At 47.7% G+C, this 56,077-nt stretch carries 60 protein-coding genes, 1 tRNA gene, 1 other RNA gene and 1 pseudogene (1 of these 63 cut by a window edge); 17 read left to right on the forward strand and 46 right to left on the reverse strand.

The window, feature by feature from the left end; translation table 11 throughout:
- Window positions 1-482, forward strand: a pseudogene (locus tag AC9UEP_RS01385) (hypothetical protein); the annotation flags it as partial.
- Between the two features lie 37 nt (window positions 483-519).
- Here the strand turns inward: AC9UEP_RS01385 and rdgB are convergent.
- Genes rdgB through trhO form a run of 12 tightly spaced genes read right to left on the reverse strand, consistent with a single transcriptional unit; the run spans window position 520 to window position 8,962 of the window.
- A complete protein-coding gene (gene rdgB / locus AC9UEP_RS01390) occupies window positions 520-1,137 on the reverse strand; it encodes an RdgB/HAM1 family non-canonical purine NTP pyrophosphatase (protein ID WP_509543339.1) in 618 nt (205 codons plus the stop codon).
- Complete coding sequence (gene rph, locus AC9UEP_RS01395) at window positions 1,138-1,863, reverse strand: ribonuclease PH (protein ID WP_509543340.1); 726 nt, start codon at window positions 1,861-1,863, stop codon at window positions 1,138-1,140. It lies immediately after the preceding gene.
- A 56-nt stretch (window positions 1,864-1,919) separates the two neighbouring features.
- Window positions 1,920-2,717 carry a glutamate racemase gene (gene murI, locus AC9UEP_RS01400; RefSeq protein WP_509543342.1) on the reverse strand — a complete coding sequence of 266 codons (798 nt, stop codon included), beginning with the start codon at window positions 2,715-2,717 and terminating at the stop codon, window positions 1,920-1,922.
- 26 nt (window positions 2,718-2,743) lie between these two features.
- Window positions 2,744-3,694 (reverse strand): PLP-dependent cysteine synthase family protein, encoded by a 951-nt coding sequence (locus AC9UEP_RS01405; RefSeq protein ID WP_509543344.1) that lies wholly within the window; start codon window positions 3,692-3,694, stop codon window positions 2,744-2,746.
- Between the two features lie 2 nt (window positions 3,695-3,696).
- The gene (locus tag AC9UEP_RS01410; protein WP_509543346.1) at window positions 3,697-3,969 is read right to left on the reverse strand and encodes a MoaD/ThiS family protein; all 273 of its coding nucleotides are present in this window, start codon (window positions 3,967-3,969) and stop codon (window positions 3,697-3,699) included.
- 46 nt (window positions 3,970-4,015) lie between these two features.
- Window positions 4,016-4,432 carry a M67 family metallopeptidase gene (locus AC9UEP_RS01415; protein WP_509543348.1) on the reverse strand — a complete coding sequence of 139 codons (417 nt, stop codon included), beginning with the start codon at window positions 4,430-4,432 and terminating at the stop codon, window positions 4,016-4,018.
- A 24-nt stretch (window positions 4,433-4,456) separates the two neighbouring features.
- A complete protein-coding gene (locus tag AC9UEP_RS01420; RefSeq protein WP_509543350.1) occupies window positions 4,457-5,041 on the reverse strand; it encodes a DUF2017 domain-containing protein in 585 nt (194 codons plus the stop codon).
- Window positions 5,038-5,331, reverse strand: a complete 294-nt coding sequence (gene clpS / locus AC9UEP_RS01425; protein WP_509543451.1) for an ATP-dependent Clp protease adapter ClpS — start codon at window positions 5,329-5,331, stop codon at window positions 5,038-5,040. Before clpS ends, AC9UEP_RS01420 begins: the two co-directional genes overlap by 4 nt.
- Window positions 5,331-7,064: a glycosyl hydrolase family 18 protein gene (locus AC9UEP_RS01430; RefSeq protein ID WP_509543351.1), complete on the reverse strand. Its 1,734-nt coding sequence runs from the start codon at window positions 7,062-7,064 to the stop codon at window positions 5,331-5,333. Before AC9UEP_RS01430 ends, clpS begins: the two co-directional genes overlap by 1 nt.
- A gap of 35 nt (window positions 7,065-7,099) precedes the next feature.
- Entirely contained in the window at window positions 7,100-7,417 is a 318-nt protein-coding gene (locus AC9UEP_RS01435) for a hypothetical protein (RefSeq protein ID WP_509543352.1), read from the reverse strand.
- Window positions 7,418-7,419: 2 nt separating this feature from the next.
- Window positions 7,420-7,986: a GNAT family N-acetyltransferase gene (locus AC9UEP_RS01440; protein ID WP_509543354.1), complete on the reverse strand. Its 567-nt coding sequence runs from the start codon at window positions 7,984-7,986 to the stop codon at window positions 7,420-7,422.
- Window positions 7,987-8,038: 52 nt separating this feature from the next.
- A complete protein-coding gene (gene trhO / locus AC9UEP_RS01445) occupies window positions 8,039-8,962 on the reverse strand; it encodes an oxygen-dependent tRNA uridine(34) hydroxylase TrhO (RefSeq protein WP_509543356.1) in 924 nt (307 codons plus the stop codon).
- A gap of 130 nt (window positions 8,963-9,092) precedes the next feature.
- Here trhO and AC9UEP_RS01450 point away from each other — a divergent pair, with 130 nt between their 5' ends.
- The gene (locus tag AC9UEP_RS01450; protein WP_509543358.1) at window positions 9,093-10,121 is read left to right on the forward strand and encodes a pirin family protein; all 1,029 of its coding nucleotides are present in this window, start codon (window positions 9,093-9,095) and stop codon (window positions 10,119-10,121) included.
- A gap of 3 nt (window positions 10,122-10,124) precedes the next feature.
- Here the strand turns inward: AC9UEP_RS01450 and AC9UEP_RS01455 are convergent, their stop codons facing one another.
- From AC9UEP_RS01455 to argF, 4 genes are read right to left on the reverse strand one after another with little or no spacing between them, the layout of a single operon-like run.
- The gene (locus AC9UEP_RS01455) at window positions 10,125-11,534 is read right to left on the reverse strand and encodes an NAD(P)(+) transhydrogenase (Re/Si-specific) subunit beta (RefSeq protein ID WP_509543360.1); all 1,410 of its coding nucleotides are present in this window, start codon (window positions 11,532-11,534) and stop codon (window positions 10,125-10,127) included.
- A complete protein-coding gene (locus tag AC9UEP_RS01460) occupies window positions 11,531-11,821 on the reverse strand; it encodes an NAD(P) transhydrogenase subunit alpha part 2 (protein ID WP_509543362.1) in 291 nt (96 codons plus the stop codon). Before AC9UEP_RS01460 ends, AC9UEP_RS01455 begins: the two co-directional genes overlap by 4 nt.
- Window positions 11,821-12,966, reverse strand: a complete 1,146-nt coding sequence (locus tag AC9UEP_RS01465; protein WP_509543364.1) for a Re/Si-specific NAD(P)(+) transhydrogenase subunit alpha — start codon at window positions 12,964-12,966, stop codon at window positions 11,821-11,823. Before AC9UEP_RS01465 ends, AC9UEP_RS01460 begins: the two co-directional genes overlap by 1 nt.
- 59 nt (window positions 12,967-13,025) lie before the next feature.
- On the reverse strand, window positions 13,026-13,964 hold the full coding sequence (gene argF / locus AC9UEP_RS01470; RefSeq protein ID WP_509543366.1) for an ornithine carbamoyltransferase: 939 nt from the start codon (window positions 13,962-13,964) through the stop codon (window positions 13,026-13,028).
- Between the two features lie 61 nt (window positions 13,965-14,025).
- Between argF and AC9UEP_RS01475 the strand changes: the two genes are divergently transcribed.
- Window positions 14,026-14,301, forward strand: a complete 276-nt coding sequence (locus AC9UEP_RS01475; RefSeq protein WP_509543367.1) for a DUF3039 domain-containing protein — start codon at window positions 14,026-14,028, stop codon at window positions 14,299-14,301.
- Between the two features lie 174 nt (window positions 14,302-14,475).
- Here the strand turns inward: AC9UEP_RS01475 and AC9UEP_RS01480 are convergent, their stop codons facing one another.
- The 14 genes from AC9UEP_RS01480 to AC9UEP_RS01545 form a co-directional block, all read right to left on the reverse strand.
- Entirely contained in the window at window positions 14,476-15,051 is a 576-nt protein-coding gene (locus AC9UEP_RS01480) for a thioredoxin-like domain-containing protein (RefSeq protein WP_509543369.1), read from the reverse strand.
- Window positions 15,052-15,269: 218 nt separating this feature from the next.
- Window positions 15,270-15,640: a transfer-messenger RNA gene (ssrA, locus tag AC9UEP_RS01485) on the reverse strand.
- A gap of 231 nt (window positions 15,641-15,871) precedes the next feature.
- Window positions 15,872-16,351: an SsrA-binding protein SmpB gene (gene smpB / locus AC9UEP_RS01490; RefSeq protein ID WP_509543371.1), complete on the reverse strand. Its 480-nt coding sequence runs from the start codon at window positions 16,349-16,351 to the stop codon at window positions 15,872-15,874.
- A gap of 4 nt (window positions 16,352-16,355) precedes the next feature.
- Window positions 16,356-17,258, reverse strand: coding sequence for a permease-like cell division protein FtsX (ftsX, locus tag AC9UEP_RS01495; protein WP_509543372.1), 903 nt, complete (start codon window positions 17,256-17,258; stop codon window positions 16,356-16,358).
- Between the two features lie 10 nt (window positions 17,259-17,268).
- Entirely contained in the window at window positions 17,269-17,958 is a 690-nt protein-coding gene (ftsE, locus tag AC9UEP_RS01500) for a cell division ATP-binding protein FtsE (protein WP_509543453.1), read from the reverse strand.
- Window positions 17,959-18,118: 160 nt separating this feature from the next.
- Window positions 18,119-19,222, reverse strand: coding sequence for a peptide chain release factor 2 (gene prfB / locus AC9UEP_RS01505; RefSeq protein WP_509543374.1), 1,104 nt, complete (start codon window positions 19,220-19,222; stop codon window positions 18,119-18,121).
- An 85-nt stretch (window positions 19,223-19,307) separates the two neighbouring features.
- On the reverse strand, window positions 19,308-19,889 hold the full coding sequence (locus AC9UEP_RS01510) for a pilus assembly protein TadG-related protein (protein ID WP_509543376.1): 582 nt from the start codon (window positions 19,887-19,889) through the stop codon (window positions 19,308-19,310).
- Entirely contained in the window at window positions 19,886-20,341 is a 456-nt protein-coding gene (locus AC9UEP_RS01515; protein ID WP_509543378.1) for a TadE family protein, read from the reverse strand. Before AC9UEP_RS01515 ends, AC9UEP_RS01510 begins: the two co-directional genes overlap by 4 nt.
- 5 nt (window positions 20,342-20,346) lie before the next feature.
- Complete coding sequence (locus tag AC9UEP_RS01520) at window positions 20,347-20,712, reverse strand: TadE/TadG family type IV pilus assembly protein (protein ID WP_509543380.1); 366 nt, start codon at window positions 20,710-20,712, stop codon at window positions 20,347-20,349.
- Window positions 20,713-20,961 (reverse strand): hypothetical protein, encoded by a 249-nt coding sequence (locus AC9UEP_RS01525; RefSeq protein ID WP_509543382.1) that lies wholly within the window; start codon window positions 20,959-20,961, stop codon window positions 20,713-20,715.
- A 67-nt stretch (window positions 20,962-21,028) separates the two neighbouring features.
- Window positions 21,029-21,826, reverse strand: coding sequence for a type II secretion system F family protein (locus tag AC9UEP_RS01530; RefSeq protein WP_509543384.1), 798 nt, complete (start codon window positions 21,824-21,826; stop codon window positions 21,029-21,031).
- Complete coding sequence (locus AC9UEP_RS01535; protein WP_509543386.1) at window positions 21,823-22,518, reverse strand: type II secretion system F family protein; 696 nt, start codon at window positions 22,516-22,518, stop codon at window positions 21,823-21,825. The genes AC9UEP_RS01530 and AC9UEP_RS01535 overlap by 4 nt, the downstream gene beginning before the upstream one ends.
- Before the next feature lie 29 nt (window positions 22,519-22,547).
- Complete coding sequence (locus AC9UEP_RS01540) at window positions 22,548-23,543, reverse strand: TadA family conjugal transfer-associated ATPase (RefSeq protein ID WP_509543388.1); 996 nt, start codon at window positions 23,541-23,543, stop codon at window positions 22,548-22,550.
- A 69-nt stretch (window positions 23,544-23,612) separates the two neighbouring features.
- Window positions 23,613-24,086, reverse strand: coding sequence for a diguanylate cyclase domain-containing protein (locus AC9UEP_RS01545; RefSeq protein WP_509543390.1), 474 nt, complete (start codon window positions 24,084-24,086; stop codon window positions 23,613-23,615).
- A gap of 45 nt (window positions 24,087-24,131) precedes the next feature.
- Between AC9UEP_RS01545 and AC9UEP_RS01550 the strand changes: the two genes are divergently transcribed.
- Window positions 24,132-24,554, forward strand: coding sequence for a hypothetical protein (locus AC9UEP_RS01550; protein WP_509543392.1), 423 nt, complete (start codon window positions 24,132-24,134; stop codon window positions 24,552-24,554).
- Window positions 24,555-24,565: 11 nt separating this feature from the next.
- On the opposite strand, the gene AC9UEP_RS01555 is transcribed toward AC9UEP_RS01550, so the two are convergent.
- A complete protein-coding gene (locus AC9UEP_RS01555) occupies window positions 24,566-25,327 on the reverse strand; it encodes an SDR family NAD(P)-dependent oxidoreductase (protein WP_509543394.1) in 762 nt (253 codons plus the stop codon).
- A 199-nt stretch (window positions 25,328-25,526) separates the two neighbouring features.
- On the opposite strand from AC9UEP_RS01555, the gene AC9UEP_RS01560 reads away from it, so the two are divergent.
- Both AC9UEP_RS01560 and AC9UEP_RS01565 read left to right on the forward strand, forming a co-directional pair.
- Entirely contained in the window at window positions 25,527-29,243 is a 3,717-nt protein-coding gene (locus AC9UEP_RS01560; RefSeq protein WP_509543396.1) for a multifunctional oxoglutarate decarboxylase/oxoglutarate dehydrogenase thiamine pyrophosphate-binding subunit/dihydrolipoyllysine-residue succinyltransferase subunit, read from the forward strand.
- Window positions 29,240-29,509 carry a mycoredoxin gene (locus AC9UEP_RS01565; RefSeq protein WP_509543398.1) on the forward strand — a complete coding sequence of 90 codons (270 nt, stop codon included), beginning with the start codon at window positions 29,240-29,242 and terminating at the stop codon, window positions 29,507-29,509. The genes AC9UEP_RS01560 and AC9UEP_RS01565 overlap by 4 nt, the downstream gene beginning before the upstream one ends.
- Here AC9UEP_RS01565 and AC9UEP_RS01570 read toward each other — a convergent pair.
- Window positions 29,481-29,858: a S24/S26 family peptidase gene (locus AC9UEP_RS01570; RefSeq protein WP_509543400.1), complete on the reverse strand. Its 378-nt coding sequence runs from the start codon at window positions 29,856-29,858 to the stop codon at window positions 29,481-29,483. The two genes, AC9UEP_RS01565 and AC9UEP_RS01570, sit on opposite strands and share 29 nt — an antisense overlap.
- Window positions 29,859-29,909: 51 nt before the next feature.
- On the opposite strand from AC9UEP_RS01570, the gene sodN reads away from it, so the two are divergent.
- Window positions 29,910-30,308, forward strand: coding sequence for a superoxide dismutase, Ni (gene sodN, locus AC9UEP_RS01575; RefSeq protein ID WP_509543402.1), 399 nt, complete (start codon window positions 29,910-29,912; stop codon window positions 30,306-30,308).
- On the opposite strand, the gene AC9UEP_RS01580 is transcribed toward sodN, so the two are convergent.
- Genes AC9UEP_RS01580 through AC9UEP_RS01595 form a run of 4 tightly spaced genes read right to left on the reverse strand, consistent with a single transcriptional unit; the run spans window position 30,309 to window position 32,486 of the window.
- Window positions 30,309-30,716 (reverse strand): thioesterase family protein, encoded by a 408-nt coding sequence (locus AC9UEP_RS01580; protein ID WP_509543404.1) that lies wholly within the window; start codon window positions 30,714-30,716, stop codon window positions 30,309-30,311. It lies immediately after the preceding gene.
- A gap of 10 nt (window positions 30,717-30,726) precedes the next feature.
- On the reverse strand, window positions 30,727-31,125 hold the full coding sequence (locus AC9UEP_RS01585; protein ID WP_509543406.1) for a hypothetical protein: 399 nt from the start codon (window positions 31,123-31,125) through the stop codon (window positions 30,727-30,729).
- On the reverse strand, window positions 31,122-31,748 hold the full coding sequence (locus AC9UEP_RS01590; protein WP_509543408.1) for a sigma-70 family RNA polymerase sigma factor: 627 nt from the start codon (window positions 31,746-31,748) through the stop codon (window positions 31,122-31,124). Before AC9UEP_RS01590 ends, AC9UEP_RS01585 begins: the two co-directional genes overlap by 4 nt.
- Window positions 31,749-31,763: 15 nt before the next feature.
- The gene (locus AC9UEP_RS01595) at window positions 31,764-32,486 is read right to left on the reverse strand and encodes an SOS response-associated peptidase (RefSeq protein ID WP_509543409.1); all 723 of its coding nucleotides are present in this window, start codon (window positions 32,484-32,486) and stop codon (window positions 31,764-31,766) included.
- Window positions 32,487-32,557: 71 nt separating this feature from the next.
- Between AC9UEP_RS01595 and aroA the strand changes: the two genes are divergently transcribed.
- Genes aroA through AC9UEP_RS01615 form a run of 4 tightly spaced genes read left to right on the forward strand, consistent with a single transcriptional unit; the run spans window position 32,558 to window position 37,962 of the window.
- Window positions 32,558-33,835: a 3-phosphoshikimate 1-carboxyvinyltransferase gene (gene aroA / locus AC9UEP_RS01600; RefSeq protein ID WP_509543411.1), complete on the forward strand. Its 1,278-nt coding sequence runs from the start codon at window positions 32,558-32,560 to the stop codon at window positions 33,833-33,835.
- Window positions 33,832-34,842, forward strand: coding sequence for a ribosome small subunit-dependent GTPase A (rsgA, locus tag AC9UEP_RS01605; protein ID WP_509543412.1), 1,011 nt, complete (start codon window positions 33,832-33,834; stop codon window positions 34,840-34,842). The genes aroA and rsgA overlap by 4 nt, the downstream gene beginning before the upstream one ends.
- Before the next feature lie 9 nt (window positions 34,843-34,851).
- Complete coding sequence (locus AC9UEP_RS01610) at window positions 34,852-35,658, forward strand: inositol monophosphatase family protein (RefSeq protein ID WP_509543413.1); 807 nt, start codon at window positions 34,852-34,854, stop codon at window positions 35,656-35,658.
- A gap of 12 nt (window positions 35,659-35,670) precedes the next feature.
- Entirely contained in the window at window positions 35,671-37,962 is a 2,292-nt protein-coding gene (locus tag AC9UEP_RS01615) for a heavy metal translocating P-type ATPase (RefSeq protein WP_509543414.1), read from the forward strand.
- A gap of 41 nt (window positions 37,963-38,003) precedes the next feature.
- On the opposite strand, the gene AC9UEP_RS01620 is transcribed toward AC9UEP_RS01615, so the two are convergent.
- The 4 genes from AC9UEP_RS01620 to AC9UEP_RS01635 all read right to left on the reverse strand — a co-directional run bounded on the left by AC9UEP_RS01620 (window position 38,004) and on the right by AC9UEP_RS01635 (window position 42,066).
- Window positions 38,004-38,080: transfer RNA gene (locus AC9UEP_RS01620), tRNA-Met, on the reverse strand.
- Window positions 38,081-38,148: 68 nt separating this feature from the next.
- Window positions 38,149-40,953 (reverse strand): UPF0182 family membrane protein, encoded by a 2,805-nt coding sequence (locus AC9UEP_RS01625; protein WP_509543415.1) that lies wholly within the window; start codon window positions 40,951-40,953, stop codon window positions 38,149-38,151.
- The gene (locus AC9UEP_RS01630) at window positions 40,950-41,654 is read right to left on the reverse strand and encodes a S16 family serine protease (protein WP_509543416.1); all 705 of its coding nucleotides are present in this window, start codon (window positions 41,652-41,654) and stop codon (window positions 40,950-40,952) included. Before AC9UEP_RS01630 ends, AC9UEP_RS01625 begins: the two co-directional genes overlap by 4 nt.
- A gap of 148 nt (window positions 41,655-41,802) precedes the next feature.
- The gene (locus AC9UEP_RS01635; RefSeq protein ID WP_509543417.1) at window positions 41,803-42,066 is read right to left on the reverse strand and encodes a hypothetical protein; all 264 of its coding nucleotides are present in this window, start codon (window positions 42,064-42,066) and stop codon (window positions 41,803-41,805) included.
- A gap of 155 nt (window positions 42,067-42,221) precedes the next feature.
- Here AC9UEP_RS01635 and AC9UEP_RS01640 point away from each other — a divergent pair, with 155 nt between their 5' ends.
- From AC9UEP_RS01640 to AC9UEP_RS01655, 4 genes are all read left to right on the forward strand, one after another.
- Window positions 42,222-43,535: a zinc-dependent metalloprotease gene (locus tag AC9UEP_RS01640; protein ID WP_509543418.1), complete on the forward strand. Its 1,314-nt coding sequence runs from the start codon at window positions 42,222-42,224 to the stop codon at window positions 43,533-43,535.
- A gap of 213 nt (window positions 43,536-43,748) precedes the next feature.
- Window positions 43,749-44,333, forward strand: a complete 585-nt coding sequence (locus tag AC9UEP_RS01645) for a M48 metallopeptidase family protein (protein WP_509543420.1) — start codon at window positions 43,749-43,751, stop codon at window positions 44,331-44,333.
- Between the two features lie 110 nt (window positions 44,334-44,443).
- Window positions 44,444-44,635, forward strand: a complete 192-nt coding sequence (locus AC9UEP_RS01650; RefSeq protein WP_509543424.1) for a DUF5679 domain-containing protein — start codon at window positions 44,444-44,446, stop codon at window positions 44,633-44,635.
- Between the two features lie 162 nt (window positions 44,636-44,797).
- Window positions 44,798-45,919 carry a hypothetical protein gene (locus AC9UEP_RS01655; protein WP_509543426.1) on the forward strand — a complete coding sequence of 374 codons (1,122 nt, stop codon included), beginning with the start codon at window positions 44,798-44,800 and terminating at the stop codon, window positions 45,917-45,919.
- Between the two features lie 19 nt (window positions 45,920-45,938).
- Here the strand turns inward: AC9UEP_RS01655 and AC9UEP_RS01660 are convergent, their stop codons facing one another.
- The 4 genes from AC9UEP_RS01660 to nudC form a co-directional block, all read right to left on the reverse strand.
- On the reverse strand, window positions 45,939-46,310 hold the full coding sequence (locus AC9UEP_RS01660; protein ID WP_509543428.1) for a WhiB family transcriptional regulator: 372 nt from the start codon (window positions 46,308-46,310) through the stop codon (window positions 45,939-45,941).
- Between the two features lie 125 nt (window positions 46,311-46,435).
- Complete coding sequence (locus AC9UEP_RS01665) at window positions 46,436-46,627, reverse strand: hypothetical protein (RefSeq protein ID WP_095674366.1); 192 nt, start codon at window positions 46,625-46,627, stop codon at window positions 46,436-46,438.
- A gap of 66 nt (window positions 46,628-46,693) precedes the next feature.
- Window positions 46,694-48,346, reverse strand: a complete 1,653-nt coding sequence (locus tag AC9UEP_RS01670; protein WP_509543430.1) for an ATP-dependent helicase — start codon at window positions 48,344-48,346, stop codon at window positions 46,694-46,696.
- Complete coding sequence (nudC, locus tag AC9UEP_RS01675; protein WP_509543432.1) at window positions 48,337-49,266, reverse strand: NAD(+) diphosphatase; 930 nt, start codon at window positions 49,264-49,266, stop codon at window positions 48,337-48,339. The genes AC9UEP_RS01670 and nudC overlap by 10 nt, the downstream gene beginning before the upstream one ends.
- A gap of 25 nt (window positions 49,267-49,291) precedes the next feature.
- Between nudC and AC9UEP_RS01680 the strand changes: the two genes are divergently transcribed.
- Entirely contained in the window at window positions 49,292-50,119 is an 828-nt protein-coding gene (locus AC9UEP_RS01680) for an endonuclease/exonuclease/phosphatase family protein (RefSeq protein WP_509543434.1), read from the forward strand.
- A 79-nt stretch (window positions 50,120-50,198) separates the two neighbouring features.
- Entirely contained in the window at window positions 50,199-52,400 is a 2,202-nt protein-coding gene (gene katG, locus AC9UEP_RS01685; RefSeq protein WP_509543436.1) for a catalase/peroxidase HPI, read from the forward strand.
- A 1-nt stretch (window position 52,401) separates the two neighbouring features.
- Here the strand turns inward: katG and AC9UEP_RS01690 are convergent, their stop codons facing one another.
- Both AC9UEP_RS01690 and AC9UEP_RS01695 read right to left on the reverse strand, forming a co-directional pair.
- A complete protein-coding gene (locus AC9UEP_RS01690) occupies window positions 52,402-55,614 on the reverse strand; it encodes an ATP-dependent helicase (RefSeq protein ID WP_509543438.1) in 3,213 nt (1,070 codons plus the stop codon).
- A protein-coding gene (locus tag AC9UEP_RS01695; protein ID WP_509543440.1) for an ATP-dependent helicase crosses the window boundary here: on the reverse strand, window positions 55,611-56,077 show its final stretch. 2,620 nt of this gene lie beyond the right edge of the window; the window shows 467 of its 3,087 coding nt (coding positions 2,621-3,087); its start codon lies beyond the right edge, outside the window — the gene reads right to left on this strand; its stop codon occupies window positions 55,611-55,613. The genes AC9UEP_RS01690 and AC9UEP_RS01695 overlap by 4 nt, the downstream gene beginning before the upstream one ends.

Below are 56,077 nucleotides of genomic sequence, written 5' to 3' on the forward strand. Positions count from 1 at the left end.
TTCCAAGTAGAACTGCAAAGAGGGCCTTTGATGACGACTTGCTGTTCGGACTCGTTGCTGGCTTTGAAGAAGCCACTGGCTTAGCACTTGCTGCGGAAGTGCGTGGCGCAGCAGGTGCTGGGGTAGTTGAAACATTTACACGAGATATGCCAACTGATGGAACTGGCGGGATAACAACCTTTGATGCAACCTTCTTGCGCGCTGCAGAATTCTTTACTGTCTTCTTCGCAGTTGACTTTCTTACTGCTGACTTCTTGGCAACCTTCTTCTTTACAACAGCCTTCTTCACTGCTCTCTTGGGTGCACTCTTCTTCACTGCTCTCTTGGGTGCACTCTTCTTCACTGCTCTCTTGGGTGCACTCTTCTTCACTGCTCTCTTTTTAGCAGGAGACTTTTTAGCTGCACTCTTCTTAGCGGTTGACTTCTTTGGCGCAGCTTTCTTCGCTGCTGACTTCTTCTTTACTGCCACTGTAATCTCCTAGATGGTTGTCGTTCAAAGATGATGGATACAGGCAAAGTTTAACCCAGGCTTTCGAGCAAAGTGATCACATGCGGTGCAATGGCTCGAAGCGATTTTCCCCGATGACTGATTGCATCCTTGATTTCTGCGCTCATTTGCGCACTCGACTGCGCGAAACCAAGGGGTAAAAATATGGGGTCATACCCGAATCCAAATTCACCCACTGGTGCGCGCAAAATTGAGCCATGGAACTGTGCCTCTTCCCAGTGGCTCCTGCCATCAGGCAGATAGAGGGCCGCGACACAGGTGAAATGTGCTCCCCTTTTCTCATCTGGAATATCGCGCAACTGTTGTAGAACTTTTTCAGTATTTGCCGCATCATCGCCATGGGAACCTGCCCATCGCGCAGAATAAATTCCTGGGTCGCCATTTAAGTAATCAACACAGAGTCCACTGTCATCGGCAATTGCCGGCAGCCCCGTTGCCATCGACATTTCTCGCGCCTTCCTAAGCGCATTTTCTTCGAAAGTTGCGCCATCTTCTATGACATCAGCAAGATCTGGAAATTGATAAAGGCCCACGAGATCAATCGCCCCGGGTGCAACAGCTTCAAGAATTCGGCCGAACTCTTCAATCTTTCCTTTGTTGCGAGTGGCAAGTAATAACGTGTGTGACATTTAACGAGCGAGTGCTTGTTTCTGCAAGTTGGTAAGTTCAGCGCATCCAGCGACAGCAAGATTCAGTAGCGAATCAAGAAGTGCACGATCAAATGGTGTCCCCTCTGCAGTTCCTTGGACTTCGATAAATCTTCCATCGCCAGCGCATACAACGTTCATATCTGTCTCTGCCCGCACATCTTCTTCATAACAGATATCAAGCATCGGAACTCCACCAACAATTCCTACGCTGACCGCAGCGACTGATTCTGTAAGTGGTTTCGCACCTGCCTTTATATGACCCTCTTTTTGAGCCCATGCAATTGCATCCGCCAGTGCAACATATGCACCAGTGATTGCAGCTGTGCGAGTTCCGCCATCGGCTTGCAGCACATCGCAATCAATAACTATTGTGTTTTCGCCAAGCTCTTTCATATCAACAATTCCACGTAGTGAACGTCCGACCAGGCGCGAGATCTCTTGGGTGCGACCGCCTAGCTTTCCTTTCACGCTCTCACGATCAGAGCGCGTATGAGTAGCTCGGGGCAACATTGCATACTCGGAAGTAACCCACCCGTTACCTGAATCTTTTAACCAGCGAGGAACACCAGGGGTGAAAGAAGCTACACAGAGCACGCGAGTCTTACCGAATTCAACTAGTACTGAACCTTCGGCGTGATCCAACCAACCACGAGTTATCTTGATATCGCGGAGTTGATCTACTGTGCGTCCATCGTTGCGTGCCATTACATTCCTCGTTCTCTATTAGTTCTGCGGATAAAACTAGAATTAAAGCTCTTCACTCACAAATCTTGGTGCCGCACAGAGCCAACTTCGGGCCCTAGGAAGCGTCGTGCAAGGGATTCAAAGGCTTGAGCGTCTCCGGTCGCCAAGAACTTATGCGTAGATGGGTTCTCAGAACTTCCTCGAAGCAAACTATTTTCAACTAATACTCGATACAGATCCTTCGCTGTCTCTTCAGCACTTGAAACGAGTGAAACATCGTTACCCATTACGTATGAAATAACACCGGTAAGAAGCGGGTAGTGAGTGCAACCTAAGACTAATGTGTCTATGTCAGCATCAATCATTGGCTTGAGATACTCACGAGCAACTTTTGTGATTGCTTCTCCAGAGGTTTCACCACGCTCTACAAACTCCACAAAGAGTGGGCATGCAATTGATTTAATCGTTAATTGCGGAGCAGCAGCAAAGGCATCGAGATATGCCTTTGATTCAATTGTTGCTCGAGTTCCAATAACGCCGACTCGACCTGATCGTGTTGCAGCAACGGCGCGACGAACAGCCGGTTGAATCACTTCAATAACTGGTATCGAATATCGCTCTCTTGCATCGCGCAACATTGCAGCACTTGCCGTGTTACATGCAATAACGAGTGCTTTCACTCCTTGTCTGACGAGAAAATCTAGAGATTCGAGAGCGAAGTCGCGAACTTCTGCAAGTGACCTAGGTCCATAAGGTCCGCGCGCAGTGTCACCGATATATACAGTTGATTCGTTAGGCAATTGATCAAGAATTGCTCTAGCAACCGTTAATCCGCCGACGCCTGAATCGAAGATACCGATTGGCGCAGAACTCATGGGATGAGTCTAACCGCGAGAACGGATTAAGCCCAAAGAGTGCCGTCGAGTCCCTCGGTAGCGGCTTCGACTTGTGAGCCATAAATGCCGGTCGATAAGTATTTCCAGCCAGCATCGCAGACAATAAATGCAATATCAGCATCACGCTTTGCAGCGATTGCTTCTTGACCCATGGCAATGGCTGCATGCAGAATTGCACCCGTTGAAATTCCAGCAAAAATTCCTTCAATTTCTAAGAGTTCGCGAACGCGCCTAACAGAATCCTCGGCACCTACTGAGAAACGTCGAGTAAGAATTGATGCGTCATATAACTCAGGGACAAAGCCTTCGTCGATATTGCGAAGTCCATAGACCACCTCACCATATCGAGGTTCAGCGGCAATGATTTGCACATCAGGGTTCTTCTCACGCAAGTAACGCCCTGCGCCCATAAGTGTTCCTGTCGTGCCAAGGCCGGCAACAAAATGTGTAATTGTTGGTAAATCCTTAAATAGTTCAGGTCCTGTGTTGTTGTAGTGCGCCTCAGTATTTGCAGGGTTGCCATATTGGTAGAGAAAAACGTAATTTGGATTCTTTGAGGCAATTTCTTTTGCAACGCGCACAGCTTCATTGGAACCACCAGCTGCTGGTGAAGAGATAATTTCAGAGCCCCACATCTCAAGTAACTGTCTACGTTCTGGGCTGGTATTCTCTGGCATCACGCAGATTAATTTATATCCACGAACTTTGGCAGCCATTGCAAGCGAGATTCCGGTGTTACCACTTGTGGGTTCAAGAATTGTTGCACCAGGTTTAAGTAGCCCATCACGCTCTGCAGCTTCGATCATTGATATAGCTGTGCGATCTTTAATTGAACCAGTCGGGTTTCGGTCTTCCATCTTCGCCCACAAACGAACATTTGGCGCAGGAGAAAGACGAGGTAAACCGATAAGGGGTGTGTTTCCTACCGATGATTCGAGTGAGTCATATCGTGCCAAATTTAGCCACCAGCGACAGCAGGCAAAATTGTGATGGAGTCTCCATCCTTAACCGGAGCCTCGAGTCCGCCTAAGAAACGTACATCTTCATCATTGACATAAATATTGATGAAGCGACGCAGCGCGCCATTTTCTAGTAGCCGTTCACCCATTCCCGCAAAGTTTGCATCAAGGTCGCTAATAATTAGAGCAAGGGTTGTGCCTTCGGCCACTACGGTTTTTTGATCTTTTGTATAGGGGCGCAAAATAGTTGGAATGCGAACTTCAATAGACATGGGATAATTATGTCGAAAAATCCGTGCTATCTCTAATCGAGAATTCCTACTCGAGAATGGTGACCAGTTCTTCGGTCACTACCCCGTCAATGATGCGATATGAACGGAATTCTGGAGTTGTTGCAATCTCTTTGCGGGTAGAAACCAAGATGTAGTGTGCGCCCGGTTCGCCGGCGTAGGCGATATCCGTTCGAGATGGGTAAGCCTCAGTCTCTGTATGCGAATGATAGATAACAACAATCTCTTCATCATTGTCATCGATCTCGCGGTAGAGTGCCAGTAGTTCTTTTGGATCAAACTCATAAAAAGTAGGCGAATGGGCTGCATTGATCATTGGCTTATGCCGAAGAGCTTTATCTGATCCCACTGGTCCCAAGATGACTCCACAGCATTCATCTGGGTATTCAACGCGTGATTGCTCAAGAATTGCATTTACTAATGTGCGAGAGATTTCTAGAGTCATATGTGTATCTTACAAGAAGTCATCTTAAGAATTCTCAGGTTGCGATTTCGAATCTGCATCATCAATCAGGGCTGCGAGAAGGCTTTCTTGCAACCAACCCAGCCAGGTATAGACAGCATAGACACCTCGAAGCGGATCATCGGGGGAAAGAATTTCAAGATGTTCATGGGAATTACTCTCCACCTTGAGGCGCACACCCAGGGCCAAGCGAATATCGTTAATCGCGCCAAGCCAGGCATTGGCATTGTCGTGATCTAAATCAACAGTGCCATCCTCTGATGATTTTAAATGTATGCGCATCACAACTGCATGTGCCTGCTTCTTTGCACGCAGAGTTGATTCGGTATATCTGCGAAATTCAGATGAATCGATGGAATCAGCATATGCATTAGGTAAGAGACGGTGCAACACATCATCTTCGGGCGGAGAATCGTGGGATGTAATTCCAACCATCGCAGCCAATGGATCATCATTTCCATGGTCTGTGCGCTCTGCTAGAAGTTCAATTATTTGCTCACATAAATTCAAGAGCACTTCTTTCTCACTGTCAGCAAATTGTGCAACGTATGAATGATCCCCGTGGCGCTTAAAACCTTCGGTAGAGGTCATAGCTGAGCACCGCGTTGCAATGTGGCCCACAAACCATATTCATGAAGGCGAGCGACATCATGTTCCATCTCTTCCCGACTTCCGGTCGAGACAATAGCTTTGCCATCATTATGAACTTGCAACATCAGCTCAGTAGCACGAGCTTTGGAATAGTTGAAAAGTTCCATAAATACATAAGTGACATAGGTCTGTAAATTAACTGGGTCATCCCAGACAATAGTGACCCATGGCGCATCACTAGAAAAGATTGCACGAATCTCTTCTTCGACTTTATCTGCAGTTTTTACCATCACCGGATAATGATATTAAATATTTCACTCGTCAAGGCAACCCAGTTTGCATCTTCGCTGACAGTAGTTCGTAAGGTGTATACGCCTCGATTTTGTAGCGTGACCGTGATGACAAAGTTTCCTTGAGCATCGGTGATTACTGTTTCAGCGATTGATTGCCACACTTTCCCAGTTAGTTTCTCGAGTGTCACCATGGCATCTGCGCTACGAGGAAGCACATTGCCACTAATCTGGAATTGTGTTCCTGACTTAGCACTCGTCGGTGCACTGAGATTTATCAGTCTACTGATGGCAATTGGGATCTCAACTGAAAGACCTTCACTCCGTTCCCACGTTGGATCTGAATAAACACGTATGGTCGTTGATTTACCGAGAATCAATGACTTTTCAAAGTTGCCTTCCGCGTCTGTGATTGCATTTGCCAAGGTGCGCCAGGTACTCTCACCCACAGATTTTCCTTCGACTCGAACAGCAAGATTTGCAAGAGGTGACTTATCTTTGATGCTCAATTGCCCAGTAAGTGTGAATGGCGTTCCATAGCTCATCTCACTCTTATCAACTGATGTCACAACGTTGACTTGATCTGGAGCAATTGCCTTAGCAACTGTTCGAATGGCTTCCATGGCAAGCGGTTCTTCCATACCAAATGTCCAGGCTGTAATTCCACCTATGCGGTATTTATTAACAAGTGCAGCTCTAAGCGCCCAACTGCGATTGTCTTGATACCACGCTGTGCGCGATGCTGTGCAAGTTGTCGCTAGCCCGCCGGCTGTAGTTCCGTTATAAACCTTTTGATAGGCAAAGGTAACCTCACCAAATTGCTCGTTATAGGTAGGTGTTGCCCCATAAGTAGCTGCAAGTGATTGTGCATCACGCATCACAAATGTTGCAGCTTTCGCTCCCACCTTTACTGAATTAGCAACGTTTGCTGGACAAACTCCTGCAACTGCCGTAACCCAATCTCGCCCATAGCCAGGGACGCCCACGAATACCTTGGATGCGGGCATGATTGAAATCGCATATTGCACTGTTCGTTCAGCCCACGTAATTGGTCCCTGTGGACCAACTCTTGCTGGCGAGTAGTCGTACGTCATGATGCGCAATTTGTCGATTGAATCCGCGATCGCAGCCCAGGCATATACGTAATAACCCTTCTGCTTATCTGCGGGATTTAACACATAGGGCGTAGTTACCGAGAGAAGCCTCTCTTCTGCGTGCAATGCAACACTTAACTCTTTTACAAATGCAATCCATAGCGGAGCAGTAGCCTTCCAGGTTGTGTTTTTATCAACAAATGCGAATCCTTCAAAATCAAGATCAATGCCTTCATAGTTATTTGTACGCACTAGATTCATAATTACATTGACTACTTGCGTGCGTGATGTAGGACTCTTAAGTAGTCCTGCTAGAACACCTTCACTGGTTCCATCAGTAATCGTAGGAATAATCTGGAGATTGGCATTACGAAGCGCGGTCAGGGGCACCGAAATCGGCACGCTCGGATTTGCCGGTGCGTAAAGGTCGGTAATTTCGGGAGTCTTAGTCTTGCCATTGTATTTAAGTGTGTACCAGAAGGGCATTACCTCTTTAATAAGATCTGCATTATTAAGCACATCTGGAAGTGCTGTTTTCATTGAGTAATAAGGGATCCAGCCGGTAAGAATCTTGCGCGGTACATTCTCTTCGGCGTGAGTAGCAGGTAAGAAAAGAGTATGTGTAAAAAGTGAAAACAAAAGAGTAAATGTAAGACTTATTCGCGCAAATCTCCTCATGCCGATTTTCCAAATATATTTTTAAGGCGAGTCATCAATCGCCCACCGTATTCGCGGTCGACCGACCAAATGTTTAAAAGCAGAGCTGGCATTGCAATTAGCTTCAGTGACATAGGGATTGGACTGATTATGAAGAAGACCGAAAAAACAGAGCCTATGGCACTGACAAGGGCCATCAATGCTCGGCGCAGAATCTTTGCAACGAGATTGCCTGTCAGCGATTGCGCTATCCGGCTTGAGAGGAGAATTGAAATGGGTGCACTGAATACAGTGATAGAAACCAAGATAGTGACAAGGAGTGCGAGCGATTCCATATCTACCTCTCCCATATTAAATCAGTTGCTGCAAAGAGTGCCATATCTATCTGCCCACGTTCCTCGCGAGTGACTTTATTGCGCATGATTCCTTCTTTTTCATATCCCGCACTGATTAAAAGCTTCTGGGATGCGTGGTTATCAACATCAACCAGTGCCTCAATACGCTTGAATCCAATTTCGCGGAATCCAAGTTCGGTAATCATCTGTGTAGCTGCTGTGCCAATTCCCTTACTACGCTGTTCAGAATCAATCCAGTAACCAATTTCAGCGGTGTGGTTTCGAATATTAACCGAATGAAGTGAGACCTCTCCTGCAAATTTCTTATCAGAGCCATTTCCATAATCAATAACAAATAAAATTTCGCGGCGCTCGGCAAAGGCAAAGGGAGCATTGCGCACAAAATCGATGGCGTGATCTACCGTGTAATTCGAAGGCACCGTCGTGAATGCTGGAATGAGCGGGTCCTGGCAGGCGCGAAAAATCGCATCAACATCTTCCTCAGTGCTTGGGCGAAGCGTAATCAGTCCATGCGAAAGAGTTGGTATCTGCGCCGGCCACCAAATCATTACTCAATCTTATGGCAGAGGTATGTAAATTAGGGGACGAACGCTTGAAGTGTTAGCTAATCAATTCCAAATCGCGATGAAGACTCTGGTCATGGGTACAACTTAAATTTGATGGTAGCGCTGCACAGTTATCGCAGAGCAGGGTTAATTGATGGCAAGAAGCAGTGTCGCAATTGCGGAAATCTTTTGTCGGGGCGTTGCACATATCGCATTTGCCAATAACTTTTGCCTTATTTGAAAAGTCCATGGAGATGCGGTCATCGAAGATATAGAGTGAGCCTTCCCAAGAGGCTTCGTCACCAAAGCGTTCACCGTATTTAACTATGCCACCCTCTATTTGGTAGACCTCATTAAATCCGTGGTTCTTCATTACAACAGAGAGAATTTCGCATCGAATTCCTCCTGTGCAATACGTCACTACTGGTTTGTCTTTGAGGTAATCGTATTTTCCACTTTCAATTTCTTTCACAAAATCGCGCGAAGATTCGACATCTAGGACTATGGCATTTTTAAACTTTCCAATTCTAGCTTCGTAAGTATTTCGTCCATCGAAGAAGATGACTTCATCACCACGCTCTTTGACCAGCTCTTCCACCTGTTCTGGGCGAAGGTGAACTCCTCCCCCAATAACGCCATTTTCATCGACTTTTATTTTGTCAGGGTTTCCGAATGGGACAAGTTCATCTTTGACTACAACCCGAAGTCGTGGAAATTCATTTCCAGTTCCATCTGACCATTTGAAAATAATATTTTTGAAACCTTGATAGCCTCGGGTTTCGTGTACATATTTCTTCACATCGGCCATCTCACCGCCGACAGTTCCGTTAATTCCATGTGGAGAAATCAGGATGCGACCCTTGAGATTTAAGGATTCGCAGAGTTGTTTCTGCCAGAGAAGCAGCGCCTCGGGATCTGCAACGGGGGTGAAGTCGTAATACAGAACCACTTTGTTAAGCTTTGGTGCGTGCTTGTTCACGTCGTTATTGTAGACCGCTTGCTTAGTTCATCGATTTTCGCGCTGGCTAAGCAGCCATGCCACGGAAAAATGGCCGAGTTGCAGGTAGTTGAAAGTTCAATTACATTTGCCTCACTACAAAGGAGCGCCAATGCCAGCAGTAACCGTTAGCGATATAACAATTCTTCCACGCATCACTGATGCGTCACATCTGCGTGCGCGAGGCATCAAGAGCATTACAACTGCTCCCCAAGGTTTTGAGGGTGAAGGTTTTCCTGTTCGACGTGCATTTGCCGGTGTAGATCTAGCCGAGTTAGATCCTTTCATTCACTTAGATCAAATGGGTGAAGTCGAATACGCACCAGGTGAACCAAAAGGTACTCCGTGGCATCCACACCGTGGTTTTGAAACTGTCACATACATTATTGATGGCATCTTTGATCACAAAGACTCAAATGGTGGTGGCGGATCGATTACAGATGGTGACACACAATGGATGACTGCTGGCGGTGGAATTCTTCACATCGAAACTCCCCCAGAACATTTAGTGGTCTCTGGCGGTTTATTTCATGGCTTCCAGCTCTGGGTAAATCTTCCTGCCGTAAAGAAATGGTCGCCTCCTGCATATCAAGATGTGCGAGCAAAAGATGTAGTACTTCTAACATCAACTGATGGTGGATCACTTATTCGAATTATTGCTGGTGAACTCGATGGTCATGTCGGCCCTGGATCAACCCAGACTCCGATTACTCTCATTCACGCAACCGTTGCACCTGGTGCCGAACTCAGACTTCCGTGGCGCAAGGATTACAACGCCCTTGTCTACTCAATGTCAGGTCAGGGATTTGTTGGAGATGAACAGCGCCAAATTTCAATGGGTCAACTCACCGTCTTCGGTGATGGTGATTGCATTGTTGTTCGCGCCGCAAACCAACAAGAGTCGCGTTCTCCAAACTTGGAGCTCTTCATTCTTGGTGGGCAACCGATTAAAGAACCAGTTGCTTGGATGGGGCCCTTTGTCATGAATACAAAGAGTGAGGTTCTGCAAGCGTTTGAAGATTTCCAGAAGGGCCTATTGGGCTCAATTCCTGCGATTTACAAGGATGATGCCAAGCGTCCTTTGAACCGCACCAAGATTCTGGATGTGCACAACGCACCGACTGACCTACAAGAAAGCTAATTCTTATAGCGCTTTGAGTGCTGAGACAACCTTGGTCAGCGATGCCTTCGCATCACCGAAGAGCAGCATTGTCTTTGGGTCATAAAGAAGTTCATTTTCAATGCCAGCAAATCCTGGGCGCATAGAGCGCTTCAGGAAGATGATGTTAGCGGCGTGATTAACTTCCAAGATGGGCATTCCATAGATTGGGCAACCTGGAGATGTTTGAGCCGCAGGGTTCACAACGTCATTTGCACCAATAACAATGGCGACATCTGTCTGACCAAATGTTGGGTTGACCTCATCCATTTCAGCTAGTTGATCATAAGGAACATTTGCTTCCGCAAGAAGTACGTTCATATGACCTGGCATACGACCCGCTACCGGGTGAATTCCATAAGCAACATCAATACCTTTTGAAAGCATGAGGTCGGCAAGTTCGCGCACTGTGTGTTGCGCTTGCGCAACGGCCAGTCCGAAGCCAGGAACAATAACTACGCGACGCGCATAATTTAGAAGAATTGCAACGTCATCAGGTGAACCTGAGCGCACTGGACGTTCTTCTGTTGTGCCAGTTGCTGCTTGAGGTTTTGCAGTAAATGCACCGAAGAGAGTTCCAAAGAGCGAGCGTCCCATGGCTTCTGCCATCAAGCGAGTCAATATCGTTCCAGATGCACCGACAAGAGTTCCCGCAATAATCAAAAGTGTTGATGAGAGCACGTAACCACTTGCCGCAACTGTCAGACCTGTGAATGCGTTGAGTAGTGAGATCACGATAGGTACATCTGCGCCCCCTACTGGAAGTACAAAGAGCACACCAAAGAGCAATGAGATCACTGCCAGAACCAGCAGTGGGGTTGTGCCAAGTGCTGTCACAACCCATACGCTGACCCCAAGTACTGCAGCGAGCGTTGCCGCAATAACAAACCTACCGCCAGGAAATACCACCGGGCGCGTAGTCATAAGTTCTTGCAACTTCATAAATGTAATGATGGAACCGCTGAAAGATACGCAGCCAACAACGACTGTGAATACAGTGAAGATTACTTCGGCAGTTGTTGCGCTATCGCCAAGATTTAGGTACTCCACGATTGCAACAAGTGCTGCAGCTCCGCCACCCACACCGTTAAAGAGTGCAACCAGCTGTGGCATCTGTGTCATCTCGACCTTACGAGCTGCAGGTACTCCAATAATTAGACCCACTGCGATTGCACCCAAAATCCAACCTAAGTTATGAATTGGTAGAGAGTGCGATTCTGATCCATCGCCACTAGGAGTGACGTAGAGAAAGACTGAGAGAGTTGCAACTGTTGCACCAAAGGCACCAATTAAGTTACCGCGGCGGGCAGTCTTTGGATGCGAGAGTCCTTTCAGGGCCAAGATAAATGCCACACCAGCTGCGAGACCTACCAAGCTATAGAGAGTGCTATTCACTTCTGGTCTCCCTTCTTAGGCTTAAACATTTCTAGCATTCGATCTGTTACTACAAAGCCACCAACCATATTGATTGTTGCCAAAACAATTGCAGCGAGTGAAAGTCCGAGCTCTAGATTATTTTTGCTGTGATCTGCAACGATAATTGCGCCAACAAGGATGACTCCGTGAATTGCGTTAGCGCCAGACATCAGAGGCGTGTGTAGCGTTGATGAAACCTTCGATACAACTTCAAACCCCACGAATACTGCAAGGGTGAAGATTGAAATAACGGCAATTGCATCCATTAGTTGCTGCCTCCTTTTTCACTAGCTCCAGGTGTGTGCTTGGCACCTGCATGTGTAAGTGCGGCCTTATCAATAATTTCATCTGTGAAGTCAATATTTAGCGCTACCTTCTCGCCATCCTTTGCAGCACTTGTCATCAAGGTTAGTAAGTTGACCACGTTACGTGAATACAGACTTGAAGCGTGGAACGGCAACTGGCTCGGCACATCTTTACCGCCCCAAATCTGAACACCTTTGGCGGTTGTGACAATCTCTCCTGGCTTTGAGCCCTCAGCATTTCCACCAGTTTCGGCAGCGAGATCAACGATGATTGTTCCAGGCTCCATTGCATCAATCATGGCCGCGGTCATCAAACGTGGAGCTGCTCTTCCAGGAACTGCAGCCGTTGTAATAACAAGATGGGATTTTGCAATATATGGAGTGAGTAGTTCGCGTTGCTTTGCCGCACGTTCTTCCGTCATTTCACGTGCATATCCACCGGCACCTTCAAGTGCCTCAAGTTCCAAATCAATAAATGCTGCGCCCATTGATTTCACTTCATCAGCAGAAGATGGGCGAACATCGTAGGCAGAGACAACAGCGCCAAGTCGGCGAGCGGTTGCAATTGCCTGCAGCCCTGCGACACCAGCACCGAGAACAAGTACTTGCGCGGGAGTAACAGTTCCTGCGGCGGTCATTAGCATTGGAAAAAAGCGCGGAGAAAGTTCAGCCCCAACGAGTGCGGCTCGATAACCAGCACAGAGTGCTTGAGAAGTCAGAGCATCCATTGATTGTGCACGTGAGATACGTGGAACAAGTTCAAGTGAGAAAGCGGTGACGCCTGCTGTGACCGCTGCCTCGATTGAATCAACGGCGGTTACAGGAGATAAGAAAGAAATTGTGACTGCACCCTTTTTTAAGGATGAAATCTGTGCTGGGGTAAGTGAGGTAACTGATAGAACTACGTCGGCATCACTAATGATATTGCCGCTCTTAACTGTTGCCCCCGCCGCGGTGAATAGGTCATCTGTAGCTTGGGCATGAACACCCGCTCCAGATTCAATGACAACGTCATAACCAAGTTTAATCAATTTATTAATGATGTCTGGGACTAGCGCTACACGCTTCTCGCCATCTCTAATTTCTCTCGGGACTGCAACTCTCATGGGGGAAAAGATACATGTAACTCAGAGCAAGAGCCACCCAAAAGAATACGAAATCCTGATTAATTACCCTTAATTTCACCGCGAGTTAAGTGATAGAGCAGTGCCTGGATGGTTGTGCGACGATGAAATGCTTCACGCCAAATTACCGACTTCGGCCCATCAATAACAGAGCCCGCAACTTCCTCTCCTCGATGAGCTGGAAGACAGTGCATAAATATTGAATCTTTTTCTGTCAGTGACATTAATTTTTCTGTAATTGCAAATGGTTCGAGTGCTTTTGTTTTTTTAGCGCGCTCAGCTTCCGGATCACCCATCGACATCCACACATCTGTATAGAGAACAGATGCACCTTTCGCTGCAGATTCAGGATCGTTTGTAATCTCAATCGTTGCGCCACTAGTTCTTGCAATTCCTTTAGCCTTTCTCACCACTGCTTTATCAGGTTCCCAGTCGCCACTCGGCGTCGCTGCCACAACGTGTGCGCCCATGATTGCGCCCATAATCAACCATGCGTGACTCATATTATTTCCATCACCGAGATAAACAAATTTGCGGCCTGCTATATCAGTACCAAAATTTTCGCGAATTGTTAACCAATCAGCGAGCAATTGTGTTGGATGGTCGTCATCGCTCAAGCCATTAATCACTGGAATGCTGGCATGTGCGCCGAGTTCATCTATATCTGATTGTGCAAAGGTACGAACTATCAGCGCATCGCAATATCCGCTAATGATTTTGGCAGTATCTGAAATTGTTTCGCCGCGGCCAAGTTGCAGTTCATCACCGCGAATAAAGATTGGAGTTCCACCCAAATGTGCCACAGCCGTTTCAGATGCCAAGCGAGTGCGGGTAGAGGGCTTAGTCATATAGATGGCAACGCTCTTGTTGCTCAATGCGGTCTGGGAACGAAGTGGGTTCTGCGCGAAATCTGCAGCGGTGTCGAGGAGTAAATCGACATCAGCACGGCAAAGATGCTCAGTGCGCAGTAAGTTTTTCATCGGGAAATTCTACCGGAAGCCGAGATGGCTATGTGGCTAGTTTTTGTTGGATACTAAGCGCATGCCACTTTTCGGTCGCGGTACTCCATCGCTTGAGAGCGATATCGACACACTTACTCGCCCAGTTGAGCAAGAAGATGATGGCGGGCATGATCGATTCGCTCATTACATAAAGAAAGAAAAGATTGTTCAATCCGCAATCACAGGCAAATCTGTTCGTGCTCTCTGCGGAAAGAAGTGGGTTCCTTCTCGCGACCCGCAGAAATATCCTGTCTGTCCTATCTGCAAAGAAATCTTTGAAGGTCTAAAGCCTGGCTCCGAAGATGGAGACAAGTAGTACGAAGCATTACTTGTCGAGGTGCCGGGAATCGAACCCAGGTCCTTCAGAATTAAAACAGGGCTTATACGGGCGTAGTGCGTTTATCGTTTTCTAGAAGTGAGCACACCCGCAATTACTACAACAGTTCCAACATAGCGGGGTTTGCCGCAGCACTCTCTGGTAAAGATCTCTTTAGCAGGGGGCTCCAGGTTCTGGTGTCTGCGGTCCCTGTGTGAAGGCCTTTAAGAAGACAGGAAGTCTTGGGTCTGTAGCATCTTCTAATTGCAATTGCTTACCCCAGGCTGAGAGAACAATCGGTGATGCTAGCGATGGATAAGGAGATAGAAGCTGGTACGGATCTGATGCAACTGTTTTAGCGAGGGCGCTTAATTGATCTTTGGGTAAGCCTGGTAGGTAAGTGATCCATACGGCGCCATGCTCGAGTGAATGTACTGCTTGCAGGGTTTCTACTGGTGTTGAGTAAACACCGCAAGTGATCCACGATGAAGAGTGATCTCCGCCCGTTGGCGGTAGGGCGGTGAAAGGCCTTGGTGGTGCATTGTGAGACCTGTCTAAATCGGTGAAGGTTTTTACGCCAACAATTGGCTTGGATGCGGCTTCGGTTAGGACCGCCTCCTTACTCCTCCCACTAAGGATAAATACAGTCGTTAATACAATGAGGGCTAGCGTAAGGACAAGTGCGGTACCGTAGATAAGGAACTTACTACGGCGATCATTTACCTGATTTGGGGTCTTTGCAGAGGCCATTGCTGCTAGTCGCGCCTTCCTACTATCTGAGTTCCATTAGATTATCACTGCCTTGTGTGAAGTGTACAGATTTACGAGCGAAGTGTAACTATGAAATGCCTAGTCGGAGAAAGACTCTCTATTTTATTATTCAGATTGTGACTGGTCGCAGTAATGACACGGTTGGTCAATCCCGGTAGTTTCCTAATAGGCCTCCTAACCCAAAGGTTAGGAGGCGATGGTGGAGGTGCCGGGAATCGAACCCGGGTCCTTCAGAATTAAAACAGGGCTTCTACGGGCGTAGTGCGTTTATCGTTTTCTCAGTTCTGAATCTCTTACACACAAGTATTCAACGAACTCATTTGCGAAACTGTTCTCTCGAGATATTCGCAACGCTATCTCGATGAAGAGCTCTCTAGCGACGCCAGATTCCGGGACGAGAGCGCGCCCGGGCTGACGGATTCGGAACTAGCTTATGCAGCTAGGGCGAAATCACTGCGACTGTTGTCTGCAGTTATTTTTGCACAGGTTTCATGGTTTACGAGATCATCCCGGCTTCCTCGGCCCGCTTCCCCTGCCCCAACAACTAAAGTCGAGACCGTTCACCCCCAAGTTGAATTGGGGAATTACGTGGAAAACGTAATTCACACTATGTAGTTGTATTTCTTATTTTTTCGACAATTCACCCGTTGATTTCCGTGAGGAAAGATTTTGTGTGAATTAGTTATTTGGCGAGGTATGGAGCGGCATTCTTGTCTGCCAAACTCGATCGAGCCAAATGGTATGAAATAAGTATAGAGAGGGGTTGCGACTTCTTCAAAATGCCCGCCTGGGGCAGTACCTAACTGTCTTTGCCGGATTGGCGGCGGGAAAGTTCGCGATTTACCTCGCGCGTAGCTTGCTGTTCCATCAGCGTCGATCGCTTGTCATGAGCCTTCTTGCCCTTTGCAATAGCAACTTCAACCTTGGCTTTTCCATCTTTGAAGTAGAGCTGCAATGGCACCAATGTGATTCCTGAATCTTTAGTGCGAGCCGCAATCTTGCGAATTTCAACCTTATTAACGAGCAGCTTTCGCTTGCGACGTGGAGTGTGATTTGTCCACGTACCTTCTGTGTATTCGGGAATATGAATACCGTGGAGCCATAGTTCGCCATTTTCAATCATCGCGAAACCGTCAATCAAGGAAGCTCGCCCGGCACGAAGTGATTTCACTTCAGTACCTGTAAGAACAATGCCGCATTCATAGACATCTTCTATCGCAAAGTCGTGACGAGCCTTCTTGTTCTGTGCAATCAGCTTCCGTCCGACTTCTTTTACCATAAAGTTAAACCTTGAGGTATCGGCGCAGTGTTACTACAGATGCAATAGTTGAGACCACAAGGCCTGTAAGAAGTAACCAACCAGATGCTATTGCCACTTCTCCCCAACCAAAGAACTTGGTAAAGGTAAGTAGCGGGGCGACTTTTGTCTCAACGACATACTTAAGTGCAGCTAGTAATCCACTGGCAAGCAGCCATCCAATAAATGCCGCGAAAACACCTTCTAATAAGAATGGTAGTTGAATTGACCAGGACGAAGCACCCACAAGTCGCATCACGCCAGTTTCACGACGACGGTTAAATGCAGCAATTCGAAGTGTGTTGCTAATCAGCAACGCTGCCGTGAGCACTGAAAGAAGACCAACAATTAACGCGCCATTGCGAAGTACAGCAAGTAGTTGGAAGAACTTCTCGAGAATGCTGCGCTGATCTTGCACGACATCAACGCCAGGTCGACCACTGAATGCGCTGACAACAACGTCAAACTGCGTTGGGTCTTTTAACTTAACGCGGAAAGATTCTGGTAATTGATCGGCAGTAACGTTCTGCGCAATAGCTGAACTCTTAAAACGCTCTTTAAATCGAGCGAATGCTTCAGTTTGTGATTCATAGAAGACGCTCTGCACAACTGGCAGAGCTTCTAAATCTGATTTGATTGATGTGCGCTGTTCGGGAGTGACAACTCCACCACTACACGAAGGTGACTCCGAGAGTGATCCGCAGAGAAATACAGATACTTCAATCTTGTCATACCAATAATCTTTCATCGCATTTACTTGGGAATTTGAGAGTAATCCAATGCCGAGAAGAGAAAGTGAAATTGCAACAGTCACGATGACCGCAAATGTCATTGTGAGGTTACGACGAAGTCCTATTCGAACTTCGCTGAAGAGAAATCCTGCGCGCATTGTCTTCCCCTTATCCCGTATATCCGTAGACGCCGCGAACTTGATCGCGAATTACCTGGCCGCCATCGAGTTCGATAACTCGCTTACGCATCTGATCAACAATTCCTGAATCATGCGTAGCCATCAATACTGTGGTGCCCTCGCGGTTAATGCGGTCGAGCAACTTCATAATTCCCACAGAGAGCGCCGGGTCCAGGTTTCCGGTTGGCTCATCCGCGATGATGATTGCAGGGCGTGTGACATACGCACGGGCAATCGCAACGCGCTGTTGTTCTCCACCTGAGATTTCAGAAGGCAAGCGATCGCCTTTATCTTCAAGACCAACAAGTTCAAGCATCTCAGGAACTTCGCGATTAATCTCCTTCTGCGAATATCCGAGTACGTGTAATGAGAATGCGATGTTCTCTGAAATTGTCTTATTAGGAAGTAACCTAAAATCTTGAAAGACAGTTCCTAGTTGGCGACGAAGTTCAGGGACTTTATGGTTTGCAAGAGTTCCTAGATCTTTGCCCGCAACATGAATGACGCCCGAAGTTGGTCGCTCTTCGCGCAGAACTAAACGTAGGAATGTTGACTTACCAGAACCTGACATGCCCACCAAGAAAACGAATTCGCCCTTGGTAATTTCTAGCGTTACTTTCTCAAGGGCAGGACGTTCTTGACCCGAGTAAGCCTTGGTTACATTTTCAAACTTAATCACAATCTGCTCCTTATATAGGCGCATGGTGATGCGCTCGTGAGACCTGGGCCTAGTTTAGGTAGGGGAGCTGGAAATTTAGGGTTGATTCGGGGTTTTTATACGAATTAACAGAGGAAAGAAGAATCACAGCACGCGTAGATCAGCCGATTGTTGCCGAGAATTATTGTGACGCGCTACGGCGCCAGCGAATTCCTGCTTCGATGAAATCATCAATTTCACCATTTAATACCGCGAATGTATTGCCCGTTTCATGGTTATTACGGAGATCTTTCACCATTTGATATGGGGCTAAGACGTAGGAACGCATCTGATTTCCCCAAGATCCAGAATTATCACCCTTAAGTGCATTCATTTTCGCTTGCTCTTCCTGGCGACGGCGCTCTAGTAATTTGGATTGCAATACTGCCATCGCAGTTGCCTTATTTTGGATCTGAGAACGCTCGTTCTGACATGAAACAACAATTCCGGTCGGCACATGCGTTAGGCGCACAGCTGAGTCAGTTGTATTCACGCCTTGCCCTCCTGGGCCAGATGAGCGATAGACATCCACGCGCACTTCTTTCTCATCAATATCTATGTGATCACTCTGCTCAACAACAGGAACAATTTCCACACCAGCAAATGACGTATGTCTGCGTGATTGAGAATCAAAGGGAGAAATTCTCACTAAGCGATGTGTTCCCTGCTCTACTGAAAGTGTGCCGTATGCATACGGGGCGCTGACTCTAAATGTTGTCGATTTAATCCCCGCTTCTTCAGCAAAGGAAGTTTCTAATACATCAACTTTTAATTCGTGACGCTCGCAATAACGCAAATACATACGCATCAACATCTCAGCCCAGTCGGCAGCTTCTACGCCACCAGCTTCAGAACGAATAGTTATGAGCGCATCACGTGCATCATATTCGCCATTAAGCAAGGTCGTCACTTCTAATTCGCTAATTGCTTTTTTGGCCGAATCTAATTCACCTTCAGCGTCGCTAAGTGCCGATCCATCTGGTTCACCTGCCGCTAACTCAAAGAGAAGCGGAAGCTCATCTACCCGACGACGCAACCCAGTAAGTCGTGAAATTGTTGCTTGCACCCGAGATAACTTGCTCGTAAGCGCTTGAGCCTTTTCCGGGTCATCCCACAAATTTGGGACTCCCGCAGCTACTTCAAGTTCAACCGCTTGTGCCTCAAGTTTAGGCAGGTCCAAGACCTTTTCAATAGATCTCAGGGTCGCGCCTATCTCACTAATCTCTAGGATGTACTCGCGAGCCATGGGTTAAGGATAGCGAGAACTTCCTCAAAGTATTCTTTTTGCTCGCCTTACCTTGAAGAATAGACCTAGGAATATTGAAAATTTCCTAACCAAGGTTAAGGCCATAGTAATTTGTCGTTATCTTCCGCTCTGCAAAAGTTCCAACTCGAGAAGAAATATCCACTGCCTCAACTCCAATAAATGGAAGTATAAATGGAAGAGTGACTCTAGCTGAGGAATGAATTCCAATTTCATAACCATCGCATTGGAAATCTAGTACTCGAATTTGGCTCAGGTTTTTTCGTGAGATTGCTCCTCCCAAAGTACTCCAGTCACGTAAGGTGCCAATCGAATCTGATTTTCCTTTCTCACAATCAATTGGGATTCCTGGATCCTTTTCTCCGTTTAGAAAAAGATTTGCTGCGAATCGATTAACGTTGTACTCACGAGCGTAATATTTTTCTAGATTCAAATTTCTTACACCCCGCTGTGCTGCAGCCTCCGTGGCTTGGGTAAGTGCACGTTTAGCAATATAGATTGAAGAGATATCGGTTAGCACAATCAGAGTGATTAGTACCAACATAAAGAGTCCCAGAATTAAGAGCGAGATAGATCCTCGTTCATCTTGTAGCTTCTTTCTGACTCTGAAAAAGAAATTACCTTGCAAAAGAATGAAGGGTGATGTCATGCCCATGGAGACACATATTCGATAGCTGCGACTTGGGCCTGACTCTTTCCTGAAGTATTCATAGTGAGTTGAACCAGAATTCGATTATCAGGTGAGATGCAGGGACGTGAATCGCAGAGGATCCTCAACTCAATTGCTATCTTGGGAGAATTGGGGTCGTAGCCAAGTAACTGCGCACCTTGAATTACCACTTGATTAGCCACGTAGAAAGCAGTTTCATCATCTTTGCTAGTAACAAATGCACGAGCTGATTCTCGTGCCAAAGATCTAAGGGAATCTTGCGCATCACTTGAGTGCGAAAACTGGGCCATAAAAATAAAGAGTGGGATGAATAGCGGAATGGCGAGAAGACTGAATTCCACAGAGGCGCTACCCCGGTCGCACGATACTATTGCCAACTTCAAGGTTTCAATTGTTTCCTTAACTTTTGGTAAGAACTTTGTTGAATCCACTGTAGCTATCTTTGATTTTCTACAATAGCCACTCCAGTTACATCTATCTCCTTCTTTGATCCCAGTACATTTTCTAGTCCCGGCATAATGTGCGGCAGAATTCTTTTTTTGTGACTGATGAGTAAATCAAGATTTTGATGAGGATCCGGGGAATCAATATGTAAAAAAGTATCAGTTTCATCGAAGTTGCCTGAAATGGCTCTCGTCGAGGCACCATCTTGAGCACTGATTTTCGTCATATTTCTTCCGTGAATCGCAATTGTGATTTGTGATGCGACTAGAAAAAGAGTGAGTAAAGGAATCAGAACCAGAGCGCTCTCAGTATTTCCCTTCTCGCTTAGAATCAGATTCCTAACACTTAAGATTTTCATTTAGCGGATGCCGTTCATCGCATCGAGGGAATTCTTTAAGATTGCAGATAGGCGAGGTGCCGCAATAGTCCATATCGCAGTTACTAATCCGGTCGTCATCAGCACGACCAGAACCCATCCCGGAACATCTCCACGATCATCGTAGAGGACTTGATAAAAACGCGTTCTCTTGAATTCAGCTACTTTTATGGCTAAATAGCCAGTTAGGTGAAGGCTTCGGTTGTGAATTACTTCTTCTATTCTATTCATATTGGTTTCCTTTTCATTGGTTGGGGGTTGATTATTGTTTCTTACAAAAACTTTCCACGGTTCATCTTTAAGCTTCCGCAAAAAGGTCAAGATTGGACAGAGATGGCCAGAGAGCAAATAGAATCGAAATCGGGAGAATGAGAAAAACAACCGGAATCATCATTGAAATTTCAGACTTACCTGCTGCGCTGAGAATACGATTGCGTTGGAAATTCTGGGCCTCTCGTGAATGACTATGTAGGACCTCTATTAGTGGGGCACCTCGACTGATTGCGATTACTACAGCATCGATGAACCTGCGTACCGCAACTGATTGAACCCTCCGACCCATGCGATCTAAGGCGTGCTGAAAAGGTAATCCGCTCTTTACTTCCAGTACGACAGCCCTCAATTCGCTCACAAGGGGTCCGCTCCCTCGCTTGGTAATTCTTTCCAGTGAACTAAGTGGGGTCTCTCCCGCAGATAGGGCCAAGGTCATCATTTCGATGACACTTGGAAAATCTGAATCAATGCTTATCCGATGCTCACTGATTTGATTACTTAATGACCTCTCAAAATAAAGCAGAACGAGAGCTGTTGTACCGACTAGGCACGCGACGATGAAAGCAAACGAATGACCTTGAAAGAGAAGAACAAGTAGCAAAGGAAATAGAATTAGAGAAGTGACTAGTAATTGCTTTAAGCGAAAACTTTCGTAATCAGTTTGATTTGAGTGACCTAGCTCTTCTAATTTATTTTTTACACGTGTCTTATCCCCAACTTTATGCACAGTGGTGAGGGCTAACTTCTCCCAAGAGAAATCCTCATTAATGAGAATTAAAGCGGGAATCAAAAAGAGAATTGCAACTAGAGTCGTTGTGATCATAATTTGCCTGAAAAGACTCTTGAAGGCTGCGGTAACTCCCCGAGTTTATTCATCCATAGATAAGCCAAGCAGGTCATAATCAAGCCAGAGAGCAGTACGGCAATTCCAGAGGTTGTAGAGAAGGAGGCAGCAGTTGCAGGTTGTGTAGATAAAAGCAACAATAGAACCCAGGGAGCCCCTGCAGATAAATGCGCCGAATTCTTAATCCAATTCTGCTTTACCGAAATCTCTCTTCTGAGAGTCAAGTCTTCTCGAATGAAATTCCCTAACAGTCTCAAAATGTTAATTAATTCGGCGCCACCCAGGGTCTTTGAAATCAAGAGTGCTTCAATTATCTGATCGGTACTGGGCTCTCCGAGTTGAGATTTGACCCGTTCCAGGGCGCTCATGAAGTCTCCAGTTCTGTAAACATCTTCTCGAAAGATCTCAAAATAAGGCTGAGTCACCATCGGGCCTCGAAGCGAAAGCCCTACCAGCGATTCATTTAGTGACAAACCTGATTGCAGTCCAGAAATCAAATGGTCAATTATTTCTGGGCATGCAGATTGAATGTCACTTGAACGTTTGCTCTCACCCTTGCGCTGAGCTAGCGATACAAAAATTCCCACGAAGAGCGAGAATGCAGCTGCTATGACTAATGAGTGTGAAAAAAGAAAGACTACAGAAAAAGATAAAAGCATGAATATCGTCATTTTCACTACTTTGGAATTCTTGCTTATGGTTATCTGCACTTAATAACTCCCAAACCTTTTTCGTAACTTGCACCATTCCATCGCCAGACATTTTCTATTTCTGCTCTATCGTTCTCGTAGCGCCCGGTTACATGTGCAATTTCTACGATGCGCCGTGTGCCATCTCCTGCAATAGAGACCTGAATAACTAGATCGATTGCGGATGCGACTGTGGGTGCAATAAATTTATGGGAAATATTTTCTCCGGCAAGCAGTGGAAGTGTTTGAAGTTTGGTTATCGCATCTCGTGCTGAATTTGCGTGAAGAGTACCCATTCCTGGCAAGCCAGAATTAAGTGCAATCAATAGGTCCAAGGCTTCAGCCTCACGAACTTCACCAACAATAAGTCTCGATGGACGCATTCTTAAAGCTTCTTTGATCAGTGTGCGCAGTGGAATTGAACCTTCTCCTTGTAAGTTTGCTCCTCTAGTCTGCATTTGCACTAAATCCGGGACGTTAGGTTTGAGCTCAAATACTTCCTCAATGGTAATTACGCGTTGAGTTAACGGAATTGCTGAAGCAAGTGCATTAAGTAGAGTTGTCTTACCTGCTTGTGTACCGCCACTCACCAAAATGTTTAAACCTAACTTCACAGCGCTCGATAATTGAGCAGCTATCTCGTCTGACATCAGACCAATACGTGCTAAATCTTCTAAGTTCAAGTGTCGTAGTAAGTGTTTGCGGATGTTCACTGCCCAGTGTTCAGCTGTTATCTCGGGAATTACCACATGCAGTCGACTTCCGTCTGGTAACTGTGCATCTACAAATGGTTGAGATAGGTCCAACCTCCGCCCGCTCCAGAGCAGTGTCCTGTCAACTAGTTCGCGAACGGAATCAGATGTCAGAACTAAATTAGTGAGGTGACTTTTCCCTGCCTTAGCAATGAAAATTCTCTCCGGGGAGTTAATCCAGATTTCTTCTACTGTTTGGTCTTTGATGAAGTCGGCGATTGGACCGAACACAACTTCTGGATCCATGATTTCCATGTGGGGAAGTTAGATGGGCAACGACAGCTTCTACCGCTTCGAGGTCACGACTGTGGATAAAACACGCTCTCAAAAACTCTTGGTTACTGAACGTAACTCTTGGCCGTCAAGTCGATTTAGTATCTCAAGAGGACTTTCTCCACTACTTACCGTCAGAACAGAGTAGTGACAGCCAAATCCCTCAAAGATCCAAGAGTGAAGGACTCGCTCGGCAAGAGAGGTGGCTATTTCGGAAGACCCTTTAAGAATCAGCGTGAACTCAAGCTGGCCAAGACGCGCGCACAAATCTTCTGATCGAATTGAGGCTTTGAGAATTTCAGCAAAAGAAATAATTGCGACCTCATAATATGAGTCCGCTGACTCAATCTCACTTTCTGAATCTCGAATTACTGTCTCATTCTTGGAAATCAAAAATCTAATAAGGCTGAGTTGAGACTTATTGCGTTCAACGGTCCCTAACTCTCTTCTCAAATTCTCATAAAAATATGGAGGGGCAGCTAGATGAGTGAGTGAATCTCGTAAACCATCGTGTGAAAAAGTCATCGAGTAATTGATGCAGATGAGTGCTGCGCTGATAAAGTTAGGGCTATGGCAACGAAACCTGACCGAAATAATTCATCACAGAAGCGTTTCACGTCAGGTAATACTGCCAACCCCTCCCCTAAGCGTTCAACAGTGGCAGCACTCCTCTATATCGAGGCAAGTCTCGTACTCGCCCTAGGTGTGTGGCTAGTTGTGCTTGGTTTTACTCACGAGAAGAAAGAGTTACCGCCACTTATTGGAGTGGTTGTCTTTGCAATTCTTGGAGCTATCGGACTCTTCGCATCAGCCCGCGGATATGTAAACGGAAAAAGTTTTGGAAGATCCCCCACAATCTTGGCCAACTTAATTGCGGTGGGAGTGGCCTACTATCAAATACAAGGACATTTCTATCTCGGTGCGGTGGTTATTCTGGCACTTGCACTTCCAACGCTTTACTTCGCTTTTATGATTGCAAAAGAAGAAGGCTAGTTAAGGGATCACTACCAAGGAACTATTTGGTTATCTTCCCAAAGAACTCCGGTAACTTTTTCAGCGTCCGTTGCACCAGCTAAATCAAATGCTCGAGTCACTAACCAAATTGCAGTAGCTGCACCCTCTTGAGCCGAACGTGGCGCATCCGCACCACCCATATCTGTTCGTGAATGATTAGGACAGATTGCATCAACAAGGAATCCACGAGCGCCAAGTCCGGTCTCATGCGCAAGGTTACGAACCAGTGCATTGACGCCAGCTTTACTGATTCGATACGGCGCAAGTCCTCCAGCATTTCCAGGTCCAGACATGCGACCTAAACAGGCAGAGAAAATAATGACGCGACCGTTTCGTGCATCGGCCATGGCAGGTGCAATTCCATTTACGAGTTGAAAGACAGAGTCAAGATTAATCGCCATCACTCTGCGCCACTCAGCATCATTTGTCCGAAGAGTCTTTGACATCTTCTCACTCATCACACCGTGAGCAAGAATAAGTAGTTGCGGAGTAGGTAGAGATTGATTGATTGAAGCTATGACTTCGCGAACAAGATGAGGTTGCTCGAGATCGCAGGTAAATGTAGAGATGTTGATCTGGGTTCCATTTGAGGCTGCGCGGATTGATTGCGCCGCCGAGGTTAATCGCTCAGAATCTTTGGCAATCAGCGCCAGATCAAAGCCTTGAAGTGCCAGAGCTTTGGCGGTCTCGAATCCCAAACCTCGGCTGCCACCGGTGATGATGGCTAGGGGGCGCGTGCTCGCTGCGGACATGGGGCAACTGTCTCAAAAAATGGAAACCTGCGCCTCTTGGGAGCGTTGGGCAAACTGTGCTCAATCTCGCGCTGACTGTGCGGGATATCCCATTTATTTGCAGTGCGTGGAGCCGATAGTCTTAGCCACGTTCAGTTACAGGATTTATATCTAGTTTGTATGTAATAGATATGTACGCCAGGACGCAAGGGAGCGCTCAGTGTCGCAATCAGGACAAGACTTTGGAGCAAATGATTGGCTCGTTGAAGAAATGTTCGAGCGATATCAAACCGATCCATCGTCTGTGCCCAGTGAGTGGATTGCGCATTTCCAAAATAATCCGCAGGTAGCTGACAAACCAAAGGCCGGAACACCGCCAACACCCAAGCCGATTACTCCCCCAAATATTTCTGTTCAAGGTTCAGCGCAACCAATTCCAGTTGCAGCTGCAGCGCCGGTTGCGGCTCCAGTTGTCACACAGCCAACTCCCGTGGCTTCGGCGCCTGCAACACAACCAATCGTTCGCACTCTTACAACGACTCCCGCAACACCAGCAGATCCGATTGCTAAACCAATTCCAACTTTAGTAACACCGAGTGCTTCAACACTTGAACCAATTCGCGGTGTTTCTGCTCGCGTTGTTCAGAGTATGGAAGCATCGTTAGCCGTTCCAACGGCAACATCTGTGCGCGCAATTCCGGCAAAGCTCATGATTGACAATCGAATTGTCATTAATAATCACTTGAAGCGCGGCCGCGGTGGAAAAGTTTCATTTACTCACATCATTGCCTACGCGATGATTAAAGCGCTGCGCGCAATGCCAGAGATGAATGCTTTCTACGGCGAAATCGAAGGAAAGCCAGCTCTTGGAAAACCTGAACATATCAACTTGGGAATTGCCATTGATTTAGCAAAACCCGATGGAACGCGTCAATTACTAGTTCCATCAATTAAGGGTTGCGAAGAACTTGAATTCGGTCAGTTCTGGTCGGCCTATGAAGCAATTGTTAAGAAGGCTCGTGGTGGAACTCTCACCGTTGAAGATTACGCAGGAACAACTGTTTCCCTGACTAATCCAGGGACCCTTGGAACAGTTCACTCTGTTCCACGGTTAGTGCAGGGTCAAGGGCTCATCCTGGGTGTGGGGGCGCTGGATTACCCAGCAGAGTTCCAGGGAGCAAGTGTAGAAACTCTCGCACGTCTTGCCATAAGCAAGGTAATTACTCTTACAAGCACATACGATCACCGCGTTATTCAAGGTGCACAATCTGGTGATTTCTTGCGCCGTATCAACGAATATCTTCTCGGCGCAGATGATTTTTACGATGAAATCTTTACTGCACTACGTATGCCATATGAGCCAATCCGTTGGGCTTTAGATTTTGCAGTCACCAAAGATGAAGAGATTGATAAGACAGCGCGCGTTCAACAGCTGATTCATGCCTATCGCACCTGGGGTCACCTCATGGCTGATATCGATCCGCTTGTTTATATGCAGCGCAATCATCCAGATCTGGATGTGCGCACACATGGGCTTACGCTCTGGGATCTCGATCGTGAATTTGCAACAGGTGGATTTGGTGGAAAGAAGTTTCTACCTCTACGTAAGATTCTTGGAATTCTCCGCGATGCATACTGCCGCTCAATCGGACTTGAGTACATGCACATTTCAAACCCTGCGGAGCGTCAGTGGTTCCAGCAACATGTTGAAGGTGTTTCTGAAGTTCCAGATCGCGTAGAGCAACTTCGGATATTGCGTACCCTCAATAGCGCTGAAGCATTTGAATCTTTCTTACAGACAAAGTTCGTAGGACAAAAGCGCTTCTCACTTGAAGGTGGAGAATCTGTCATTCCACTTACAGATGCGATTGTTTCTGCAGCGGCAGAGCGTGGACTAGATGAAGTTTGTATTGGAATGCCCCACCGTGGACGCCTAAATATGCTGGCAAATATTGCGGGTAAGCCAGTAGGCCAGATTTTCCAAGAGTTCCAAGGACACTACGCCGAGAACCAAGTACATGGTTCAGGAGATGTGAAGTACCACTTAGGTACGGAAGGAATCTTCACAACAGAATCTGGCGCAAAGACCAAAATTTATTTAGCTGCAAACCCATCACACCTGGAAGCTGTTAATCCGGTACTTGAGGGAATCGTGCGCGCTAAGCAAGATCGCCTGAATACAAAGGGTTCTTACACAGTGTTGCCAATCCTGCTCCACGGTGACGCATCATTTGCTGGCCAAGGTATTAACGCTGAAACACTTCAGCTATCGCAACTTCCGGGCTATCGCACTGGTGGAACCATCCACATCGTGGTCAATAACCAAGTTGGATTTACTACTTCACCTCAAGCCTCACGCACCTCTCGTTATTCAACAGATGTCGCTAAGTTAATCGAAGCACCTGTTCTTCACGTTAACGGTGATGATCCTGAGGCTTGCGTACGAGTTGCACGTATGGCATTTGAATATCGCCAAGCTTTTAATAAAGATATCGTCATTGACATGGTCTGTTACCGCAGACGTGGTCACAACGAAGGTGATGAACCAAGCTTCACACAGCCTTTGATGTACAAACTCATCGATGCCAAACGCACCACTCGTACTTTGTATACCGAGGCTCTCGTTGGCCGCGGAGATATCACTCCAGAAGAAGCAGATGAAATTGCGCGCGATTACCAGGTCCAACTCGAAGAGGTATTTGCATCCGTTGCTAACTATGAAGAACATAGCGATCCAAACTTCGTAGTCCCTATTGTTCCCAATGCAGAAGATGTACCAACCTTTATCTCTGAGCAGCTAGTTCGCGAAATTGCAGCAACTCAAACTGCGGTACCAGAAGGATTCCATATCCATCCAAAACTGCTGCCACAGCTTCAAAAGCGCGCAGAGTCCATCAACGATGGAACTATCGACTGGTCTACGGGTGAAATGCTCGCCTTCGGCTCACTTCTTAAAGAAGGTCGCCCAGTTCGTTTAGCGGGACAAGATTCACGTCGTGGAACGTTCTCAAATCGTCACGCTGTAATTATTGATAAAGAAAATGGTAGTGAGTGGACACCGCTACGTTCCCTGATTTCAGATGCAAACCAGTTCTTCGTCGTTGATTCCTTGCTCAGTGAATATGCGGCGATGGGATTTGAATACGGATACTCCGTTGTTCGCGAAGATGCACTTGTCTTATGGGAAGGTCAGTTCGGAGACTTTGCAAATGGCGCACAGACAATCATCGATGAGTTCATCTCATCAGCACTTCAAAAGTGGGGAGAGCGTTCATCTGTAGTGCTTTTACTTCCGCACGGCTATGAAGGCCAAGGCCCAGATCACTCATCTGCCCGTATCGAGCGATTCCTGGCACTTTGTGCCGAGAAGAATATGACTGTGGCCCAACCATCAACTCCTGCCTCTTACTTCCACCTACTGCGTTTTCACGCAGCGAATCCAAAGCGTCGCCCAATGGTTGTCTTCACGCCAAAGTCGATGTTGCGTCTGAAGGCAGCTGCCTCATCTATCAGTGACTTCACATCGGGAACTTTCTTGCCAGTCATCGGTGATTCAACTGTCAACAATGCATCACGCGTAATTTTCTGTTCCGGAAAGATTTATCACGACCTCGTTGCAGAGCGCAATCGCTTAAATGACAGCAGCACTGCCATTGTTCGAGTCGAGCGTTTATACCCATTCCCTGTTGCCCAGATGGAAGTGGAAGCGAAGAAGCATCCAAATGCGAACTTGCTCTGGGTACAAGATGAGCCTGCCAACCAAGGTGCCTGGCCACATGTTGCGCTAAGTACCACTGAATCAATTGGCGGAACTGGTGTTGATTCACGAGTATTACGTCGCATCTCTCGTCGCGCAGCAGCTTCTCCTGCAACCGGAAGTCATCACCTGCACGAAGATGAAGCAAAGGCTTTACTAGATGAGGCATTTACGCGATGACATACTCAGTTGATTTAACCGGTCAAGAGTTTGTGATGTTTAGTACTGATTGGTGCGGGTATTGCAAGAGACTTAAGCGCCAACTTGGTGAAGTAGGAATTACTTTTCGCGAAATTAATGTCGAGCAAGAACCAGAATCAGCTGATTTTGTGGAACAGGTTAACGGTGGCAATCGTGTCGTTCCTACCTTGCTCTTCTCTGATGGAACTTCGCTAACAAATCCATCAGTGATTGCAGTCAGAGAGAAGTTGGCTTCGCTCGCTTAACTCTGAATTCAATGCGCGCTTTTACATAATGTATTGGTAGCCATCCCCATGTACGCGAATCTGTTCCGGCAGGATTATCACTCAGCAGATAGATCATCGGGTGCTCAGCATTTTGCTCTCGCGCATCTGCAATACGTTTCACAAAGTAAATGCCTTGTTGTTCTGCTCGCTCAATAACAACGGTATCTCCCACGGCAAGAAAGTTCAGTAGTCGAAGGCGATGTAATAACTTCGTAAGCGGATTGCGAGCCATCGAGTAATCTGCCCACCGCGCCATCAGCCAATCACCATCGTAATAAGTGGGGGCCATCGAGTTTCCCTCAACCCGAACGCTCGCATGCTTGGCCATAGTGGTCATCCTAGGATGCACCCACTTAAGCAATGGAGTACCCTGCCGCATATGAGAAACTTTCTTACACCTAAAGTCACTGTTCACGCACACTGCGATCTTCCATGCGGCGTTTACGATCCAGCACAAGCAAAGATTGAGGCACTCTCAGTAAAAGCTTGCATGGAGAAGTACGCAGCCAATGCAGATGCAGATTTCCGTTCACGTTCTGTTGCAATTAAAGAAGAGCGTTCACATCAAGTCAAAGAGCACCTCTGGGTTCTCTGGACTGACTACTTTAAGGGTCCACATTTCGAGGCTTACCCACAGTTGCACTCACTCTTTAATGATGCGACAAAACTTGCAGGTGCTGCCGGAACTAAGGGAACTCAGGATGTAAAGGTTGCGGATCAACTCATTGCAAAAATTGATGAGATTGCTGAAATCTTCTGGGCAACAAAGAAGGCTTAACTATTCGTTAATAAGTGATTGAGCGGCAGTTCGGGCGAGGAAAGATAATCGCTCAACTGTCGCTCTTTTTATTTGCGCTTGTGCTAAATGTCGCTCGCCCTCATAAACATCGCAGGTAAAGGATAGCTGGCGTCCATCGATTTCAATGAGCCGTGAATTTGCCCGAATCTCAGCGCCAGCGGTTGCAGATCCAACAATTTCAAGAGCTGAATGTGTAAGAAATGTTGTTTCACCGGAATCAAGATATTCAGAAAGTGATGCCACGCACGCATTCTCCATCAGAGTTAAGTAATGCGATGGGGCAACAACCGGAAGATCAGAGACGCCCATAGTTACGCAGGTATCTCCGGGGCGAACTGTCATAACAGAGAAACCAACCGCTCCTAGGACTTCATCTGCCGATTTCATACTTCGAAGGCTAGTCCTCGTCGTCGATGAAGTGTTGGATGTGCGTCTGTTCAATTTGAATCTCGCGGTGTTCGATATTTCCGAACTCATCGACCTCAATAGAAATTTCAGTCATGCTGAACTGGGTGACTACCTCTGTAGCACCTGCATAGTTTCCTATCTGCTCACGAATTTGGCGATTGATATTCTGGCGAAGTTCCTCCGGGGCTTGCTCATTACATGAGCGCCTCAAAACATCGGCAAGCATCTGGTGCATAAGCCGTTCATGTTCAATTTCAGCCGTGCAGGGTGCGCAGTGAGTTAAGTGGGAGTTAATTTGCGCCGCTTGCGGCACGGTCTCCAATTCATCTTCAATGATAAAGATTGCGGAAGAGAGAACTTCACTACATTGAATCTCGATGAAACTCATTTGCTGCCTCCCTTCTTAATAGAAGGCTTATCTGAAGACTCAGTTGAATAGCCAAGTTCCTTGGCATAGTCGGTGAGTTTCTCACGTAGCTGTTTACGACCTCTGTGCAAACGTGACATGACTGTGCCTGCCGGTGCTCCAACAATCTCTGCAATCTCTTTATAGGAAAAACCTTCTACGTCGGCTAAATAAACAACCATGCGAAACTCTTCCGGAATCTCTTGTAGCGCGCGTTTGATATCGCTATCAGGTAAGGATTCAAGAGCAACAGTTTCAGCAGATTTTCCTTGATCACTTGTATGGCTTTGAGCTTTAGCCACTTGCCAGTCTTCAAGTTCATTATCTGCGATGAGAGGTTGGCGTTGTCCTTTGCGATAGGAATTGATAAATGTCGTTGTCAGTACTCGGTAGAGCCAGGCACGTAGATTGGTTCCTTCTTCAAATTGATGAAAAGAAGTGAAAGCTTTGAGGAAGGTGTCTTGCACTAAATCGCGCGCATCTTCTGGATTCTTTGTATAACGAAGTGCTGCTGCATACAACTGATTTGTAAACACCAAAGCATCACGCTCGAACCGAGTAGTGCGATCGGCGGCGCTTTCTAGAACTAAATCCTTCGATGTCATTGATACAAGGTTATATTAGAAAAGGGTTTCGGGCTCGCCTAGTTCTACGGGAATAATCAATTCAGCTCCGTTGTTAGCAACCAGGTTTACGCGAGGCGAAACGGGTTGTGCGACTAACCCGGCATCCGGCTCGTCTACCTCCATCAACTTAAGTAGCCGGTGGATATCTCGCGCCTCGGTATCAAGCCAACCTTGCCAGCGGTCTCGCGGCATAAATACTGGCATCCGGCTATGAATAGTTGCCAACTCTCCCACTGCTTCACGGGTAATAATTGCAGCGCTCTGAATCACTACACCTTTCTCACTCTGCCAAGAACTCCAAATTCCGGCGATAGAAAGTTGTTCACCATCTATTTGGGAAATATAGAAAGGTTGTTTTGGTGAATATTTACCGAGCGAGGTTGCCCATTCGTAGTAACCACTTGCAGGAATAAGACATCGTGAAGTTCTAAATGCATGTCTAAATGTTGGCTTCTCGTAGATTGATTCACTACGTGCATTAATTGCATGCGACTGTGAAGCACGTGCATCAGCTAAATTCTTCTGCCACGGCGCGATGATCCCCCAGGATGCGGAATCAAGGATTCGTGAATCTGATTCACTTCGCACTATATAAATCTCATTGGTCGGCGCAATATTCCAATTTAATGGCAATGATTGATCGAGTGTGGAGCCAGCTAAATCAAAGCTCTTGACTAACTCTTCTGCGCCCAGTGATTGCGCATATCTTCCACACATACTGATAATTCTAACTTTGTTATAGGTTTTCGCCGTCTCTTCGCACCCTATGCACGCGTTAGACTCTGCATATGCACGAACTCTGGCCCGCACCTTTTCGCGGACGAAAGCCGATTTCATCTAAGGTAACCATCCCTGGATCAAAATCGGTGACTAATCGCGCGCTGATTCTTGCTGCCCAGGCAACCTCGCCCTCAATTATTCGCAAGCCACTCATCTCACGTGATTCAGAGTTGATGTCTGCCGGTCTTGTTTCACTCGGTGTCGGTATTCATGATCAAGGTGACAATCAGAGCTGGCGAATTACACCAGCACCTCTTAAGGGCCCAGCGCTGATTGATGTGGGAAACGCCGGAACAGTGATGCGGTTCTTACCGCCGCTTGCCGCACTTGCACAAGGTGAGATCAGTTTTGATGGAGATTCACGTTCGTATGAAAGACCTATTGGACCAGTCATTAAGGCTTTAGAAGAACTTGGAATTGAAATAGATCATCAAGGTCGATACTCCCTACCGATGGTGATTAAAGGAACTGGTGTCATTCCTGGCGGAGAATTAACAATCGATGCAAGTAAGTCGAGCCAATTTTTGTCAGCGCTCTTACTCATAGGACCAAGTATGAAAAATGGAATTACAATTACCCACAATGGAAGTGCACTTCCCTCAATGCCACATATTGATATGACGGTTCAGATGCTCCGCGATTTTGGTGCCGAAGTTGAAGTTGATAAAGCAAGCCAGAGCTGGAGTGTGAAGGCTGGATCTCTCCCAGGACAAGATTTAGCCATTGAACCAGATCTTTCTAACGCAGCACCATTCTTATCTATTGCAATGGTCTGCGGTGGCAGTATCACGATTGCAGATTGGCCAAAGGAAACTACGCAACCCGGAGATCATTTGCGCGAGATATTTACAAAGATGGGTGCACGGGTTGAATTAGACGCTATTGGGTTAACCCTGACTGGCGGTGGCTCGATTCATGGAATCGATATAGATCTCCATGATGTTGGTGAACTCACTCCATCTATCGCAGCCCTTGCCGCCCTTGCAGATTCACCTTCTCATCTGCGCGGTATCGGTCACCTTCGTTTGCACGAAACTGATCGTTTGGCAGCACTGACGCGAGAAATCAACGCACTCGGTGGAAGCGTTGTAGAAAAAGAGACTGCACTGCACATCACCCCAGCCCCACTTCATGGTGGAACATTTCACACATATGACGATCATCGATTAGCAACGGCTGGCGCTGTCATTGGCCTTGTTACACCGGATGTCATGATTGAAAATGTCGCCACAACACGTAAGACGCTGCCCGATTTCCCAGGGCTCTGGAAGAGTTTGGTTCTATGAGTCCTCGCGAATACGACGAATCCGATGCTCGCATTCGGCCATCTCGCACTACTCGCAGGCGCACAAAAGATCGACCTCTTCATTCAGATTCAATCACAGCATTTGTCACCACAGTTGATCGCGGTCGCACCACCTGCGTGACTGATGAAGGAGTAATCATCACCGCCATGAAAGCTCGCGAACTTGGCCCTAAATCTGTTGTTGTTGGTGATCTCGTAGAAATCGTTGGCGATGTCACCGGCAGTGAAGGCTCACTTGCGCGCATAGTTGTTGTTAATGAACGTACAAATTCTCTTAGCAGAACGGTAGATGATGTCGCACGAGTTGAGCGCACGATTGTGGCAAATATCGATCAGTTGCTGATTGTGGTTGCATCAGCTAATCCAGAACCGCGTCGCGGGCTCATTGATAGATTCCTTGTTAGCGCTTTCCACGAATCTATTAAGCCCATTATTATTGTGACGAAAGTTGATGTCTCGCCAGTTCCTGAATTCATTCAAGAGTACAAGGCGCTGGGCGTTGACATTATTACAACATCTTCAAAGACCGAGTCTCGCACACAAGACGTTGCAGCTATTCTGGATATTCTCGATGACAAGATTTCTGTTCTTGTTGGACATTCAGGCGTTGGAAAGTCCACACTTATCAATGACTTGGTTCCCGATGCAGATCGAATGACTGGCGATGTTAATGATGTCACTGGACGCGGCCGCCACACCTCATCAAGTGCGATTGCACTACCTCTTGAAAATGGTGGCTGGATTATCGATACGCCGGGTATTCGCGCCTTTGGGCTATCTCACCTGAATAAAGATCGCATCATTGAATCCTTCCCAGATATTTACCAAGTCACGCAAACCTGCATGCCTAACTGCTCACACCATGAAATTTCTTGTTCACTTAATCCTTGGATTGAATCCGACCCTGCGTTACAGGTGGAGCGGTTAAGGAGAGTTACTAGCCTTCGCTCGTTGCTTGAAGTCAAGCTCGCCGAGGACGAGGGTTAGACTGGGCATATGAGCACTCATTACGGTGAAGATTTAGCACTTGCACACCGTTTAGCAGATGCTGCAGATACCATCACACTGGCTCGATATCAAGCACTTGATTTAACAATTACAACCAAACCGGATAACACTCCGGTCACCGATGCCGATAAATCTGCAGAATCTGCAATTCGCGCGATGCTTGATAGAGATCGACCGGTTGATGGAATTGTCGGCGAAGAGTTCGGAACCCAAGGGCTAGAAAGAGATCGTTACTGGGTTATTGATCCCATCGATGGCACAAAGAATTTTATGCGTGGCGTGCCCACATGGGCAACGCTCATCGCATTAGTTGCGAAACAGGATGATGGAGGTGAAGTCGTCGTAGCAGGAGTAGTCAGTGCACCCGCACTCTTTCGCCGTTGGTATGCAACTGTCGGCGGCGGAGCCTTCGTCATTATTAATGGCCAAACGCCAAAAAAAATCTCGGTTTCAAAAGTGGCAAAGATTGAAGATGCATCAATTTCCTACTCAGACTTGATTGGGTGGGGAAATCGATTAGAGAATTTTCAACACTTGCTACAAAGTGCTTGGCGCACCAGAGCCCATGGTGATTTCTGGTCACATATGTTGGTGGCAGAAGGTGCGGTAGATATTGCTGCTGAGCCATCACTGGCGCTATGGGATATGGCAGCACTCGACATTATTGTTCGTGAAGCTGGTGGGCGCTTCACCAACCTCGATGGAAAAAATGGATCTCACGGTGGTAATGGGCTTTCCACAAATTCAGCCCTACACGACTATGCAGTTAATTCTCTTCGCCTGAAGAACGCATAAGGTAGTAGCAAGATGAGCCAGAAAATGTCAGATTCAGATAGCTCGCTCCAGAAGAACGCTCTGGTGGCGCAAACTTTCGCTATCAGCGGCATGACGTGTTCTTCATGCGTAAACACCATTGAGAGCAAACTCAATGAGCTGCCTGGAGTATCTGCCTCCGTTAATTTCGCTTCAGAAACCGTTCACGTTCTTGGACCATCTGATTTATCACCGGATGAAATCATAAGACAAGTGAAATCTGCTGGTTATTCGGCAACCCTGCTTACAGATAACTCTGACCCTGCCTTACATCGCAAAGGCGCCGCCCGAGCTCTCTTCTTCGCAACACTATTTGCGATTCCTGCGGTAGCAATTTCGATGGTGATGAGCTGGCACCAACCGATCAATGATTGGCTCATTTCACTCTTTGAAGATTACGGGATTGCGCAACCACCACACGCCGATCATCTCTTTGCATCCTGGCTAGTTCTTGCTATTACTACCCCGCTTATTGTCTTTGTTGCCTGGCCTATTCATAGAGCAGCTATTCGCAACATCATTCATCCCACTATGGATACTTTGATTTCCCTTGGATCCATTAGTGCATATGCGTGGTCAATCTATGCGACCTATACGCGCGAAGGTGATATCTATACCGAAGTTGCTGCAGGCGTTCTCTTCTTTGTCATTCTCGGGCGCTATCTTGAATCACGCGCTAAGCGCAACGCCAGCAGCGCTCTCTCTTCCCTCTTGGCACTCGGTGCGAAAGAAGTTTCTGTTGTACGCGCTGGAGTTGAAGTTCTCATCCCGATATCTCATCTGGTCATAGGCGATGAATTTGTGGTGAAGCCAGGTGGGCGTATTGCAACCGATGGAATAATCATTTCAGGGCAAAGTTCGGTAGATAATTCACTCATTACCGGCGAATCTGCCCCAGTTGAAGTTTCACCAGGATCTCGCGTCATTGGTTCTGCGATGAATAACAACGGACGAATCATCGTTCGCGCTACCCGAATTGGTAGTGACACTGAATTAGCACGCATCACCGCAATGGTTGTTACTGCTCAAGGAACCAAAGCACCTATTCAAAAACTAGCAAATAAAATTGCATCAATCTTCGTTCCGGTCGTGGGCGCCCTTTCGTTGGCAACATTTGGATATTGGTATTTCATCGCAAATGAATCCCTCTCATTCGCAATCTCTACCGCAATCACTGTGCTTGTTATCGCTTGCCCGTGCGCCCTCGGATTAGCCACCCCGGTCGCGCTCTTGGTGGCTTCCGGTCGTGGGGCGCTACGAGGCATTGTTATTCGTAACCCGCAAGCACTTGAGATTTCTCAAAGCATTGATGTGGCAGTGCTAGATAAGACCGGAACTCTCACCGATGGATCCATGCATATTCGTGAGGTAGTTATTCCAGTGTCAGCGCAGAAAGTTCTGGGAAGTGAGTTTGCCGGACTGTTAACCGAAAGCAACATCCTCTCAACCGCCTTAACTCTGGAAAGCCAGAGCGAACATCCCACTGCGCAAGCAATCACTGCTTACGCACTTGCACATAAAGCAACGCAGTTACCCGTTACCGAATTTACCCAAACACCTGGGGCCGGCGTTGCTGCTCGCGTTAATGTTGGTCCGAGGTCGCCAGTTGTTCTGATTGGTTCGCCAGCTTCAATTGCACATAGCTGTGTTGAATTTGATCGCCAGATATCTGAGGCAATATCGCGCGCTGAAAGTAATTCGCAGGCAGTCTCAGTACTTGCATGGGATGGCGTTGCACTTGCTGTCTTTGCCTCAGGAGATCAGATTAAGAGCGATTCGGCCGCAACTATTGCAGCACTTGAATCGCGCGGAATTACAACCTGGTTACTCACAGGTGACAATGCTGCAAGTGCAGCATCGGTTGCCCAGCAAGTTGGAATTAGTCCTGATCGAGTTCTCGCCCAGGTGCTGCCGGAAGATAAGTTGGCAAAGGTTTCTTCACTACAAAGAGAAGGTCGCCGAGTTTTGATGATTGGTGATGGCGTTAATGATGCCGCAGCTTTGGCTGCTGCAGATCTCAGTATCGCCATGGGTACCGGAACTGACGTTGCAATTTCCACGGCAGACATTACGTTGATGCGACCAGCACTAATGGGTGTCATTGACGCCCTCGATTTATCAAAACGCACCCTGTCGACTATCAAAGGAAATCTCACCTGGGCATTTGCCTATAACGTGATTGGAATCCCGATTGCCGCAGTTGGTTTTGCTTCACCTATGTATGCAGCAGCAGCTATGGCGATCAGCAGCCTCTTTGTTGTTACACACTCACTGAGAATTAGATAACAAGCACAAAACCCAGATACTTCGTCAATCAGTTACTTCATTGGTAGCGGGGGCAGGATTTGAACCTACGACCTCTGGGTTATGAGCCCAGCGAGCTACCGAGCTGCTCCACCCCGCGTCGGAAGCGCAATCATAAGCGCAACTACAACACATCACCAAATCGGTGAAGTGTGCAGGTGTAATCGACTACTTGCGCGATTGTGCAGCGAGAGCAGCAGCGATTGCTGATTTAAGTCGATCTTGTGCGCGACCATAAGCTGAGAAGTCGCCCTTAGCAAGTGCGGCTTGTCCATCTGCAATTGCTTGCTTAGCACTTTGTAGCGCACTTGCAAGGTCAGCAGAACTGTTGTTCGTTGTTGGATTTGCTGATGATGAAGATGTTCCCGAGTTGCCACCGAATACTTGATCCAGTGCGCCCTTGAGCGAACTATCAAAACCAATCACATCTCCAAATGAGACCAACACTTTCTGAAGTAGTGGATATGCAGCCGAGTTAGCAGTCGCTAACACATAGACAGGTTGCACGTAGAGCAAACCATTTCCAACTGGAAGTGTGAGCAAGTTACCGAGCACAACATCAGATCCACCTTGTCGCAATAGCGATAGTGCATTTGCGACTTCTGGCTTCGCTTCGAAGTTCGATGCGACCTGAGATGGTCCTGCAATAGCTGTACTGCGTGGTAGTTGGAGGACAGTAATTTTTCCATAATCAGGTCCTGCAGTTGAATTCACGGCAGCGAAAGCTGAAAGGTTTTCACGTCCACCTCGTGGCACAAATGGAGTCGTTAATGAGTATGCCGGTGTCTTTGAACCTGGCATCTGCACAGTCATGAAATACGGCGGTTGTGCACCAGCGTTTGCCCCGAAGGTAGAAGGATCGCGCGGCACACGCCAGAAATCTTGTCCACCGTAGAAGGCAGCTGCGTTGTTCACATGATATGAACTTAAGATGTCGCGTTGAACCCGGAACATATCTTCTGGGTAGCGAACATGCTCCAGCAGCCCCTTAGACATGGCGCTCTTTGCCTTTACTGTATTTGGAAATGCCTTCATCCAAGTCTTAAGGACAGGGTCTTTCTCATCCCACTGATAAAGCGTGACGCTTCCATCGTATGCGTCAACCGTTGCTTTGACGGAGTTACGAATGTAATTCACTTTTCTATTCGCCTGCGCGGTGATAGATGTTGAATTGACAGTCAGCGCATCAGCAGTTGCTGTGGAAAGTGATGTGGTTTGAGAATATGGATAGCCAGCACTTGTTGTGTAACCATCGATGATCCATGTGACTTTGCCATCTACAACCGATGGATATGGATCTCCATCAAGGGTAAGCCATGGGGCCACCTTTGCTACACGTTCACGAGGTGAACGGTTGTAGAGAATCTTAGAATCAGCATTGATCAGGTTAGAAAGTAAGATTCGCTGCTCTTGATATTTAATTGCGAAGAGCAACTTATTAATGGTGCTACCAACGGCAACTCCACCGGTTCCTGTGTATGTGTAATTCTTCTGACCATTTGCAGAGCTGTCATCTGGATAGTCGAATTCGACTGGAGATTCAGTCTTCTTTCCACCAATAATTGAGTAGTCAGGAACATTCTCACCAAAGTAGATACGGGGCTGGAACTCGCCTAAGCCTTTAGTTGGCGGAAGATCGCCGACTGCAAAACTTGGCTTTCCATCTGCATCCACGGTATTTGCATAGGCTGCGACATAACCGAATCCGTGTGTATATACCAAGTGGTCGTTAATCCAATTTCGACTTGGGTTACCTTCGATATTAAGTTCGCGGACAGCAACTACCGCATCGCGAGAAACGCCATCGATTGTGTAACGATCAATATCAAGTGACTGTGGGAATGTGTAATACGGCTTAATCTGCTGAAGTTGACGGAAAGTTGCAGAAATTACATTGGGATCCATCAGTCGGATGTTGGCAATTGTCGCCGCATCCTTTGCAAGTTGCCCAGCACTAGTAGAAAGCGTTGCGTTGTAATCCTGAATCTCAACTCCGTCGAGATCATAAGCAGCTCGGGTAGCTTCAATATTGCGCTCAATGTAGGGAGCTTCCTTAGATGATTCAGATGGCTTTACTTGAAATTGCTGAATCGCCGCTGGATACAGACCAGCGATGAGAATTGAAGAGACAACAAGTAAGGCTGTGCCTGCTGCTGGCAATAACCATGAGCGACGAACGATATTTGCAAAGAAGAGGAGTGAGCAGACTACAGCGATAGCGGACAGGATTGCTTTCGCGGGTAGCAAAGCATTGACATCTGCGAACTTAAGTCCGGTGATGAGGGTGCTCTCTTTAAGTGCGAGGGCAAAGCGATCAAACCAGTAAGCAACAGCTTTGAGTAGAACAATAAGTCCGAGCAAAATAGAAATCTGAACTCTAGCTGCAACAGTTGTTCGGTCAGTTTGCACAGCGGTGCGAATTCCGCCATACATGTAATGAACGAATGCACTTGCCAGGGCTGCCAAGATGAGAGTTGAAATTCCCCAACCAATGAGCGCCTGGAAAATTGGAATTTTGAAAGCGAAGAAGGAGATATCGAGATTGAACTGAGGATCCTTAACACCAAACTCAGTTGAGTTTCTAAAGAGTAACCATTCGCGCCAAGACGACATTCCAGAAGAGCCGGCAAAGTAGGTAAGGACTAGGCAAACTCCAACAAAGACTAAGAGTCTAATTGGCTCAATTTGTGCGCGTAAACGCTCGAGGCCGTTAACTTCAATGCTTGTTGGAACATAGAGCGGACGCGTTCTATATGCAATGAAGATATTGAGCGAGATTACAAAGGAGGTAATCAACCCAGTAACCAAAAAGAGCTGAATCTTTGTGGCAAGAACTGTTGTCCATACTGAGGTGAAATCTACAGATTGAAACCAGAGCCAATCAATATAGAAGCTACTGAAGTAAAGCGTTGCAGCTGCTAGTGCAACCAATATTCCGACAGTAATGACGAGCGGGCTACGATTTCTATTCATGCCGTTAGATTAGTGCACCCCTGGACACCTCGAAAATTGGAATTTCCCCCATCTTTAAGGGCCGTATAGGCCTCTTCTAGGGTTGAGACGGCAATTACTTTCAGCCCATCTACCTCACCTGAGATCTCATTGCAGTTTTGCCGAGAGATGAAAAGTAGTTCTACGCCAGCTGCGCGGGCTGCCACTATCTTTTCTTGAACCCCGCCAATAGCTCCTACTCTGCCGGAGGCGGAGATGGTCCCAGTAGCTGCAATCTTTCTTCCTTGCAAAAGATTCTCAGGTGATAAAAGTTCCACCAAGCCCAGTGAGAAAATCAGCCCTCCACTTGGACCACCAGTATTTTTCAAGGAAACTTTCAGGGAGGCATCGGTAAGTCCAGCAAGGTTTTGCTCTGGATATTTCTTGGCAAAGAGTTTCTTCGTTGCCACAATTGCCGAACTTTGCGATTGCTTCATCTCTTTCGCACCTTCTGCTAATTCAACCTTGTCATCAGTTGCTTTGGGATAAATGACCGAACGCGGGGTGACAACACAGGTCGGTTTCGTCCAACACTTAAGAACTTCAAATCCCAGAATTATCGATTGGGGGTTAGTGACCCAGATAGATAGGAGAAACATCTGACCATCGACGGGATAAGTTTTTACTGAATTAACTTTTAGCATCTTTGGAAAGAGCGGGTTTCCTTGGCCAGGATTAATCAAAACGAAATTTACCGGGAGTACGAGGGGGGCTATCAGAAATAGCAAGATAAAGATTCTGGTGATCCTAGAAGTCCGGCTATAACCTGTTCTAGCAAGCGCGCGCGGGGCTCGAAGAAGTGGAATTCGAGGAGTGTGCATAAATTACCTGCTAGTTATCTCGATGTTCTGGGACTTGTTCTTCTGACTTTTGGGCTTCGGGCATCTGAGCTTCGGTACGAAAAGACTCTTGAAAACGCTGGAAGTTTCCCACTGATCGCGTTGTTTCGGATTCGAATCTTCCTTTAAATTTTGAAATCCAGAGAACGTAGCCAAGTCCGCCGATGAGCGCGCCTGCCGGAACTACCCACCAGATCAAGGCGGCAAAAGTGCTACTGCCCGCGACTAGTGCAGAGCTATCAGCGAGAAGGACCATAGAACCGAGCCTACCTGTTCTGGGAAGAAAGTGCTGGCTCTCATGGTTGTAGCAGATCTAGCTGTATTAGATTTTCACAATGCTCAATTCAATGCACCTGAATAGACTCGAACTAGAAACAGAGCGCGCGGCGGGAAGAGGAAAGAGGGTTACACATGTCACCTTTTGGTTTTACTCCAGATGATGGAGATGAAGAAGGTAAGAAGCCGGAAGATTTTTCGGCGATGATGCGCCAAATGCAGGAACAAATCCAGAAACAATTTGAACAGATGGGAATAAATCCCGCGGCTTTCATCAATCCATTTACTGCCTTTGCTGGTGATAGTACAGATGCACTTCCCAAGAACGTCGTGCGAGATACGGCAAAGAAATTTGTGCAGGCACAGGGATCAGAACCAATCGGCACGAAAGATGTGAGTGTGGTTGCTAGCGCTTTTGAAATTTCGGATCTCTGGCTCAATGAAGCAACGCTATTTCCAGCAACGCAATCTTCTTCTTCCCCACGCGCCGTGAGTCGACTCGATTGGGTCGATCTCACACTTGCGGGTTGGCACCAGACGATGGAGCCACTTGCTACCGGCCTCGCCACTGCGATTTCAGGTCTGCTCGATGAAGCTTCCGGAAGTTCTGATGAGATGGCCAATTCCATGGGCGCTATCACTGGGCTTTTGCGCACATTTATTGGCTCCATGATTGCTACCCAGTTGGGTCAAGCCATTGGCTCAATCTCAGCCTCGGCCACAGGTGTGCACGATGTGGGGCTGCCCCTACTTACGCCAGCACACCCGGTATTGATTCCGGAAAATATTGAAAAGTGGAGCACGGATCTTGAGATCCCAAAGAGTGAGGTCTATATCTTTCACGCACTTCGGGAAGCTGCCATAGCAAGACTTTTCGAACACAATCCTTGGGTCGTTTCCTACATTCGCAGCGCCATCGTTGATTATGGTCGCGGGGTTCATATCGATATGGATGCAATTACTCGCCAAGCAGAAGCTGCCATGGAAGGTTTTGATCCTTCCCAGATGAATCCAGAATCTGGCGAGAATTCATTCTCAATTGCGCTCAATAAAGGGATTTTCACTCCGGAGGAAACACCGGCTCAACGCGCCGCACTTTCTAAACTTGAAACCGTACTTGCACTTGTCGATGGCTGGGCAGATGAAGTCACCACACAAGCTGCTGGTGAACGATTGCCGTCACTTGCCCAACTTCGCGAGATCTATCGGCGCCAGCGTGCAACGAACGCACCATCACAACAACTCTTCGCTTCACTTCTTGGATTACAAGTTTCACCTCGACTGGCACGAGAAGCGAGCGCCTTTTGGCAGAAGATTCGCGAAGTTAAAGATATTGCAGCCCGTGATCAGATCTGGAGTGGGATTTTGCCCAGTGCCCAAGAGTTACTAGACCCCGAAAAATTTATGAAATCCGCCCAGATTCCAGATGACCTCAGTGGCCTGCTCTAAGTAGCCAAAAAGAAAAGCGAAGTCCCCGGGCGCACATTTTAATATCTGCCTTCCCCTTGCAGATATCAAACGGTTATCCGAGGACTTCGTATGCGAAAAGTACGAGAATTCCTATTCGGAATCAAATGTAAATCACTAAGACACAGGAAAAATTTCTTGTCAATAAATCAAGATTCTTCTTCAATTGAATACTTTATCTATTACATTTCCTCAATGACAACTTCAGGGTTTCCGGGTGAATTTGAGGAAGAGACTCTCCCCGGGCTCGGCGAAGGCGAAATCATCGTCATTCGCTCTGCTCGGCGAAAGAAAAGTATCTCTGCATATCGACAGGGTGGAAGAATTGTCATCTCTATTCCAGCGCGCTTGAGTAAAGCTGACGAAAGAGTGATCGTGCCCGAGATGATTGCCAAGATTCGCAGCCAAGAGCAGTCCCAGACCCCTGGGGAAGCAGATTTAACTCGGCGTATCGATGAATTATTAACCGAGTTGGCGCAAGAAATCACCATCCGCCCGGTTTCGGTTACGTGGCGGCCGATGCGCGAGCGCTGGGGCTCATGTACCAGCGTTGATCGCAGCATCAGAATCTCAGATCGTTTGAAGTTAGCTCCGGAATACGCCCGGGATTATGTCCTCTTCCATGAAGCCATCCACCTTCAATTCTTCGACCATGGGGAAGGATTCACCGAGGTTTTATCCCGTTTTGAGGATTCGGAGCTAGCAACTGCTTATCTGGATGGCTATGAGGCGGCCGAACGCGCCCTGCTGGCCCCGGCAGAACTCTCAAAACTGCCCTGACTTCCTTCAATAATCCGTTAATAAAGATGTAAGGGAATCTACGCGTGATTTCCCCGATTTTGAGCGTGGCGCAGAGTACTGTTTTGACCAGTACGCATGGCGCCTAGCTCATGGGTCGAACGGAGGCAAAAATGGCAGAGGTAGAGACATACAAGGGTGACGCTTACTGCGTTAAGTGCAAAGCAAAGCGTGATTTCGAAGGAACAGTAAAGATCTCCGAGTCTGGTCGTCGCATGGCACAGGGTATTTGCCCAGTGTGTGGCACCAAGGTAAATCGCATTCTCGGCAAGAAGCCAGAATAAGTCACCACATATACGTAGAAATAACCCTCGCTCACTGAGCGGGGGTTATTTTTTTACGCGCAGTACTCCCCTGCGCTCATAGGGTGAGAAATCCATCGCTTTGCACACAGCGGCGGCGGCGCCCGCGAGGTTAGGCCGATGTATGCGCACATCCTTTGCCACATGAGAGAACTCAAACGCGGTGTTGCACTTAGTCAGAGTGCCACACCTGGCCAATATTTCCTAGGAACGTTTAAGCGAGCCATTCGGATCTACACCCACGAAGAGAAGGTAATTGCTCTCGCACTCGCTGGCGGAAAATCTGAGAAAGAAATACTTCAAACACCCAACGTGCTAGATGCAACAGTGAGCGCGCTCTTAGCCCAACTCGAAGTAGAAGAATTAATCAACCACAAGCAAGGTGTGCTCAGAGTTTCGCAACGTTTTGTCTCCAAATTAGATAACCGAGTGAAGAAAAATAGTAGACCAGCGGTGGATGCCGGAGTGCAACAGTTACAACGCAGGTGCGCCCCTGAGTTAAACCAAACTAATTGGATAGATGGTGTGGTCGATGGCGGCGTTGAAATATTAAGTGCCCGGCAAAATTACCTCTGCGAAATTTCCGGAAGCAATCGGGTGGCAACACTGCTCTACTCGCTCCTACTTGCAAGTGGGATTTCACAGGTGCGCTTCACACCAGCATCTCGTGGGGCATATCCTCTCATCGGTGATATCGATATGGCGCTTTCGACTTTCCGGCAATCAGATACCGGAACGCCTTTTAAAAACCATTGCGAAACGACAAGAAGAGAACTTGCGTTATTTCCGCTTGATCGCCATGAGAATTATCTAGATGAGGCGTCATCTCCTGATCTGCGTATTCATTGCGGTGAAATTAATCCGGAAACTCTTTCACTCTGGATGAGCTCTGGCGAAAAATTCCTCATAATCCCTACACCACACGCAGATAGTGCACAGATAGGCCCGCTAGTAATTCCGGGCCAGAGTCCTTGCCTGCGTTGCTATGAGCTTTCAGCCAGGGAACAACGTGGAGTTATAGATCATCTTGAATTCACACCAGATGTTGAACAGGAATACCCGCAAATTGCCGCTCACTTTATGGCAGCGTTGGCCGCTTCATTGATTGTGAAATTCTGTGATGCAACAACTGTCGCCGTTGAGCAAGATAGGGCGGCAGACTTTTCGGCGCTGCTCGGAATCGCTATTTCAGTTGACTATCAATTACTTGCCTACCCACAGGTGGTGGCGATTGCCCGCCATCCACTCTGTGGGTGTGCCTTTTAAGTTAAGCCAATTACCCGACTTAAGCCAGTGCCTGCTCGTTCTGAAGAATGCGAGCAGCTGCAATCACCTGACGTGGTGGTCTACCAGCACGGCGCTTACGTTCAATGATCACGCCATCTTCGATGAGCTGTCCGCCCCACACTCCACATGGTTCTTGGCGTGAGAGCGCACCATCGAGACACTTGTTGCGCACTGGACATGTGCCACAGAGCGCTTTCGCCTCTGCAATTCCCTGATCTGTCTCGGAATAGAAGAGGTCAGGGTCAGCTTGATGGCATGGCAGGGTGAAAGCCTTGGCGTTGTCGTATGTGAATGTCACATCGTTTAGGCCAATCTTTTCGCCGGTCTCTGCCCAGCCTGGTACCTGTAGTTCGCTGAAGAGAACGCTCATCGTCCTCACCCCCTGTTATCTCTCTCTAGTTGGTCTTGCTCTGATTTTTCTTTTTCGTTTAGGTAATAAAAAAGGACCTCCAAATCCATCGAGTGGATTTGAGGCCCTTGTGGGACTGTTCGGTTTTATCCGATTAGTACTCCAGTAGCCTCATCCACTGCATAAAAGTTGGCGTAAAACGCTGACTTTGTAGCTGTGGGCCAAACTGTTCGCTTATGTGAACGCTTGGTTGCAGAAGCTGTTGAATGTGTGAAGGCAGCAGAAGGTGCAGCAGCGCATGCGCCTGCTGTGATGATTGAAGTCATGACATTTGCCATTTTCAATCCCCTTCCATATTCTCGAACTCTAAGGGTACAAGATGGCCATTGCTTCGTGCAAGGCAATTAAATAAGGCCCGATTCACGCAGGAATTGGCTTGGATTACCCCGATAGGAGATATGCAGATCAGCTTTTGCGCGGGTAATTCCCACATAAAAGAGCCTACGTTCCTCTTCAATTACAGCCTCCCCGGAGCTATTAGTCAGCGGTAATTGGCCATCGGATGCGCCAATCAAAAATACCCGCTCCCATTCCAGGCCTTTAGCCGCATGCAGCGTTGCCAGTGTGACAACCGGCATGGTCGGTGGATTGTTCTGTTGCACTCGATCTTCTACTTCGCGCAGATATGTGCGCAAAGTTTTCGGAGAAAAATTATCATCGTCATCTAGTTCGCGCGCTAAGTGCAGCAGCGCTGCAATTCCATCGATCGCCTCCCCTGTTAAATAAGGCTGTGCAAGGGAGCGCAGTTCATCGATCCACCCTTGGCCTTCGGCCGGAATGACCGATGCTTGCCGCACTTGCTTGAGGAAATCACGCACTTCCCGGCGTTCAAAGAATCTCTCCGTATTGCGCACTTGATATGGAATCTTCTGCGCCAGCATTGCTTTTTCGGCGCCTTTAAGTTGTGCATTAGTTCTGGCCAAGATCGCAACCTCTTGTGGCTGGGTGCCATTTACCAACAGGGCGTTGATTTCAGCCATGACTCCGCCAATCTCAGCCGGCTCATCGCCATAGCCAGTGACAATCGGTTTTGAGCCGTGGCTATTAAAGGCAACAAGTTCCTGACCCATAGTTCCGTGACGCAAGAGTGCATTGGCAGCAAAGGTGATTTCAGGAGTGGAGCGGTATCCAGTTGTTAAACGGATAACTTCGGCCTCCGGAAAACGTTGGGTAAATGAATTAAGGAATATCGGGGTGGCGCCAGCAAATGAATAAATAGTTTGGGCGGGATCTCCAACGACACAGATATCGGTGCGCGTGCCAAGCCAGGCATTAATGAGCCGCTGTTGAATGGGAGAAATATCTTGGTACTCATCGATTGTGAAATATCTGTATTGGTCTTGCACCCGCTCGCGCACATCGCGCTCTTCTTCCATCATCGCAGAACACAAGAGCAGCACATCTTCAAAATCAATTGCAAGCTCTTGCTTCTTAATGGATTCATAGGCGGTATAGACCTGAACCATCTGCTCTGGCGTAACGCGCGGCTTCTGCATTCGCTTACTTACTTCATCGATGTAATCAGTTGGCCCCACTTGAGAAACCTTCGCCCATTCAATCTCAGCGGCAATATCGTGCATCAATTCGCGGTTGGTAGCGCGCAGCGAGCCGCTTAAACCCGCGCGATTAATTGCTTCGGTGAGAAAACCGGTCTTGGTTGTCATCAGATCTGGTGTGCGACCACCGAACACAGAGGCCCAAAAGTAGAGCAGCTGCTTAAGGGCAGCAGAGTGAATCGTGCGGGCGGCAACAGTTGGGACACCAAGGGTACGAAGCCGGGCGCGCATTTCACCGGCAGCTTTTGCCGTAAATGTCAGCGCCAATACTTTCTGCGGATCCATCGTGCCAATCGCTGCTGCATAAGCAATGCGATGTGTGATTGCGCGAGTTTTTCCAGTGCCCGCACCTGCAATAACGCAGAGGGGACCACGGGTCGCAAGTGCTACCGCCCTTTGATCAGCATCGAGTGCGGCAAGTATTGAATCTGCTATCGCCATGTCTGGCCGCCGGGTACGCTCTCACCCAACCAACGCTCAATCATCTTTCGTGCAACTGAAATTGATGGTGGCAGCAAGAGTGAACCATCTTCTGCGGCAGCCTTTAACTCAGCGCGGCTAAACCATTTCACTTCCGTGATTTCTTGACCATCACCTTGTGCCCGCTCTGGATTATCAGTTACTGCTTCAAAGGCAATCATGATGCTGGCCGGAAATGGCCACGGTTGTGATCCCAAATACTTTAGCTCTGTTACTACAACTGCTGACTCTTCTAACACCTCGCGCGCAACGCATTGTTCAAATGTTTCACCCGGTTCCAGAAAACCGGCAAAGGTGGAGAAACGACCTTCTGGCCAAATCGGTTGATGTCCGAGCAGAATGCGATCACTACGATCTTTAATAAGGACAATCACCGCAGAATCGGTGCGCGGGTGATGTTGGCTGCCATCTGCCTCGCACGTGCGCGCTGCCCCACCAAGATCAACTCGCGTTGCACCTCCACACCGCGGACAACGAGGGTGTGCACGATGCCAATTACTTAGCCCCATCGCATGTAATGAAATTTCTAACTCTTGCTCACTTAGCAGTGAGCCAATCTCGCGCACAGTGGAGAATCCGACTTCTTTGACTTCATCTGCGATTGTGCCAACCCACTCGGTATCCCATGCAAAGAAAGGCGCCTTAGTCTCAAGATCTAAACCTAAGAAGTAACGGCTACCTTCAGTAAAGGTCTTTGCTGCAATATGCGCTGCCACATCCTGGGCGCTGATTAAGGTAAGTGCGGTATCAACTGCGGCAATGCGACCTTCTGCAATCTGCAAGATTTGTGCGCGTTGCCACAATTGATCAAGGGTTTCTTGGTTCACCCGAAGTTCACCGGCACGATCAATGCGGGAGGTGTGTTGATTTATCGCGCTCACGGGTGCAGGTTACTAGTGTGTGGGGGTGAGAATCACCTCGTGGAATATCCTGCATGGAATCTCAATCCCACCTAGGAATTCACCCGATTCGGCCGCCGAACTTGCCGCTGCGGTGCAATCTCTGAACTCAGATGTGATGGGCTTTCAGGAAGTCGATCACTTCCTGCCACGTTCGAATTCACGTCCGCAGATTCGCGATATCGCAGAGAGTGTTGGTGCACGCGATTGGGCGATGGGTCCGAGTGTGATTGGTACACCTGGAGAATCCTGGCGGAAATTAAACGAGCACGAACCTGCGCTGATAACAGATAAGAGTTCTCATGCAGAACTTATGCACGAGTGTTACGGAATTGGAATTGTCTCAAAGATTGCCGTGAAGTCTTGGCACAGATTAAATCTAGGTCGTTCCCTACTTGGACTTCCGCTCATTGTTCCTGGTGATGAAACTGGAAAAGGAAGACCACGTTTTATCTACGTCAAAGATGAACCACGTCTTGCTATTGCTGCTGTCCTAGAAAATGGTTGGACAGTTGTGAATACCCATCTCTCTTTTGTGCCAGGGTTAAATCTGCGCCAACTTCGTAGAATGAAAAAATGGGCGCTGCAGATTGCAGAAGGCAGTGGCACCCGTGCGATAATCATGGGTGATCTGAACTTGCCTATGAATCTGCCTACCGTCTTCTCCCCCTGGAATTCATTGGCCCCAGGCAACACCTACCCCAGCTGGGGAGCCTCGATTAAGTTCGATTACCTGCTTTCCAAAGATTTACATCCAGGTGAATTCTCGGTGATGGACATCTCACGCACCGGGTTAAGTGACCATCTGCCTATCGGTATCCAGCTTTCGAATTAACAATTTTTTGGCACTTCGGCTAACCTGAGCTCGTATGTAGTCAGTCTATTTGTAGCTTTTCTTAACTGGAGGAACGACCATGACCACAACTGCATCTCCTACCTCATCTGTTACGGCGCAGTGCCCATACTCCGGTAGCCAACTCAATACCGCTGGCACATATAACACTGACTGGTGGCCAAATAGATTAGATCTCTCGGTCTTGCGCGCAAACTCTCCGGTCTCTGATCCGATGGGTGAAGATTTTGATTACGCCAAAGAATTCTCAAAGCTCAATCTCAAAGCGGTAAAGAAAGATATTGAAGCGCTTATGACCACATCACAAGAGTGGTGGCCGGCAGATTACGGACATTACGGTCCATTCTTTATTCGTTTAGCCTGGCATAGCGCAGGCACCTATCGCACACACGATGGTCGCGGTGGCGCAGGTGATGGACTGCAACGTTTTGCTCCTATTAATAGCTGGCCCGATAACGGAAATCTTGATAAAGCTCGTCGTCTGCTTTGGCCAATTAAGCAAAAGTACGGGAAGAGTTTGTCTTGGGCAGATCTCATGATTCTTGTTGGTAACTGCGCAATTGAATCAATGGGGCTAAAGACTTTTGGTTTTGGTGGCGGACGCGAAGATGTCTGGGAGCCAGATGAGACTTACTGGGGTAAAGAGAAAGTTTGGCTTACCAATGAACGTTACTCAGGTAATCGCATATTAGAAAAGCCCCTTGCTGCGGTGCAGATGGGTCTTATCTATGTAAACCCACAAGGCCCAGATGGAAATCCAGATCCACTTGCATCAGCTGTAGATATTCGCGAAACATTTGCGCGCATGGCGATGAATGATGAAGAAACAGTTGCACTCATTGCTGGTGGACATACATTTGGTAAGTCACACGGTGCGGCAGATCCCGATAAGTACGTTGGGGCAGAACCAGAAGGCGCTGCCATCGATGAGATGGGCCTTGGCTGGAAGAACTCATTTGGAACTGGAAAAGGTTCAGACACAATCACCAGCGGCCTAGAAGGTGCTTGGACATCAACTCCAACTAAGTGGGATAACAACTACTTCAAAACTCTCTTTAAGTACGAGTGGAAGCAGACCAAGTCACCTGGTGGCGCAGTTCAATGGATTCCAACCGATGAATCTGCGGCAAAGGCTGTCCCTGATGCACATATTTCTGGCAAGACACATGCACCTGTCATGCAAACGACAGATCTAGCACTTCGCATGGACCCTGCCTATGAAAAGATTTCACGTCACTTTGCGCAAGATCTCGATGCACTGGCAGATGCATTTACTCGTGCCTGGTACAAACTCACGCACCGCGATATGGGACCAGCTGTTCGCTACCTCGGTTCCCTTGTTCCGAGTGAAGAACTCATCTGGCAAGATCCACTTCCAGCTCGCCCAAAGCGAGTAATTGGTAAGACTGAGATTGAAATCCTTAAGAAGAGAATTCTTAGCAGTGGTCTCACAACTGCGCAGTTGGTAACAACAGCGTGGGCATCAGCATCATCTTTCCGTGGAACAGATAAGCGCGGCGGTGCTAACGGTGCTCGTATTCGCTTAGAGCCACAGATCAGCTGGGAAGCAAATAACCCGAAAGAACTCAAGAAAGTCCTTGCTGTTCTGGAAAAGATTCAAGCTAACTTCAATAAGAAATCAGCGAAGAAAGTTTCACTTGCAGACCTGATTGTCTTAGGCGGCACCGTTGCCGTGGAAATGGCGGCAAAGAAGGCTGGCGTGAAGACCAAGGTGCGTTTCTCACCAGGTCGCACAGATGCCACTCAGGCGCAGACAGATGTCTTCTCATTCGGATACCTTGAGCCAACTGCTGACGGTTTCCGCAATTACAAGAGTGCAGCTGACACCCACCCTACTGAAATTGCACTAGTTGATAAGGCTGCATTTCTTGAATTAACTCCACCAGAAATGACTGTCCTTGTCGGTGGTCTGCGCGCACTCGGGGCCAATTACGACGGCTCAAAGACAGGCGTATTAACATCAAAGAAGGAGGCGCTCACAAACGACTTCTTCATCAACCTACTTGATACCAAATATGAGTGGGCGCCAACTTCAAGTGAGAACGAGCTCTTTGAAGCGCGCGATCGCAAGACTGGAAAGGTTAAGTGGACCGCTTCCCGAGCAGACTTACTCTTTGGCTCACATTCAGAACTTCGTGCGCTCTCTGAAGTCTATGCAAGTGCTGATTCCGAAAAAAAGTTTGTGCAAGATTTCGTAGCTGCCTGGAGCAAGGTTATGGAGCTGGACCGCTTCGATATCTAAATTACTTAAGTAATAACAGGTCGGTGAGCTCATCTTCACTTAGAAGATTTGCGCGCCGATCTGTTTTATTTATCGGCACATAATAAAAAGCGGCCGAGACTTGCTCAACTTCAATCGCCTGCAACTTAGCCCACGCGAGGCGATAGACCGCAAGCTGCACCGCTGAGGATTCACCTAAAGTCTTTGAGCCAGTCTTCCAATCAACTACTTCAAAACCGTTACTGGTCTTATAGACAGCGTCGATGCGACCGCGCACAAGCACGCCAGCAATAACGGTTTCAAAAGGAACTTCTACTGCATGCGGTTGCAACTTCGCCCACTCAGATGCCAGCCACTTCGTTTTCAGGTCTTCAAGTTTCTGGTCTTGCTCAAAAGGTGTGATCAAATCAAAGTCTTCATCATCAAAGAGCGTTTTGGCATTGAAATGGTTCTCAATCCATAAGTGGAATGCTGTTCCGCGATGTGAGTACTCATCCATGGCTCGCGGCATCGGACGACGAATATTTCGAGCAAGTTCTGCCGGATCTTCATGCAGCGCGATAAGGGTGGAGGTGGAAAGGCGCGGTGGCAAGGCGACATCGCGCGCACCTAACTTAAATTCTTCAAATTCAGCGATAATTGCCCGCGCATCCTCAACCAACTCTGCCAGTTCAGCCGGTGCAGGAGCATCGAGATTAAGCGGCACAGCTAATTCAACAAGTGCCACGGTCCGATCAAAATCTGCGCGCCGATCTCCGAGTGGATCTTGTGGCCACTGCGCTGTGATCTCAATATCTTTGGCCGGGTTTCGCTCGGTGCTCTCTGGTGCGGTGGGGGCGCTGAGCACTGTGCCGCACTGACTTGCTACCTGTTGCACCTTCTCATAGAGCACAGATGGTTGAACAGGTTTTGCGCCATCGCGCCAGAACGAAGTCGAACAGAATAAGTGTGTGCGGGCGCGTGTAATGGCAACATAGCCAAGGCGAATCTCTTCCCGCATCTTAAAATCAACGCACTCTTGCGCAAAAGCATCTATTGCCTTTTTAGCTTGCGCATTAGTTTCAGAAGCGTTCCACGAGAATGTTGGCAGTATGTCGGCATCTGCCCGCAGTGCAAAGGGAATATGGCGTTCATTTGTTATCCAGTTATCAGGATCACTGGCATTGGCACCAGGAAATGTCCCCTGTGCTAACCCTGGAACTGCAACAACATCCCATTCGGCGCCTTTTGCTATGTGCACAGTGAGAATCTGAACCACACTGGCATCGGCCTCCGGCGCCCCGGCTTTGAGTCCACCCTCTTCTTCACTTGCAACATCGAGCCATTGCAAGAAGGCAGAAAGTGAGCCCCCGCTGCGCGCAAACTTTGCCGCCTCATCCATAAAGCGATCAAGGTGGCGGCGGCCATGTGTGCCACCATCTCGCAACATCACTTCACTTTCTAAGTTCAGATAGCGTTCGATTTCAACGATGAGATCAGTAATGGGTGCTGACGCACGTGAACGCAAGCGACGTAGGTCGGAGGCAAAAGATGCAAGTCGTTGGTAGCCAGCGCCACTGAACTTAGATTTATCACACTTCTCAATTTCATCCAGTGCATCTATAACACTTCCAATAAATTGATCATCGGCTTCCGCCGATGCTGGGTTTCCGGCAACAATATTCTTCACAATGCTGCGACTATCAGATGAGAGCGCTTCCGAGCGCGAACGTGCAAAACGACCAAGGGCGGCAATATCGCGCGGACCTAAGTTTATGCGTGGCCCAGTTAAGTGACGCATCAGTGATGCACCAGCGCTTGGGTTGTTAATAACTTTCAGTGTTGCTACCAAATCTGCAATTTCCGGAACATGCACAAGTCCACCTAAACCAAGGACTTCCGAAGGAATTCCTGACTTTGCTAGCGCCTCTTGAATCAGCGCTATCTGTGCTCGCTTTCGCACCAAAACAGCGAAGGTGCGAGGAACTTTTAGGTGCGGTTGTAAGCGGCTTGGGTTATTCCAAAGCGGTGCGAAGTATTCAGCAATTGCAGCTGCCTCTGCTTCAAGATTTTCAAAGATGCCACAGGTGAGATCGCCGGCTCCTGCATCGGTGCGCGGCTTTAGCGCCGCCACGCTAATTCCTTCAAGTTCTCGAACGCCAGCCGAGATTTCATTTGCCAGAGCAAGAATTGATCTATCGTTTCGATAGGTAGTCGGTAATTCATATACCTTCTTACCGGTAGCACCCTCGGCCTTTGGAAAGTTTGCATTAAATGCGCGAATTGTTCCAGAAGATGCACCGCGCCAGGTATAGATAGATTGGCAGGGGTCACCGACGGCGGTAACAGGATGGCCGCCACCGAAGAGCGCTGAAAGTAAACGCACCTGTGATTGCGACGTATCTTGATATTCATCCAGAAGCACAACTGGATACTTAGCACGCTCTAATACCCCGACATCTGCAAAGTTGACGGCGATATCTGCGGCCAGTGCTATCTGATCATCAAATGAGAGTTCACCTGATCCTCGACGTGCCTGCAAAAAAGCTTCCATCATTGGCAGCATGGCAATGCGCTGGTTAAGTACTTTTGCCACCTTACGTGTCTCTTCATTAGTTGCACCCGTCATCTGCGCAAGTTCTTCCAGAACTTTTTCATCGGCGCCTCGGATCTGATCAGCGCTCACGCGATGTTCTAAGACCATTGAGGTAAGGCCCAGTAAATCTTTGACCACAGTACTTGCTGCATCATTTGTATGAAAGACGCCGTCATCCCACTCACGTACTAATTTATTGGCAGACATCCAGAGCGCTGCTTCACCCAGTGGCTGCACATCAGCATCAATGCCATAACGAATTGCATGTTCGCTCAGTAATCGCCCGGCATAAGAGTGATAGGTAGTAACTGCAGTCTCTAGGCTGCTAAATGTGCGCTCTATTCCTTGCTTATCTGCTGCCTGCTGAAATTGGCGCAGGCGCTTTCGAATACGGGTATTGAGTTCACCAGCGGCCTTGCGGGTGAAGGTAAGTCCAAGAATTTGATCAGGGCGGGCGAAACCATTGGCCACTAAATACACAACGCGCGCCGCCATAGTCTCAGTCTTGCCAGAGCCTGCGCCAGCAATGACAACAGCTGGCTCAAGTGGATTATCAAAGATAGAGATGATGGGGCGCTGCTCATCAGATGGAAGATGGAATGTGGGATCGATAGAGATAATCATCTTCGCTACCTGATCAGGTGTGTATTTCTCAATCATTGATGCACCGCCGCACCTTCAAGATAGAGCGGACATGAAGGTTTGACCTTGCAACCCTTACACATATCGTTCTTGCGCGCAGTAAATGTGGCACCACCCATACCAACGGCAATCTCTTCCAGAATAGTTTGGGTGGCCTCAACATCAACCAACGCATCTTGTTCGCGGGTGCTGTAGCTCTTATTTTTACTTGCCAGATAGACAAGCTGGGCGCCAGAGACGGCAGTTGACTTTAACTTCTCAGCAAAGCCATCTAGAACAACTCCAAGCTGGTAGCAAGCAAGTTGCAAGTTTGTTTTGGCATCATCGCCGGAAATCTCTTTCTTACCAGTCTTAAAATCAATGATGTAATGCTTGCCATCGCTATCAACTTCAATCCGATCCACATTTCCTCGAATGACCGCTCGCCCGACCGTGATTTCAAAACTCCGCTCAACTCCAGCAACGCTTCGGTTATTATCAG

The organism is Candidatus Planktophila sp., assembly GCF_040402315.1.
In the GTDB taxonomy this organism is placed as follows: domain Bacteria; phylum Actinomycetota; class Actinomycetes; order Nanopelagicales; family Nanopelagicaceae; genus Planktophila.

Bases quoted from the DNA above. Each gene is read 5' to 3' on its own strand.
- AC9UEP_RS01550 (WP_509543392.1), top strand. From the start codon at position 24,132: ATGGCAACGAAACCTGACCGAAATAATTCATCACAGAAGCGTTTCACG.
- AC9UEP_RS01545 (WP_509543390.1), bottom strand. From the start codon at position 24,086: ATGACTTTTTCACACGATGGTTTACGAGATTCACTCACTCATCTAGCT.
- aroA (WP_509543411.1), top strand. From the start codon at position 32,558: ATGCACGAACTCTGGCCCGCACCTTTTCGCGGACGAAAGCCGATTTCA.
- AC9UEP_RS01510 (WP_509543376.1), bottom strand. From the start codon at position 19,889: ATGACATCACCCTTCATTCTTTTGCAAGGTAATTTCTTTTTCAGAGTC.
- AC9UEP_RS01645 (WP_509543420.1), top strand. From the start codon at position 43,749: ATGACAACTTCAGGGTTTCCGGGTGAATTTGAGGAAGAGACTCTCCCC.
- AC9UEP_RS01465 (WP_509543364.1), bottom strand. From the start codon at position 12,966: ATGAGAGTTGCAGTCCCGAGAGAAATTAGAGATGGCGAGAAGCGTGTA.
- AC9UEP_RS01525 (WP_509543382.1), bottom strand. From the start codon at position 20,961: ATGAATAGAATAGAAGAAGTAATTCACAACCGAAGCCTTCACCTAACT.
- AC9UEP_RS01480 (WP_509543369.1), bottom strand. From the start codon at position 15,051: ATGGCCTCTGCAAAGACCCCAAATCAGGTAAATGATCGCCGTAGTAAG.
- AC9UEP_RS01570 (WP_509543400.1), bottom strand. From the start codon at position 29,858: ATGGCCAAGCATGCGAGCGTTCGGGTTGAGGGAAACTCGATGGCCCCC.
- rsgA (WP_509543412.1), top strand. From the start codon at position 33,832: ATGAGTCCTCGCGAATACGACGAATCCGATGCTCGCATTCGGCCATCT.
- ftsX (WP_509543372.1), bottom strand. From the start codon at position 17,258: ATGCGCGCAGGATTTCTCTTCAGCGAAGTTCGAATAGGACTTCGTCGT.
- AC9UEP_RS01565 (WP_509543398.1), top strand. From the start codon at position 29,240: ATGACATACTCAGTTGATTTAACCGGTCAAGAGTTTGTGATGTTTAGT.
- AC9UEP_RS01460 (WP_509543362.1), bottom strand. From the start codon at position 11,821: ATGGATGCAATTGCCGTTATTTCAATCTTCACCCTTGCAGTATTCGTG.
- AC9UEP_RS01690 (WP_509543438.1), bottom strand. From the start codon at position 55,614: ATGATTGAGAAATACACACCTGATCAGGTAGCGAAGATGATTATCTCT.
- AC9UEP_RS01585 (WP_509543406.1), bottom strand. From the start codon at position 31,125: ATGAGTTTCATCGAGATTCAATGTAGTGAAGTTCTCTCTTCCGCAATC.
- AC9UEP_RS01610 (WP_509543413.1), top strand. From the start codon at position 34,852: ATGAGCACTCATTACGGTGAAGATTTAGCACTTGCACACCGTTTAGCA.
- AC9UEP_RS01420 (WP_509543350.1), bottom strand. From the start codon at position 5,041: ATGACCTCTACCGAAGGTTTTAAGCGCCACGGGGATCATTCATACGTT.
- AC9UEP_RS01615 (WP_509543414.1), top strand. From the start codon at position 35,671: ATGAGCCAGAAAATGTCAGATTCAGATAGCTCGCTCCAGAAGAACGCT.
- AC9UEP_RS01415 (WP_509543348.1), bottom strand. From the start codon at position 4,432: ATGACTCTAGAAATCTCTCGCACATTAGTAAATGCAATTCTTGAGCAA.
- AC9UEP_RS01640 (WP_509543418.1), top strand. From the start codon at position 42,222: ATGTCACCTTTTGGTTTTACTCCAGATGATGGAGATGAAGAAGGTAAG.
- murI (WP_509543342.1), bottom strand. From the start codon at position 2,717: ATGAGTTCTGCGCCAATCGGTATCTTCGATTCAGGCGTCGGCGGATTA.
- prfB (WP_509543374.1), bottom strand. From the start codon at position 19,222: ATGGCTCGCGAGTACATCCTAGAGATTAGTGAGATAGGCGCGACCCTG.
- rdgB (WP_509543339.1), bottom strand. From the start codon at position 1,137: ATGTCACACACGTTATTACTTGCCACTCGCAACAAAGGAAAGATTGAA.
- AC9UEP_RS01530 (WP_509543384.1), bottom strand. From the start codon at position 21,826: ATGATCACAACGACTCTAGTTGCAATTCTCTTTTTGATTCCCGCTTTA.
- sodN (WP_509543402.1), top strand. From the start codon at position 29,910: ATGAGAAACTTTCTTACACCTAAAGTCACTGTTCACGCACACTGCGAT.
- smpB (WP_509543371.1), bottom strand. From the start codon at position 16,351: ATGGTAAAAGAAGTCGGACGGAAGCTGATTGCACAGAACAAGAAGGCT.
- AC9UEP_RS01595 (WP_509543409.1), bottom strand. From the start codon at position 32,486: ATGTGTGGAAGATATGCGCAATCACTGGGCGCAGAAGAGTTAGTCAAG.
- AC9UEP_RS01475 (WP_509543367.1), top strand. From the start codon at position 14,026: ATGCCACTTTTCGGTCGCGGTACTCCATCGCTTGAGAGCGATATCGAC.
- AC9UEP_RS01435 (WP_509543352.1), bottom strand. From the start codon at position 7,417: ATGGAATCGCTCGCACTCCTTGTCACTATCTTGGTTTCTATCACTGTA.
- AC9UEP_RS01650 (WP_509543424.1), top strand. From the start codon at position 44,444: ATGGGTCGAACGGAGGCAAAAATGGCAGAGGTAGAGACATACAAGGGT.
- AC9UEP_RS01410 (WP_509543346.1), bottom strand. From the start codon at position 3,969: ATGTCTATTGAAGTTCGCATTCCAACTATTTTGCGCCCCTATACAAAA.
- AC9UEP_RS01655 (WP_509543426.1), top strand. From the start codon at position 44,798: ATGAGAGAACTCAAACGCGGTGTTGCACTTAGTCAGAGTGCCACACCT.
- AC9UEP_RS01665 (WP_095674366.1), bottom strand. From the start codon at position 46,627: ATGGCAAATGTCATGACTTCAATCATCACAGCAGGCGCATGCGCTGCT.
- AC9UEP_RS01540 (WP_509543388.1), bottom strand. From the start codon at position 23,543: ATGGAAATCATGGATCCAGAAGTTGTGTTCGGTCCAATCGCCGACTTC.
- AC9UEP_RS01535 (WP_509543386.1), bottom strand. From the start codon at position 22,518: ATGACGATATTCATGCTTTTATCTTTTTCTGTAGTCTTTCTTTTTTCA.
- clpS (WP_509543451.1), bottom strand. From the start codon at position 5,331: ATGGTAAAAACTGCAGATAAAGTCGAAGAAGAGATTCGTGCAATCTTT.
- AC9UEP_RS01625 (WP_509543415.1), bottom strand. From the start codon at position 40,953: ATGAATAGAAATCGTAGCCCGCTCGTCATTACTGTCGGAATATTGGTT.
- AC9UEP_RS01635 (WP_509543417.1), bottom strand. From the start codon at position 42,066: ATGGTCCTTCTCGCTGATAGCTCTGCACTAGTCGCGGGCAGTAGCACT.
- argF (WP_509543366.1), bottom strand. From the start codon at position 13,964: ATGAAAAACTTACTGCGCACTGAGCATCTTTGCCGTGCTGATGTCGAT.
- AC9UEP_RS01520 (WP_509543380.1), bottom strand. From the start codon at position 20,712: ATGAAAATCTTAAGTGTTAGGAATCTGATTCTAAGCGAGAAGGGAAAT.
- rph (WP_509543340.1), bottom strand. From the start codon at position 1,863: ATGGCACGCAACGATGGACGCACAGTAGATCAACTCCGCGATATCAAG.
- AC9UEP_RS01580 (WP_509543404.1), bottom strand. From the start codon at position 30,716: ATGAAATCGGCAGATGAAGTCCTAGGAGCGGTTGGTTTCTCTGTTATG.
- AC9UEP_RS01450 (WP_509543358.1), top strand. From the start codon at position 9,093: ATGCCAGCAGTAACCGTTAGCGATATAACAATTCTTCCACGCATCACT.
- AC9UEP_RS01670 (WP_509543430.1), bottom strand. From the start codon at position 48,346: ATGGCGATAGCAGATTCAATACTTGCCGCACTCGATGCTGATCAAAGG.
- AC9UEP_RS01555 (WP_509543394.1), bottom strand. From the start codon at position 25,327: ATGTCCGCAGCGAGCACGCGCCCCCTAGCCATCATCACCGGTGGCAGC.
- AC9UEP_RS01590 (WP_509543408.1), bottom strand. From the start codon at position 31,748: ATGACATCGAAGGATTTAGTTCTAGAAAGCGCCGCCGATCGCACTACT.
- AC9UEP_RS01660 (WP_509543428.1), bottom strand. From the start codon at position 46,310: ATGAGCGTTCTCTTCAGCGAACTACAGGTACCAGGCTGGGCAGAGACC.
- katG (WP_509543436.1), top strand. From the start codon at position 50,199: ATGACCACAACTGCATCTCCTACCTCATCTGTTACGGCGCAGTGCCCA.
- AC9UEP_RS01440 (WP_509543354.1), bottom strand. From the start codon at position 7,986: ATGATTTGGTGGCCGGCGCAGATACCAACTCTTTCGCATGGACTGATT.